This is a genomic window from Nocardia sp. NPDC055321, from assembly GCF_053645575.1.
In genome coordinates this window covers 453,440-497,972 of the sequence record NZ_JBSHMS010000004.1, presented here as the reverse complement: position 1 = coordinate 497,972, position 44,533 = coordinate 453,440, and the positions used below count along the sequence as shown (strand labels likewise).

The 44,533-nt window shown below is 70.1% G+C and carries 40 protein-coding genes and 1 tRNA gene (1 of these 41 only partly in view); 22 read left to right on the top strand and 19 right to left on the bottom strand.

The window, feature by feature from the left end:
- Positions 1-168: 168 nt before the first annotated feature.
- Positions 169-1,098, bottom strand: a complete 930-nt coding sequence (locus ACWIGI_RS09170) for an SMP-30/gluconolactonase/LRE family protein (RefSeq protein WP_454201824.1) — start codon at positions 1,096-1,098, stop codon at positions 169-171.
- Positions 1,099-1,384: 286 nt separating this feature from the next.
- Between ACWIGI_RS09170 and ACWIGI_RS09165 the strand changes: the two genes are divergently transcribed.
- The 7 genes from ACWIGI_RS09165 (at position 1,385) to ACWIGI_RS09135 (ending at position 10,165) form a co-directional block, all read left to right on the top strand.
- Positions 1,385-2,437 (top strand): 3-oxoacyl-ACP synthase III family protein, encoded by a 1,053-nt coding sequence (locus ACWIGI_RS09165; protein WP_454201823.1) that lies wholly within the window; start codon positions 1,385-1,387, stop codon positions 2,435-2,437.
- A gap of 1 nt (position 2,438) precedes the next feature.
- Positions 2,439-3,350, top strand: coding sequence for a hypothetical protein (locus ACWIGI_RS09160; protein WP_454201822.1), 912 nt, complete (start codon positions 2,439-2,441; stop codon positions 3,348-3,350).
- Positions 3,347-5,161 carry a fatty acid CoA ligase family protein gene (locus ACWIGI_RS09155; protein WP_454201821.1) on the top strand — a complete coding sequence of 605 codons (1,815 nt, stop codon included), beginning with the start codon at positions 3,347-3,349 and terminating at the stop codon, positions 5,159-5,161. The genes ACWIGI_RS09160 and ACWIGI_RS09155 overlap by 4 nt, the downstream gene beginning before the upstream one ends.
- Positions 5,158-5,430, top strand: a complete 273-nt coding sequence (locus tag ACWIGI_RS09150) for a hypothetical protein (RefSeq protein ID WP_454201820.1) — start codon at positions 5,158-5,160, stop codon at positions 5,428-5,430. The genes ACWIGI_RS09155 and ACWIGI_RS09150 overlap by 4 nt, the downstream gene beginning before the upstream one ends.
- The gene (locus ACWIGI_RS09145; protein ID WP_454201819.1) at positions 5,427-6,479 is read left to right on the top strand and encodes an NAD-dependent epimerase/dehydratase family protein; all 1,053 of its coding nucleotides are present in this window, start codon (positions 5,427-5,429) and stop codon (positions 6,477-6,479) included. The genes ACWIGI_RS09150 and ACWIGI_RS09145 overlap by 4 nt, the downstream gene beginning before the upstream one ends.
- Positions 6,480-6,513: 34 nt before the next feature.
- Positions 6,514-7,746 (top strand): peptide synthetase, encoded by a 1,233-nt coding sequence (locus ACWIGI_RS09140; protein ID WP_454201818.1) that lies wholly within the window; start codon positions 6,514-6,516, stop codon positions 7,744-7,746.
- A 283-nt stretch (positions 7,747-8,029) separates the two neighbouring features.
- A complete protein-coding gene (locus ACWIGI_RS09135; RefSeq protein WP_454201817.1) occupies positions 8,030-10,165 on the top strand; it encodes an MMPL family transporter in 2,136 nt (711 codons plus the stop codon).
- Between the two features lie 189 nt (positions 10,166-10,354).
- Here the strand turns inward: ACWIGI_RS09135 and rsmI are convergent, their stop codons facing one another.
- A complete protein-coding gene (gene rsmI / locus ACWIGI_RS09130; RefSeq protein ID WP_454201816.1) occupies positions 10,355-11,209 on the bottom strand; it encodes a 16S rRNA (cytidine(1402)-2'-O)-methyltransferase in 855 nt (284 codons plus the stop codon).
- Positions 11,210-11,431: 222 nt separating this feature from the next.
- On the opposite strand from rsmI, the gene ACWIGI_RS09125 reads away from it, so the two are divergent.
- Positions 11,432-13,036, top strand: a complete 1,605-nt coding sequence (locus ACWIGI_RS09125; protein ID WP_454201815.1) for a dolichyl-phosphate-mannose--protein mannosyltransferase — start codon at positions 11,432-11,434, stop codon at positions 13,034-13,036.
- A gap of 54 nt (positions 13,037-13,090) precedes the next feature.
- On the opposite strand, the gene ACWIGI_RS09120 is transcribed toward ACWIGI_RS09125, so the two are convergent.
- Together ACWIGI_RS09120 and arcA are read right to left on the bottom strand one after the other, a co-directional pair.
- The gene (locus ACWIGI_RS09120) at positions 13,091-13,459 is read right to left on the bottom strand and encodes a GntR family transcriptional regulator (protein WP_354985214.1); all 369 of its coding nucleotides are present in this window, start codon (positions 13,457-13,459) and stop codon (positions 13,091-13,093) included.
- 6 nt (positions 13,460-13,465) lie between these two features.
- Positions 13,466-14,692 carry an arginine deiminase gene (arcA, locus tag ACWIGI_RS09115; RefSeq protein WP_454201814.1) on the bottom strand — a complete coding sequence of 409 codons (1,227 nt, stop codon included), beginning with the start codon at positions 14,690-14,692 and terminating at the stop codon, positions 13,466-13,468.
- Between the two features lie 75 nt (positions 14,693-14,767).
- Between arcA and soxR the strand changes: the two genes are divergently transcribed.
- Positions 14,768-15,301, top strand: coding sequence for a redox-sensitive transcriptional activator SoxR (soxR, locus tag ACWIGI_RS09110; protein WP_454201813.1), 534 nt, complete (start codon positions 14,768-14,770; stop codon positions 15,299-15,301).
- Here the strand turns inward: soxR and ACWIGI_RS09105 are convergent.
- From ACWIGI_RS09105 to ACWIGI_RS09075, 7 genes are all read right to left on the bottom strand, one after another.
- Positions 15,276-16,127 (bottom strand): SDR family oxidoreductase, encoded by an 852-nt coding sequence (locus ACWIGI_RS09105; RefSeq protein WP_454201812.1) that lies wholly within the window; start codon positions 16,125-16,127, stop codon positions 15,276-15,278. The genes soxR and ACWIGI_RS09105 overlap by 26 nt on opposite strands.
- Before the next feature lie 104 nt (positions 16,128-16,231).
- On the bottom strand, positions 16,232-18,097 hold the full coding sequence (locus ACWIGI_RS09100) for a putative bifunctional diguanylate cyclase/phosphodiesterase (RefSeq protein ID WP_454201811.1): 1,866 nt from the start codon (positions 18,095-18,097) through the stop codon (positions 16,232-16,234).
- Between the two features lie 16 nt (positions 18,098-18,113).
- Complete coding sequence (locus tag ACWIGI_RS09095; RefSeq protein ID WP_454201810.1) at positions 18,114-20,276, bottom strand: Rv1355c family protein; 2,163 nt, start codon at positions 20,274-20,276, stop codon at positions 18,114-18,116.
- Positions 20,277-20,278: 2 nt separating this feature from the next.
- On the bottom strand, positions 20,279-21,034 hold the full coding sequence (locus ACWIGI_RS09090; RefSeq protein WP_454201809.1) for a hypothetical protein: 756 nt from the start codon (positions 21,032-21,034) through the stop codon (positions 20,279-20,281).
- A 253-nt stretch (positions 21,035-21,287) separates the two neighbouring features.
- Positions 21,288-21,722, bottom strand: coding sequence for an effector binding domain-containing protein (locus ACWIGI_RS09085; RefSeq protein ID WP_454201808.1), 435 nt, complete (start codon positions 21,720-21,722; stop codon positions 21,288-21,290).
- On the bottom strand, positions 21,719-22,162 hold the full coding sequence (locus tag ACWIGI_RS09080) for a GyrI-like domain-containing protein (RefSeq protein ID WP_454201807.1): 444 nt from the start codon (positions 22,160-22,162) through the stop codon (positions 21,719-21,721). Before ACWIGI_RS09080 ends, ACWIGI_RS09085 begins: the two co-directional genes overlap by 4 nt.
- Positions 22,163-22,261: 99 nt before the next feature.
- The gene (locus tag ACWIGI_RS09075) at positions 22,262-22,924 is read right to left on the bottom strand and encodes a trimeric intracellular cation channel family protein (protein ID WP_454201806.1); all 663 of its coding nucleotides are present in this window, start codon (positions 22,922-22,924) and stop codon (positions 22,262-22,264) included.
- A gap of 113 nt (positions 22,925-23,037) precedes the next feature.
- Between ACWIGI_RS09075 and ACWIGI_RS09070 the strand changes: the two genes are divergently transcribed.
- The 3 genes from ACWIGI_RS09070 to ACWIGI_RS09060 all read left to right on the top strand — a co-directional run bounded on the left by ACWIGI_RS09070 (position 23,038) and on the right by ACWIGI_RS09060 (position 25,407).
- Entirely contained in the window at positions 23,038-23,754 is a 717-nt protein-coding gene (locus ACWIGI_RS09070; protein WP_454201805.1) for a uracil-DNA glycosylase, read from the top strand.
- Between the two features lie 55 nt (positions 23,755-23,809).
- Entirely contained in the window at positions 23,810-24,454 is a 645-nt protein-coding gene (locus ACWIGI_RS09065; protein ID WP_454201804.1) for a TetR/AcrR family transcriptional regulator, read from the top strand.
- An 880-nt stretch (positions 24,455-25,334) separates the two neighbouring features.
- Positions 25,335-25,407 (top strand) — tRNA-Ala (locus ACWIGI_RS09060).
- A gap of 91 nt (positions 25,408-25,498) precedes the next feature.
- Here ACWIGI_RS09060 and ACWIGI_RS09055 read toward each other — a convergent pair.
- Positions 25,499-26,122 (bottom strand): TetR family transcriptional regulator, encoded by a 624-nt coding sequence (locus tag ACWIGI_RS09055; protein WP_454201803.1) that lies wholly within the window; start codon positions 26,120-26,122, stop codon positions 25,499-25,501.
- A gap of 105 nt (positions 26,123-26,227) precedes the next feature.
- Here ACWIGI_RS09055 and ACWIGI_RS09050 point away from each other — a divergent pair, with 105 nt between their 5' ends.
- From ACWIGI_RS09050 to ACWIGI_RS09040, 3 genes are read left to right on the top strand one after another with little or no spacing between them, the layout of a single operon-like run.
- Positions 26,228-27,040: an SDR family NAD(P)-dependent oxidoreductase gene (locus ACWIGI_RS09050; RefSeq protein WP_454201802.1), complete on the top strand. Its 813-nt coding sequence runs from the start codon at positions 26,228-26,230 to the stop codon at positions 27,038-27,040.
- 2 nt (positions 27,041-27,042) lie between these two features.
- A complete protein-coding gene (locus tag ACWIGI_RS09045) occupies positions 27,043-27,876 on the top strand; it encodes a TIGR03619 family F420-dependent LLM class oxidoreductase (RefSeq protein ID WP_454201846.1) in 834 nt (277 codons plus the stop codon).
- A gap of 13 nt (positions 27,877-27,889) precedes the next feature.
- Positions 27,890-28,405: a nuclear transport factor 2 family protein gene (locus ACWIGI_RS09040; protein WP_454201801.1), complete on the top strand. Its 516-nt coding sequence runs from the start codon at positions 27,890-27,892 to the stop codon at positions 28,403-28,405.
- On the opposite strand, the gene ACWIGI_RS09035 is transcribed toward ACWIGI_RS09040, so the two are convergent.
- Positions 28,383-28,748 carry a hypothetical protein gene (locus ACWIGI_RS09035; RefSeq protein ID WP_454201800.1) on the bottom strand — a complete coding sequence of 122 codons (366 nt, stop codon included), beginning with the start codon at positions 28,746-28,748 and terminating at the stop codon, positions 28,383-28,385. The two genes, ACWIGI_RS09040 and ACWIGI_RS09035, sit on opposite strands and share 23 nt — an antisense overlap.
- Positions 28,749-29,066: 318 nt before the next feature.
- On the opposite strand from ACWIGI_RS09035, the gene ACWIGI_RS09030 reads away from it, so the two are divergent.
- A complete protein-coding gene (locus ACWIGI_RS09030; RefSeq protein WP_454201799.1) occupies positions 29,067-29,495 on the top strand; it encodes a nitroreductase/quinone reductase family protein in 429 nt (142 codons plus the stop codon).
- Positions 29,496-29,572: 77 nt separating this feature from the next.
- Here ACWIGI_RS09030 and ACWIGI_RS09025 read toward each other — a convergent pair whose 3' ends face one another.
- Both ACWIGI_RS09025 and ACWIGI_RS09020 read right to left on the bottom strand, forming a co-directional pair.
- Positions 29,573-30,883: an FAD-binding oxidoreductase gene (locus ACWIGI_RS09025; RefSeq protein WP_454201798.1), complete on the bottom strand. Its 1,311-nt coding sequence runs from the start codon at positions 30,881-30,883 to the stop codon at positions 29,573-29,575.
- A 126-nt stretch (positions 30,884-31,009) separates the two neighbouring features.
- Entirely contained in the window at positions 31,010-31,903 is an 894-nt protein-coding gene (locus ACWIGI_RS09020; RefSeq protein WP_454201797.1) for an NAD(P)-dependent oxidoreductase, read from the bottom strand.
- Positions 31,904-32,240: 337 nt separating this feature from the next.
- Here ACWIGI_RS09020 and ACWIGI_RS09015 point away from each other — a divergent pair, with 337 nt between their 5' ends.
- Together ACWIGI_RS09015 and ACWIGI_RS09010 are read left to right on the top strand one after the other, a co-directional pair.
- Positions 32,241-32,390, top strand: coding sequence for a hypothetical protein (locus ACWIGI_RS09015; protein ID WP_454201796.1), 150 nt, complete (start codon positions 32,241-32,243; stop codon positions 32,388-32,390).
- A gap of 49 nt (positions 32,391-32,439) precedes the next feature.
- Complete coding sequence (locus tag ACWIGI_RS09010) at positions 32,440-35,319, top strand: ATP-binding protein (protein ID WP_454201795.1); 2,880 nt, start codon at positions 32,440-32,442, stop codon at positions 35,317-35,319.
- Between the two features lie 214 nt (positions 35,320-35,533).
- On the opposite strand, the gene ACWIGI_RS09005 is transcribed toward ACWIGI_RS09010, so the two are convergent.
- On the bottom strand, positions 35,534-36,463 hold the full coding sequence (locus ACWIGI_RS09005) for a TIGR03564 family F420-dependent LLM class oxidoreductase (RefSeq protein WP_454201794.1): 930 nt from the start codon (positions 36,461-36,463) through the stop codon (positions 35,534-35,536).
- Between the two features lie 962 nt (positions 36,464-37,425).
- On the opposite strand from ACWIGI_RS09005, the gene ACWIGI_RS09000 reads away from it, so the two are divergent.
- Entirely contained in the window at positions 37,426-39,015 is a 1,590-nt protein-coding gene (locus ACWIGI_RS09000) for an ArnT family glycosyltransferase (protein WP_454201793.1), read from the top strand.
- A 128-nt stretch (positions 39,016-39,143) separates the two neighbouring features.
- Here ACWIGI_RS09000 and ACWIGI_RS08995 read toward each other — a convergent pair whose 3' ends face one another.
- A complete protein-coding gene (locus ACWIGI_RS08995; protein WP_454201792.1) occupies positions 39,144-40,403 on the bottom strand; it encodes a family 2 encapsulin nanocompartment cargo protein terpene cyclase in 1,260 nt (419 codons plus the stop codon).
- 159 nt (positions 40,404-40,562) lie between these two features.
- On the opposite strand from ACWIGI_RS08995, the gene ACWIGI_RS08990 reads away from it, so the two are divergent.
- From ACWIGI_RS08990 to ACWIGI_RS08980, 3 genes are all read left to right on the top strand, one after another.
- On the top strand, positions 40,563-41,339 hold the full coding sequence (locus ACWIGI_RS08990) for a helix-turn-helix transcriptional regulator (RefSeq protein WP_454201791.1): 777 nt from the start codon (positions 40,563-40,565) through the stop codon (positions 41,337-41,339).
- A 102-nt stretch (positions 41,340-41,441) separates the two neighbouring features.
- Complete coding sequence (locus ACWIGI_RS08985) at positions 41,442-41,792, top strand: hypothetical protein (RefSeq protein ID WP_454201790.1); 351 nt, start codon at positions 41,442-41,444, stop codon at positions 41,790-41,792.
- 93 nt (positions 41,793-41,885) lie between these two features.
- The gene (locus ACWIGI_RS08980; protein ID WP_454201789.1) at positions 41,886-43,181 is read left to right on the top strand and encodes an APC family permease; all 1,296 of its coding nucleotides are present in this window, start codon (positions 41,886-41,888) and stop codon (positions 43,179-43,181) included.
- On the opposite strand, the gene ACWIGI_RS08975 is transcribed toward ACWIGI_RS08980, so the two are convergent.
- The gene (locus tag ACWIGI_RS08975; protein ID WP_454201788.1) at positions 43,178-43,849 is read right to left on the bottom strand and encodes a hypothetical protein; all 672 of its coding nucleotides are present in this window, start codon (positions 43,847-43,849) and stop codon (positions 43,178-43,180) included. The genes ACWIGI_RS08980 and ACWIGI_RS08975 overlap by 4 nt on opposite strands.
- Positions 43,850-43,970: 121 nt before the next feature.
- Positions 43,971-44,533: the 3' end of a DUF4185 domain-containing protein gene (locus ACWIGI_RS08970; RefSeq protein ID WP_454201787.1), read on the bottom strand. The gene runs 973 nt beyond the window's last position; only the last 563 of its 1,536 coding nucleotides appear in the window; its start codon lies off the right edge, out of view — the gene reads right to left on this strand; its stop codon occupies positions 43,971-43,973.

Here is a 44,533-nt window from a genome sequence, read left to right as displayed (position 1 = left end):
GGGCGCCCGGTCGGGCGGTGCCCGAGCCGGCGGTGGTGTCCCCGAAGTTCGGGGAGCCCAAGGCTTAACGAGATATACCCGGCGGCGGCCCCGTGTCCGATCTCCGGCCGCGGGGCCGCCGTTCGCGCGGGGGTGTGCGCGGCGTTGCCCGGGTCGCGCGGGCGCGCCTCAGACCGTCAGGCGGGTCACCGCGCCCAGGAAACCGGTGGCGTACAACGACGTCGAATCCCAGCCCGGTCCGGCGCCGAAGCGCACCGAGGTGATGAAGGGCAGGCCCTCGGCGATCGTGCAGTGGGTCCCGGCGTCCGGGTCGACGCGCACCACCTTGCCCGCGGTGTTGAGCGCCACGTACACCGCGCCGTCCGGCCCGACGGTCATGTCGTCGGCCGAGTTCAGCGGCCCGAACCCGGGCAGGACGATGCGGGCCGGGGTTGCCTCCGGATGGTCGATGTCCACCGCGGCGATGACCGTGTCGGCGTCGAAGGTCGTGGAGACGAACAGCTTTCGGCGCGCGGGATCGTAGGCCAGCCCGTTGGTGGAGGTCAGCTCCGGCGCCAGCGTGTGCGCGCCGGAGCCGTCGGCCGCGACCCGGGTGAGGGTCGTGTTCGCCCCGACGTCGCGGCTGACCACGAAGCCGCCGTCCGGTAGCTGCGCCAGGCCGTTGGGCATGCGCAGGCCGGTGACGGCCGTGTGAACGGCGCCGGTGGCCAGATCGACGGCGACGATCGCGCCGTCGGGGGTGTCCGAGACGCCACTGGCGAAGGTATTCCCGGTGTTCACGTACGCGATGCCGCCGGACACCACCAGGCCACCCGGCGTTTCGACGGGGGCGACGGTCACGCGGTTACCGTCCGGCGTCAGGCGAACGAGCCCGCCGCCGTCGCCGCCGAACGAGGTCTCCGAGAGCAGCAGACCGCCGGTCCCGTCGAATGCCAGGTTCTCCAGGACGCCGAAGCCGCTCGCGACCGTGGCCGCGGAGCGGACCGTACATCCTCCGACTTCGTTTGCGGCAGTGGCGATTCCATTCGCCCCGAGGGTCAGCAGGGCTATGGATTGAGCGGTGACCACCCCGCTCGCGAGGGCCTTCGCAAAGTGCATGCGCCCAACCTAACCGGAGCCGACTTTCGAAATCCAGTGCCGCTCAGACAGTTTCGTTACGGCATAGATGTAACTGTCAGTTACATTTTTCGCCGGACGGGTGATCAGGTGAAGTCCCTCACAGCGAACCATTCGGTATCTATGTTCTCACCGGCGCAGATGGCCGACGGGGGCGGTGTCCCAGACAGCATCGAGCAAACGGATCGGTCGCTCGCGTCATTACCGTCGGGTAGCCTCAATCCGTCACTGATTCAGATTGCTTTTCTTCGCACTTTCAGGAGTCCCTGTGCCGCATTCTCGATTCGAGTCGATCGGCGCTTATCTGCCGTCGAAACGCGTCACCACAGAAGAGCTGGTCGCGCAATTGAAGCAGGCCCCTCCATTCGATCTCGAAAGAATCACGGGCGTTCAGGAACGACGATTCCGCGACACCAGCCCGGAGAACACCGAAGACTCCTTCACGCTCGCGATGAACGCGGCACAGGACTGTCTTTCCAGGTCACAGTATGCCGCCACCGACCTGGACGTGATCATCTCGACCTCGATCACGCGTAGCAAGGACGGCACCAAGATGTATATGGAGCCGTCCTTCGCCGGTTCCATCGCGCGCGAACTCGGCGCTCGCGAAGACACTATTTCGTTCGATCTCTCGAATGCGTGCGCGGGAATGATGACCGGCACCTACATTCTGGATCGCATGATTCGCTCGGGTGCCATCCGCCGCGGAATGGTGGTGAGCGGCGAGGCCATCACCCCCATCGCGGAAACCGCTGTCACCGAAATCACCGAGAAATACGATCTGCAATTCGCGTCACTTACGGTGGGCGATTCGGGCGCGGCCGTGGTACTGGACGAAGCCGTCGACGACAACGACAAGATCCACTACATCGAGCTGATGACCGCCTCGGAGTTCTCGCACCTGTGCCTGGGCATGCCGAGCGAGAAGTCGCAGGGCGTCGCGCTCTACACCGACAACCGCAAGATGCACAACGAGTCGCGCTTCCTGCTCTGGACCGATTCGCAGCGCAACCACCTCGAGCGGCAGGGCAACACCTTCGCCGAGGAGAACTTCGACTACATGATCCATCACCAGTTCGGCGCGGGCGCGATCCCCTTCATGAACGCCATCGCCGAGCGCGAGTTCGGCAGCCCCATGCCGCCGGACCTGAACGTGATCGAGAAGTACGGAAACACCTCCACCACTTCGCACTTCATCGTGCTCCACGATCAGCTGAGCCAGGAGGCCATCCCGGCCGGCTCGAAGATCCTGATGGTCCCCGCCGCCTCCGGCGTCGTCGGGGGCTTCCTGTCCACCACGATTTCATCCCTGAAGGTCTGACATGGGCGTGCGCATCAAATCCACCGGAACCAGCCGGGCCGGAGACACTTTCAGCATCGTGGAGCTCAGCGGGCAGGCCGCGCGCCAGTCCATGGAGCGGGCCGGGGTTCGCCCCGAACAGGTCGGCGTGCTGATCAACGCCGGCATCTTCCGCGACTCGAACACCGTGGAACCCGCGGTGTCCGCGCTGATTCAGAAGGCCGCCGGAATCGGGCTCGACTACGTGAAGGACGACCCGCGCTCGTTCTCCTTCGATCTCATGAACGCGGGCGTCGGCGCGCTCAACGCGGTGCAGGTGGCCCAGTCGATCCTGGAAACCGGTAGCGCCGAGCACGTTCTCGTGGTCTCCGGCGACACCCACCCCTCGACCAAGCGCGGTACCGCGGACGCGGAATTCCCCTACGCCACGACCGGTGCCGCATTGTTGCTGGAGCGCACCGACGAGCCCGAGGGCTTCGGCCGCGTGCACACCGTCGCGGGCACCGGAACGCCGGTCATCGAGTCCTACGTGGACGTGGCGACCATGGGCACCGGGGGCCGCGACCTCATGACCGTGGTGCGCGAGCCCGGCGCCGAGGATCGGCTGCTGGCCGTGGCCGCCGACGCCGCGCGGCTGGCGCTGTCCGACGGCGAGCCGGACCAGGCCCGCACCGCGCTCATCGCCTCCACCCCGGCCGCCGGTTTCGGCGAGCGGCTCGCGGCGGAGCTGGGCATCGCGCCCAACGCGGTACTGCTGCCGGATCTTTCGCAGGGCGATCCGCACACCGCGGCGCTGACCCTCGCGTACGACCTGGCGGCACAGGACGATTCGCTGGACGCGTTCACCCACGTGCTGTTCGTGGCCGCCGGCGCGGGCCCCTCGGCCGCGGCGGTGCTCTACCGGCTCCCCGCCGCCGTCGGAGCCGCGGCGTGACAACCGCTACCTACTGGCAGGCCATCGACCGCTTCCGCGCGGTCGCGGCCGCGGAGCCCGACCGGGAAGTGGTGATCTTCCCGGCGGGCACGGCGACTTCGGGACTCCCGGAGTACCGGCACCTGACCTATCGCGAACTCGACGAGTGGTCCGACTCCATCGCGGCGCACCTCGTCGCCGCCGGGGTGGGCCGGGGCACTCGCACCATCGTGCTGGTCCTGCCGAGCCCCGAGTTGTACGCGATCATGTTCGGGCTCTTGAAGATCGGCGCGGTCCCCGTGGTCATCGACCCGGGCATGGGCCTGCGCAAGATGCTCAATTGCCTGCGCGCGGCGGACGCGGAGGCCTTCATCGGCATTCCGCAGGCGCACGCGGCACGCGTGCTGTTCCGCCGGTACTTCCGGGGCATCCGGGTCCCGATCACCGTGGGGCCGCGCTGGTTCTGGGGCGGGGAGACCCTGCAGAGCTGGGGCGGGCCCGCGGCCGTGGCGGCGGGGGCCGCATCGGCGCCCGCGACCGGTCGTGGCGGCGCGGCCCGGGCGCGCGTGCGGGCCGTGCGCGCCAAGCTCGCCGGCGCGCGTGCGGCCTGGGAGCGCGGCTCGGCCTCGCTGCCCACCGCCTACACCGCGGTCGAGCGCACGCCCGCGCCCGCGGACGAGCTGCTGCTCATCGCCTTCACCACCGGCAGCACCGGACCGGCCAAGGCCGTGGAGATGACGCACGGGAACCTCTCGGCCATGGTCGACCAGGTCGACGCCGCCCGCGCGCGCGTCGCACCGGGCACCTCGCTCATCACCCTGCCGCTGGTCGGCATCCTGGACATGCTGCTGGGCTCCAGATGCGTACTGCCGCCGCTGATCCCGAGCCAGGTCGGATCGACCGACCCGGCGCACGTGGTGGACGCGATCAACCGGTTCGGGGTGCGGACGATGTTCGCCTCCCCCGCCGTCCTGATCCCGCTGCTGCGGCACCTGGAATCGACCGGGGTGAAAATCCCCACGCTGCACAGCATCTACTCCGGCGGCGCACCCGTGCCGGACTGGTGCATCGCCGGTCTGCGCGAGGTGCTGAGCTCCGACGCGGAGGTGCACGCGGGCTACGGTTCGACCGAGGCCCTGCCGATGTCGACCATCGAATCCCGGGAACTGCTCGGCGGTCTCGTGGAACGGGCGCATCGGGGCGAGGGCACCTGTATCGGGCGCCCCGCCGAGAACGTGCGCGCGCGCCTGGTCGCCATCACCGACGATCCGCTGCCGAACTGGTCCGACGCGCTGGCCCGCGAGGCCGAACTGGTCGCGACCCGGGGCATCGGCGAACTCGTGGTCGCCGGCCCGAACGTCAGCACCCGCTACTACTGGCCGCACGCGGCGAACCGCGCGGGCAAGATCGTCGAGGACGGCGTGGTCTGGCATCGCACCGGCGATCTCGCGTGGATCGACGACGAAGGCCGGATCTGGTTCTGCGGGCGCAAGTCCCAGCGCGTGCACACCGCGGCGGGCCCCATGTTCAGCGTGCAGGTCGAGCAGGTGTTCAACACCCTGCCCGGCGTCGCCCGGACCGCCCTGGTCGGGGTCGGCCCGCGTGGCGCGCAGCGACCCGTGCTCTGCGTGGAGACCGAGACCGGCGCGAACCCGCTGAGCCTGACGGCCGAACTGCGCGATCGCGCCGCCGCGTTCGAGGTCACCGCGCCCGTGCGGGACTTCCTGTTCCACCCGAAGTTCCCCGTGGACATCCGCCACAATGCCAAGATCGGCCGCGAGCAGCTGGCCGTCTGGGCAACCGAGCAGCTCGGAGAGGACAAGGGACGATGAAGGTGACCCTACTGCGGGCGATTCCGATTCTGGGCTGGCTGTACCTGTTCGCGGGAGTTCTCGCCGCCGGCACCGGGCGGGCGCCGGCCAATCGGCTGCTGCGGGCGATCTTCTGGATCGACGCCTTCCTGAGCATCGTGGTGCACGCGGCGCAGATCCCGTCCGCGCTGCGCGCCACCGCGGGCAGCGGCCACTCCCCGGCCGAGACCGCGATCATGACCCAGATCTTCGGCCTCACCTGGTGGAAGACGCAGGAGGCTGCCCGATGAGCACCAAGAAGGCACTGGTCACCGGGGCCTCCGGCTTCCTGGGCGGCGCCATCGTGCGCCGCCTGCTCGCCGACGGCGGCTACCGGGTCGCCGTGCTGGCCCGGCCCACCAGCAATCTGCGCGATCTGGACGAGGTCATCGATCAGGTGGAGATCGTCACCGGCGACCTCACCGATCCGGCGTCGCTCGATCGCGCCACGCAGGGCGTCGACGCGGTCTTCCACAGCGCCGCCCGCGTCGACGAGCGCGGCACCCGCGCCCAGTTCGTGGCCGAGAACCTCACGGCCACCGAACATTTGCTCGCGAGCGCGCGGCGCAACGGGGCGAGCCGCTTCGTCTTCATCTCCAGCCCCAGCGCGCTCATGGATCGCGACGGCGGCGACCAGGTGAACATCGACGAGTCGGTGCCCTACCCGAGCCGGTATCTGAACCTGTACTCCGAGACCAAGGCTGCCGCCGAACGCGCCGTATTGGCCGCCGACGCACCGGGTTTCACCACCTCAGCGCTGCGGCCCCGGGCCATCTGGGGCGCGGGCGACCGGTCCGGTCCGATCGTGCGGCTGCTGAGCCGCGCGGCCACCGGATCGCTGCCGGACCTGTCCTACGGCAAGCAGGTGTACGCCTCGCTGTGCCACGTCGACAACATCGCCGACGCCGCGGTCAAGGCCGCCGCCTCGGAAAAGGTCGGCGGCAAGGCGTATTTCATCGCCGACGCCGAGCAGACCGACGTGTGGGGCTTCCTGGGCGAGGTGGCCGAGGGCCTGGGCTACGAACGGCCCAGCCGGCAGCCCAATCCCCGGGTGCTCGGCGCGGTCGTCGCCGTCATCGACACCATCTGGCGCATCCCCTACGTCGCCACCCGCTGGTCGCCGCCGCTGTCGCGCTACGTGGTGGCGCTCATGACCCGCACCGCGACCTACGACACCGGCGCCGCCGCCGCGGATTTCGAGTACCGGGCGGTCGTCGACCGCGAGACCGGGCTGGCCGAATTCCTGGCCTGGCTCGAAACCCAGGGCGGCGTCACCGAATTGACCAAGGACCTACGGTAACCAGCCCGGCGGTCCGCGCGCAGCAGAGGCAGTTATGAGCACCTTCCGCCGGCCCATCTCTCCCACCGAACTCATCTATTTCCCCATGCGGGATCTCGCGCCGCCGTTCCTCATGCAGCTCGCCATCGAGGGCGAGGGCACGCTCGACGCCGAACGGCTGCGGCGCGCGGTCGCGATCGCCTCCGCCGCCAATCCCGGTGCGCGCCTGGTGCGCGACGGCTCGTACTGGGTGGACAGCGGGGTCGCGCCGACCGTGCGCGAGGTGCGGCACGCGCTGCAGTTCCCGGCGCTCGAGGCGGATCCGGTGCTCACCAGCCCGATCGGGCCGACTCCGGAGTCCACCACCGAGGTGCTGCTGCTGACCGCCGACCCGGTGACCATCGTGTTCCGGGTGTTCCACGGCGTCATGGACGGCATGGGCATGGTCATGTGGGCCACCGACATCCTGCGCGTGCTGCGCGGCGAGGAGCCCGTCGGCGCGGCCGATCCGGTGGCCGACGCCGAACTCGTGGCCGAGGTGGGCGCGCCGGGCAAGCCCGCGCTCATGGTGCCGCGCTTCGGCTCCGCCCTCGGGCGCGGCCGCCAGCTCCCGGGCGAGCACCGGCACCTGTTGCGGCACCGCACGATTCACGCCGCGGGTCCGGGTGCGCTCATGCGGGTCGCGGCCATTCTCGCGGACGAGGGCGGGCCGCTCTCGCGCATCATGATTCCGGTCGATCTGCGCCGCCACGATCCGGAGCTGCGGTCGACCGGCAATCTGGCGCTGCCCCTGTTCCTGGACGCGCGGCCCGGCACCGACTGGAAACAGCTCAACGCCGAGAAGCGCGCCGGGCTCGACGAGGGCCGCGAACTCAACCAGATGGACAACAGCGGGTTGACCAAGCTCCCGCCCGCCGCAGGCCGGGCGCTGGCGCGCTCGCTCAACTGGATGGGCGCGCGCCTGGGCCGGAATCTGGCTTCCGCCACCGTCTCCCACATGGGCCGCTACGACCTGGACGCGCTCGCGGTGCCGGGTTTCGCACCCACCTCGGTCCGGGTGCTGCCCCAGCACAGCGTGGCCATGCCGATCCTCATGGGTCTGACCGAGGGCGGCGGCCGTACCGAGCTGACGGTCTCGGTGCGCAGCGGCAAGGGCATTCCCGATCGCCTGGACGCGCTGCTGGACAGGATCGTACGCACCCTGGAAAGCGAACTGACACCGGCGGATTCGGCGCCATCCCGCACTGTCGCCCCTGGAACCGACGCGACGGGGACCGCCGGGCGATGACCGGAATCCGCCGGGTGCTGAGAGCGGCCGCGGGCGGGGTACTCCGGGCAGCCGGGTCCCCGCTCTCGACGGCGGCCCGCACATCGGCGGTATTTCCCACACGGAAGCAAGCGATTCCAACCGAGGAACCGGCCTCCGGCGCCTGGGAACCCGTTGCCGGACGCCCGGCGACCTCTGCCCTGTTCGGCCTGAAACACAACGGCGGCACCTTGATTCCGGTGCGAGGCGGCAGGCTCACGAGCGGTCACGAATCTCGGCACCATCGAAACGGAGTTGTGAACCGATGAACACCTGGGCGCGGCTGGTGGTTTCGTGGCCGAAGACGGTGCTGGCGGCGGGCGTGCTGTTCGCGCTCGCGTGCGGGCTCTTCGCGACCGGGCTGGCCGATAAGGTCAGCGCGGCGGGATTCAGTGACCCGGCGAGCGAATCCAGCGCGGTCGATCGCTGGGTGAAGGAGCAGCTCGGGCCGCAGAACCCGGACATCCTCGCCATCTACACCGCTCCCGAGGGGCAGACGCTGGCCGACATCGGGCCGCGGGTGCTGGAATCGGTGGGACGCATCGATCCGGCGCTGCTGGACCGGCCGGTCGAAACCTATTGGAACAGCACGCGGCAGCAGTACCTGCGCTCGCCCGACGGGCGGCAGGCGGTGGCCGCGGTGTTCGCGGCCGGCGACGACAACCGGCGCATCGCGGTGTATCCCGATATCGCCGAACATCTTCGGGTGCCGGGGGTGGAGACGCAGCTGACCGGGTACAGCGCGCTCGCGGACACCATCAGCAACCAGTCGCGCCGCGATCTCGTGATCGCCGAATCCATTTCGATCCCGCTCACCGCCATCGTGCTGGTGCTGGTCTTCGGCGGCGTGGTGGCCGCGCTGCTGCCGGTGCTGGTCGGCACGCTGGCCGTCATCGGCGCGCTGGGCGCGGTGGGGCTCATCGCCCGGTTCACCGAGGTCAGCATCTTCGCCATGAACGTGGTGTCGCTGCTCGGACTCGGATTGGCGATCGACTACGGGCTTTTCGTGGTCAGCCGCTTCCGCGAGGAGCTGGCGGCGGGGCGGTCCGTCCCCGAGGCGCTGACCAGGACCCTGCAGACCGCCGGGCGCACGGTGCTGTTCTCGGCGCTGCTGCTCATGTGCGCGTTCGCCGGCACCTTCGTCTTCCCTCAGGCGGTGCTGCGCTCGCTCGGATTCGGCGCCATGGCGGCGGTCGCCCTGGCCGCGCTGCTCTCGCTGACCGTGTTGCCCGCCATCCTGGTGCTGCTCGGCTCGCGCGTGGGCAAATGGAGTTGGCGCGCCGATGCTTTCGAGCATGCCGAGGCACGCGCGCAGCGCTTCTGGGGGCGGGTCGTCACCGCCGTCATGCGCCGTCCCGGCACCGTCGCCATCGCGGTGGGCGCGCTGCTGCTGGTGCTGGCCGCGCCGCTGACCAGCGTGCGCCTGGGTGATATCGACCACACCGCGCTGCCCAAGGGCAACGAAACCCGCGTGGCGGTCGAGGAATTGGCGGCGAACTTCCCCGCCGCGAACAGCGGCGCGACCGTGCTGCTGCGCGAAACCGGCAGCGGGACACCCACTCCAGCGACCATCAGCGCCGCGCTGCGCGAGCTGAGCGCGGTTCCCGGTGTGCGCCAGGCGCTGTCGCTGGGCGTCCGCGAGGACGCGGCGATCATCCATACCGCGCTGGCCGCGCCCGACCGCTCCCCCGCCGCCCAGGACACCGTGAAAGCCATTCGGGACATTCGCCTCGACGGCGCGGAACTCCAGGTCGGCGGCGAAAGCGCGGTGACCGCGGACAGCGTCACCGCCGTGCTCTCCAAACTCCCGCTGATGCTGGTGGTCATGGTCGGCGTGACGCTGCTGATGCTGGCACTGGCCTTCCGCTCGGTGGTGCTGCCGGTCAAGGCGGTGCTCATGGCATTCCTGAGTCTCGCGGCCACGTTCGGCGTGCTGACCTGGATCTTCGATCAGGGCCACCTGGCCGACGCGCTGCGCGTCAGTCCCGGGCCGCTGTCGGCAGGGATGCTGGTGCTGATCATCGCGGTGGTGTTCGGCCTGTCAACCGACTACGAGGTCTTCCTGCTCTCACGCATGGTGGAGGCGCACGACGCCGGGGCGGACACCGAGGAAGCGGTACGGGTCGGCACGGTCCAAACGGCGCGCGTGATCACCGCCGCCGCAACACTTCTGGTGCTGATCACCGGCGCGTTCACGATCTCCCCCCTGACCCCGATGCGCTTCCTGGGCCTCGGCATGGTGATCGCCCTGGTCATCGACGCGACCCTGGTCCGCATGCTGCTGGTCCCCGCGCTGGTGAAACTGATGGGCCCGGCCAACTGGTGGACCCCGTTCCGCCCCGCCCCGCGCAGCACGGAGGTACAGCCGCTCGTGAAAACCGAAGAGTCCAGGGCAGTCTGATCGGCCGACGCTTCGTCGCACGCGGCGTCCCCGGCGGATACCGGATCTGGGACAACAAGATTCGCCGCTGGTGGGGCGACCTCTACGAGCTGTGCCCCGATGAACTCGTGGCCGAGTTGAACGGCGCGAAACGCCCCGACCGGATCACCGAACTCACCAAACAGGCCCGCGCGCGCAAGCGGTGACCGGTTATTCGGCCGCGCGCGCCGCCAGCACCGCGTCGTACAGCGCCTTGCGGGCGGTGCCGGTGCTCTGCGACACCTCGGCGCAGGCGTCCTTGAGGCGCAGGCCGGCGGCGGCCAGAGCCTCCACGCAGTCCACCAGGTCGGCCGGGTCTATCGAAACCGGTTGCGCGCCTTCCAGAACCACCGTGATCTCGCCGCGCGCGCCCTCGACCGCCCAGGCCGCGAGCTCGGCCAGGGTGCCGCGCACGACCTCCTCGTAGGTCTTGGTGAGCTCGCGGCAGACCGCGCCGCGCCGCTCGGGGCCGAGCACCTCCACCGCGTCGGCCAGGCAGTCGGCCAGGCGGTGCGGGGCCTCGAAGAAGGCGCAGGCGCGGGACTCCGTCGCCAGGGTGCGCAGCCACTCCTTGCGCTGGCCGGACTTGCGCGGGGCGAAGCCGTCGAAGCAGAAGCGCTCCACCGGCAGCCCGGACAGCGCCAGCGCGGTGGTCACCGCCGACGGGCCGGGCAGACAGGTGATGGGCAGGTCGCGCTCCACGCACGCCGCGACCATGCGGTAGCCGGGATCGCTCACCGACGGCATGCCCGCGTCGGTCACCAGCAGCACCGTGCGGCCGGACTCGATCTCCTCGAGCAGCATGGGGATGCGCGCGGTCTCGACGTGGTCGTAGAAGCTCACGACCCGCCCGGTGATCTCCACCTCCAGCGCCTTGGCCAGCGACCGCGTCCGGCGGGTGTCCTCGGCGGCGACGATCTCCGCGGAGCCCAGCGCGTCCCGCAGCCGCTGCGAGGCGTCACCGATGTCGCCCATGGGCGTGGCGGCGAGCACCAGCCGTCCGGCTCGGATCGGCTCGGCACTCATCGCACTCCCGTTCGTCGATGTCCTGGGCCGCCACGCGAACGGCGGCGGGCAGCGCCCGAATCGCGGCGCTCGCCCAGCATACGGCGGGCCGCCGTACCGCCCGGGCGGCCGTGCGCCACCGCGGCGGTCGACCGGCGGCGCGTGGCGAACCGCCCGTGCCGGCGCACCGCCGGACTCACCGGGGCGCGACCGGCCGGGTGTCGACCGCATAACATCGGGGGCGTGACCCAGGTGACCGAGGCGCGACCGCCAGCGAGTGAGGCGGAGGTGGCGTTGTCGAGTCCCGCGCCACTACGACCGTCAGCCGAATACGGGCCCACCGACTGGGCCCGTGGCTGGGTGGTCACTATCGTGCTGACCACGGTGGCCGCGCTGACCCGCTTCATCATGCTGGGCTACCCCACCGACGCCAAGACCCCGGTCTTCGACGAGAAGCACTACGCCCCGCAGGGCTGGCAGGTGCTGACCGGCGGCGGCACCGAGGACAATCCCGGCTACGGCCTGGTCGTGCACCCGCCGGTCGGCAAACAGATGATCGCCATCGGCGAGGCCATCTTCGGCTACAACGGCTGGGGCTGGCGCTTCACCGCCGCGGTGTGCGGAACCATCCTGGTGCTCTTGGTGATTCGCATTACCCGGCGCATGACCCGGTCCACCCTGATCGGGGCGTTCGCGGGCATCCTGCTCATCGTCGACGGCGTCACCTTCGTCTCCTCGCGCCTGGGCATGCTCGACATCTTCCAGACGGTGTTCGTGGTCGCGGCCTTCGGCTGCCTCATCGTCGACCGCGACGAGATACGCGCGCGCATCGCCCTGGTCGCCGCCGAGGGCCGCTTGGACGACAGCGACTACGGGCCGCGGTTCGGCGTGCGCTGGTGGCGGTTCGGCGCGGGCGTCCTGCTCGGGCTCGCCTGCGGCACCAAATGGTCCGGCATCTACTTCGTGGTCGCCTTCGCGGCCCTGAGCCTGGCGTTCGACCTGTCCGCGCGCCGCGGCTACCGCGTCCGCCGCCCCTGGGCGGGCACCGCCGTCCGCGATCTCGGACCGGCCTTCTACGCCCTGGCCATCGTGCCGATCACGGTGTACCTCATGACCTTCTGGGCCTGGTTCGCCAACGAGTCCGGCTACGACCGGTACGCGGTCGGGGTCCGCGTCGGCAACGACGGCATGTTCTCCTGGGTGCCCGCGGCGCTGCGGTCACTGTGGTTCTACGGCGGCGAGGTACTGACCTTCCACAAGGAGCTCACCAACTCCGCGGGCAACCACCACCCGTGGGAGTCCAAGCCGTGGACCTGGCCCATGGGCCTGCGCCCCATGCTCTACTACTACGCCGACACCAACGTGACCGGTTGCGACGCATCGCAATGCGTGAAGGCCGTCATGCTGATCGGCACGCCCGCGCTGTGGTGGGTGGCCCTGCCCATGCTCGCCTGGGCGCTGTGGCGCAGCATCGTGCGCCGCGACTGGCGCTACGGCGCGATCCTCGTCGGCTACGGCGCGGGCCTGCTGCCCTGGTTCCTGACCCTGGACCGGCAGATGTACTTCTTCTACGCGCTGCCGCTGGCGCCCTTCCTGGTGATGGGCGTGGCACTGGCACTGGGCGACATCCTCGGGCACGCCCCGGCGAGCGGCCGCAGGCTCTCCGGCTCGCCGCACTGGCAGCAGTTCACCCCGCCCAGCGAACGCCAAGGTCTCGGGCTGCTGCTGGTGTGCATCTACCTGGCGCTGGTGATCGCGAACTTCATCTGGCTGTGGCCGATTCTCACCGGCATGCCGATCACGCCCGCCGACTGGCACGACCGGCTCTGGCTGGACAGCTGGCGCTGACCCGCGGTCCGTCGGCCGCCACGCCCCGATACGCCGCCGGCCGATCGGCTCGCGCTACCCCCGGCTCTCCCCCAGCGCCGCGCGCAGATACCGCACCGCAGCCTCGTCGTCGAGCCCGAGCCTGCGGATGACCGCCACGTACTCGGTCGCCGCCCGGCCGGCGACATCGCGCGTCGGATCACCCGAGGACGCGATGAAAGAGCCCAGCCTGCCCCGGGTTTCGAGCACACCGTCCTGTTCCAGCTCGCGGTAGGCGCGGGCCACCGTGTTGGGGGCCAGCTTCAGGTGCGCCGCCAGCGCGCGGACCGTCGGTATCTTGGTCCCGGCTGCCAGTTCCCCGGATCGCACCCGGGCCACGATGCCCTGGCGCAGTTGCTCGTACGGCGGAACCGTCGAATGGTGGTCGACCGGTATGTCGAGCATGTCTTCTCACACCTCGTCACGCGACAGCGGGCAGGACAGGCACCGAGGTCCGCCCCGGCCGGAGCCCAGTTCGGATCCCGGTATGGGCAGCACTTCGATGCCGGCGTCGACCAGGCGAGCGTTGGTCATCTCGTTGCGTTCGTAGGCGATCACCACGCCGGGCGCCAGGGCGAGGGTGTTGTTGCCGTCGTCCCATTGTTCGCGCTCGGCGGTGACCCCGTCGAGACCGGTGTCGATGACGCGCAGTTTCGCGATACCCATGGCCTTCGCGGCGGCGGGCAGGAAGGGATCCGGGCCCAGCATGTTCACCGACCCGTCCGCCTCCTTGCGAATGGTGAACGCGCACAGCGAATCCTGGACCGCCGGGTACATGACCACCGCGTCCACGTCGACCATGGTGCAGACGGTGTCCAGGTGCATGGTCGCCCGGGTCTGGGCGATCGGCACCACCAGCACGGTGTGCGCCAGATCGTCCTCGAAGAGACTGCGCGCCAGCGCTTCCGCGCCCGCCGGGGTGGTGCGCTCGCCCACCCCCACCGCCACCACGCCCTTGGCCAGCAACAGCACGTCCCCGCCCTCGATGGGCGCGGTATGCGATTCGTAGGCCCGGCGGACCCCGAGGAAGCGGGGGTGGAAGGCGTAGATGAGATCGGTCAGCGACGTCTCGCGCGCCCGCGCGGGCAGCGCGAGGGAGGTGATCGCGACCCGCCGCCCGACCCAGAACGAGGAATCGCGGGTGAACAGCAGGTTCGGCAGCGGATCGATGACGAAATCGTGCCCGTGGTGCATGCGCCGCACCAGCGAGGTGGTGTTCCCGAACGGCAGCTCGTCGAAGGTCATCCCGGACATCAGGAGCTGCGCGAGCTCCGGCGCGGGTACCGTGCGCAGGTAGGCGGCCAGTTCGTCGGCGAGCGCGTGCCCGAGCCGGCGCGCGTCGACGGCCCCGGAGATGCCCTGGATGCGCGCGGCGCCGCTGACGCCGAGGGTCTGGGTCAGCAGGTCGGCCAGCAGCAACACCTCGACGCCGCGCCCGCGCAACACCTCGGCGAAGGTGTCGTGCTCCTGCTGCGCCCGCTCCACCCAGGGGATGGCGTCGAAGAGCAGTTGGTCGTTGTTGCGCGGGGTGAGACGGCGCAGCTCGTCGCCGGGTCGATGCAGGAGCACCGTGTGCAGCGCGCCGACCTCCGAGGTCACGGAAAGCGGTCGCGCCGGGGGCGCAGCCTTGATTCCCATGATCTGACGGTAGTTGCCCGGGACAGAGATGGCATGCAATTCGACGCCGGTAAAAACCTCCACTAACCTTCAGCTATGCAGACCACCCCGTGGCAGGCGAAGGAGTTGACACCGGGCCAGCTGGCACAACGCGCCGGAGTTGCGGTGTCCGCCTTGCATTTCTACGAACGTGAGGGTTTGATCACAGCCCGTCGAACCAGCGGCAACCAGCGCCGCTACCCCCGGGAAACCCTGCGCCGGCTGGCCTTCATCCGCATCTCACAGCGTGTCGGAATTCCGCTCGGGGAGATCCGCGGCGCGCTGGACCGCCTGCCCGACGGCCGCACCCCCACCCGCCGCGACTGGGAGGCGCTGTCCACCGCCTGGCGCAGCGATCTCGACGAGCGCATCGAACAGCTGATTCGCCTGCGCGACAGCCTCACTGGCTGCATCGGCTGCGGCTGTCTGTCACTGGGCACCTGCAAGATCGTCAACGCGCACGACCACATGGGCGAGGACGGCCCGGGCGCGCGCGTGCTGGACGTGCACGTGAACGAACCCGCGAGCGAGTCCTGCGTCGTCGACGACCGGCAGGCGGGCTGCGTCAGCCCCGTGGCAGAAACGTCGTGAACAGGCTGTTCGCCTTGCGCATGGCGAACTCGTACGGCCAGGCGAACTTGCGCGCCCACCAGTAGCCGAAGCGGATGTCGAACTGGGTGTGCACCAGGTAGCGGTTCTTCTCGACCCCGCGCAGAATCGACTTGGCGACTTCCTCCGGCGATTTGGCGTGCCGGCGAAAACGACCGATCCACGCCTGAATTCGCGGATCCTCACGGTCGACGCCGACGATGTCGACGCTGTGCACCAGCGGGGTGTCCACCGCGCCCGGCACCACCAGGTGCACGGAGATGTCGTGCCGCTCCAGATCGAACCGCAGCACGTCCGAGACCCCGCGCAGGCCGAACTTGCTCGCGCTGTACGCCGCGTGCCAGGGCAGCGCCAGCAGCCCGGCCGCCGAGGACACGTTGACCAGCGACCCGCCCCGACCGGCCGCGACCATGGGCGGCACGAAGTTCTCGATCACGTGGATGGGGCCCATGAGGTTCACGTCCACCATGCGCTTCCAGTGCTTGTGCTCGAGGTTCTCCACGGTCCCCCACACCGAGACGCCCGCGACGTTCATGACCACGTCCAGCGCCTCGCCGATGTGCTCGTGCACCTGCCCCGCGAAGGCGGTGACCGCGTCGTAGTCGCTGACGTCCAGGGCCTGCGCGTACTCCACGACGCCGCCCTGCGCGCGAATGAGCGCCACGGTCGAGTCGAGGCCCTCGGCGTTCACGTCGGTGAGCACCAGCCGCGCCCCCCGGCTCGCGGCCGCGGTGGCCGTTGCCCGGCCGATGCCGCTGGCGGCCCCGGTAATCAGAGTCTTCTTGCCGCTGAAGCTTCGATCACGCACGCCGTTCCCACATCCCTCGATGGATTGCCCCTGTTATTCCCCGCACGCTACTACGCGGTAGCGCGCTCCCGCGAGCATCGGCGCCCGGAGCGCGCCCCCAATTTCTAGGGCGTGCCGGGGCGGCCGGAACCCGGAAGATCCAGGTCGAGCGCGATCCGCCCGGCCGCCAGATGCTCGGCGACCTCGTCGGCCGGCATCGGCCGCGCGATCAGGAAGCCCTGTGCCCGATAGCAGCCCAGCGCCACCAGGGTCCGGGCGGCGACGGTGGTCTCCACCCCTTCGCCGACCACTCCGAGACCGAAGGAACCGGCCAGTCCCACAATGGATTTGACGATGGCCAGATCGTCGGCGCTGGCACCGAGCCGCTGCACGAAACCGCGGTCGATCTTGACCGCGTCCACCGGCAGCGCCTTGAGATGCGAGAGCGAGGAGTACCCGGTGCCGAAGTCGTCGATGGCGATCTGCACCCCCATCCGCTTGAGCCCGCGCAGGGTGACCTGGGTGCGCGCCAGATCCTGCACCACCACGTGTTCGGTGATCTCGAGACAGACCGAGCTGCCGTCGATGCCGAAGCGCCGCAGGATGCCCTCCATGGTCTCCACGAAGTCCAGGCTCACCAGCTGCACCGGCGACACGTTGATGCGGATGACCACGTTCGAGGCCAGACCGTGCTTGCGCCACTGCGCGAACTGCTCGCACGCCGAGCGAATCACCCAGCGCCCCAGCTCACCCGCGAGGTTCGTGGCCTCGGCGACGCCGACGAACGCGCCCGGGGGCAGCAGCCCGCGGGTGGGATGCTGCCAGCGCACCAGCGCTTCGAGGGCCACCACCCGGCCGGTGCGCAGATCCACCTCGGGCTGATAGTGCAGCAGCAGTGAGCCGTCCGAGACCGCGCCGCGCAGGTTGAGCTCCACGTCGTCCTGCAACTCGAACTGCGCGCGCATGGCGTCGGTGAACACCGCGACGCCGTTGCCGCCGCTGGATTTGGCCGACAGCAGCGCGTGATCGGCGCGGCGCAGCACGTCCGCGACGGTGGTCTCTCCCGGAATACCCACGGCCACACCGACACTCGCGCCCCGGCTGACGGTCTCCCCGCCGACGGTGACCCGGCGCGCGATGAGCTGCTGTATCCGGGTGGCCTCGAGATCGGCGGCCACGGCGTCCATCGGCTTGGCCGGGACGATGACGAACTCGTCGCCGCCCAGGCGGGCGATCATGTCGCCGCGATCGAGGTGATCGCGTAACCGCGTGGCCAGGGTGCGAATGAAGTTGTCCCCGGCGGTGTGGCCCAGGAAGTCGTTGAGCGCCTTGAGCCGATCCAGATCCAGGAAGAACGCCGCCACCGGCCCGGGACTGCCCGCGCGCAGCCTGTCCTCCATGTGCTCGAGCAGCGCCCGGCGATTGGCCAGCCCGGTCAGGTCGTCGTGCATCGCGATGTAGCGCAACCGCTCCTCGGCCACCACGCGCGCCTGCAACTGGGCGAAGAGCGCGGCGATCGCCTTGAGCACATTGAGTTCTCGCGTGCTCCACTCGCGATCGCCCTCTTTGACGAAACCGAGCACGCCGGTCGACTCGTCGCGCGAGACCAGCGGCACCGCGGCCATGGACACCTGCGGGATGCCCGAGGACAGGTGAATGGTCTGCTGATAGTCCGCGTGCTCGGGAATGGGCCGCACGATCAGCGGCTCGGTGGCGTGTTCGAGCCGGGCGAACACCGAGTCCGCGCTCTCGAAGTAGGTGACGCGCAGCGGATCCGGATCGATGTTCACGGTGCGTCGCGGCCACTCCGCGATCAGGATGGAGGCGCGGCGCTCCCGATCGGTGTGCCGTAGGTAGCTGAAGTCGACATCGAAATGAGTGACAAGCCAGGACAGCACCCGCTCACTCGCCGCCACCATCGTGGTGGCGTCGACACCCATCAACTCGGAGGCAACCTGCGTTACCAGTGAGTCGAGCGTCTGCCGAGGCACCTTGTCTCCGATCCCATCAGCGGCTTTCCGCACCCGGTATCGGGAGCCGCCGGCTCCGGGCCGTGACCTCCGCCGCATAGCTCAGGCGAAGTACCAACGCCACGGTCTCGTGCTCGGGCACTCCCAACAGGTCCAGGAAACGGCCTTGAAGTGACGTTAGTGTATCGGCGAACTCCGGGGAAACCGTGCGTAGATCCTCGGTTTGTCGGGCGAACAGGAACACCGGTGACACCGGTTGCACCGTCAGCCCGTGTCGCTGCGCCTCGATCCAGACCCGCTGCAGGGTCTCCCCGGCGCGGGCGTAGGCGATCAATTCGGCCGGATCACCCAGGGATGGGGTGGGGAAGGTGACCGCGGCCAGGGCCGAGGCCGAGCGCACCCGATCGAGGGTCGGCTCGCCCAGCGCGACACCGCCGTTCCATTCCCGAATTCGATCCATCACATCGGCGCGGCGCGCGATGTCGAGCTTGGCGAACTCGTCGGGGGCCAGCTCCATGGTGCGCAGGTCCAGGCCCGTACGCAGGTCGTCGGCGGGCCAGCGGAGCTCGGAGAACATCTCCGCGTGCAGGACCGGGGTCAGGTAGCGGTACTGGTCCGAGGCGGCCAGCAGGACGGCGGCGGTCTCCAGGTCGTCCGCGTCCGAGATCCAGCGCAGGCCGCCGTCGGCTTTCGCGGCGGTGGTCGCCAGCTGGTGCAGTACGCCCGGATCAACCGGTTCGCCGGTGCCCAGGTTCCGATTGGTGACGCGGGTCAGCAGGTCCGGGTACGCGCGGGCCAGCTCCGGTTCGCTCCAGTCGCTGAAGTGCAGCACGGCGGTCAGCGGCGCGCGATCGATGCTGTGCCGCCCGGGCGCGCCGGTGCGCAGTTCCGATTCGCCGAGCAGTCCGCGCGCGGCGGCTGCGGCCCGCGCGTTGTACAGCGCCGCGCCGACCGCGACCGCGCTGCCGCGGTAGCCGATGTCCATGCCCGAGGAGCGGGCCGGATCGAGTTCGATGACCACGGCCGCGGGCTCGCGGCGCAGCTTCCAGGGCTGCACGTTGCCGCCGGAGGGCGCGAGCTGGGCGCACGCGAGCACGGCGTCCACATCGGTCCGCGGCACGGTGAGGGCGGGCTGTTCGGGCCAGGTCAGCTCGGCCACCGGCGGGGGCTCGGCGATCGCGTCCAGGCTCGTGCTCAGATCCACCCGGGTGCGGCCCGAGGGCAGCTCGCCGCCGAGTCCGATGCGCCGGACGGCCGCGGCCACCGTCGCGCCGCCGAGTTGCACGTCGCCCGCGAGTTGCGGCCAGCTGTCCAGGGTTTGGTCGATTTCGACGAGGCTGGCGGCGAATCGATCCGACAGCCCGAAGGCGTCGAGAATGCGCACCACGTAGGGCGCCTTCTCGCGCGTGGTGAGTCCGCGCAGATCCGACCGGCCGACGCCGCCGAGCAGACCGTGAAAGGGCTCGCGCGTGGGTTCGAGGTCGTAGCGCTCGATGTCGAGCAGGCCGCGGTCGCTGGTCTCCATCAGCAGCGGAATCTCGTAGCGCCGTGCGGCTTCGCGGACCGCGAGCTTGATATCGAGCGAGTCGCACTCCTCGACCACGATGGTGAGACCCCGGAAGAAGTCGTCGACGTTGGCGTCGGTCAGTCCGTCGGTGAAGACCTCGACCGGCAGGTAGGGATCGATCTCAGCAATCCTGCGCGCGGTCACCACCGACTTGTTCACGCCGATGTCGAAGAGCGAGCCGGGAATTCGGTTCAGGTTCGCCAGCTCGATGGTGTCGAAGTCGGCCAGTTTGATGCGGCCGCAGCTACCTTCCATGGCGAGCGTATGCGCAATCGCGTGTCCGACGCTTTGGCCGACCACTCCGATCGTCTGTTTCACGAGCGTTTGTTGTTCGGCGCGCGTCAGTTTGTTGCGGTTGCGATCCAATCGAACCGTGCGTAGCAATTCCGGCCCGGGTAGGCCGATCACCGAATTGCGCCAGGGATAGAAAACCCAGCGATCCGCTTCCGGCCCTTCCGACAATTCGGGCGGTGCTACCAATTCGGAGAATTCGACGCGGAGCGAATCCCGTAAGTCGATGAATTCGATGGCGGAATCGGCGCGCAATTCGGCGAGCCGGCGCGCGTCCGCGGCATCGGATTCATCGAAAAACTGCGGTCGATAGGAGACAACCGCGGCATTGTCGGGATTCATATTTAGGCGGTTCCTCCGATACCGGACAGATCGGCCGTCAGTGCGTCACCGCCGGCCGACAGGGCTATGTGTTCCGCATCGATCAGGACAAGCTGCGACTCATCAGCTACTGACCGGTAGGACTCCATGTCCCACCACAGTGGAATAGTCCGATAACGCTGGTCGGGAAACGGTACCGCCGGAATCCACCAGTCCGAGCGCGCCCCGCTGGTGCGATAACCCGACGCGGCGTGCTCGCCGGCTGTGACGAAGCCGTACCGAGCGTCCAGCAGGTTGGTGACGTGCACAACGCACCGGTCCAGGGCCGCGCCGAGCGCCCGGCGCTGCGCGCGATCCAGGGCCCGGTCCGCCCACACAGCTTTCACCTCGACGACACCTTGCGGTATCCGATCGGCAACCCGTTTACGCAGTGCGGTTTCTCCGGGATGTCCGGACCAGGCGGAAAGCGCGTTGACCTCGTCCACATGGGTGTAAGGGCCCTGAACTCGCAGGCCCGCGACCACTTCACCGAAAGCGTCGATTGCGGTGACGAACAGCGCACTGGAACGACCATCGGCAGTTTTGTCGTAATCGAGTGCGGCTTCGACTCCATAGCGACGGTAAGCGCGCAGCGCACCCGCCATGTTCCGGCGCCACAGCCCGGGATGCGCCTGCGGTGTACCTATCCAGAAGGTGCACCCCGAGGACGCATCCTGGAATCGCAGCAAGTCCTCATCGCCCAAATCCGACGGGACGACTGCGACTACTTCCACAGCCATACAGTTCCCTACTCCGTTGCTGCGCGGGCCCCCGCGCTACTACCGAGCCCCTGACCGATACGGTCATGTATCAACCGCACCCGGTACAGGCACCTAGGGAGTATCCGCCAGCCGCAAGAAATTGTCCAGACGTCCGGCAAATCTCCCGAAACCCGAATGGACGTCTAGAAATCACCCCTGGTCAAACCATTGCTATCAGTCATGTAACCCAATGACAAGACCGGTTGGTTCTCAATTAGCTAACAATCAGCAATCAGATCAGGATGGAGATGAAGAGCTCCAACTCGGCGGGGCCGGACCAGATCTCGATCTCCTCGCGGTAGGCGCGGGTGATCTCCGCCGACGCCGTCGCGTCGTCTACCTGCGCCCATACGTCCTCGGCGGGGTCGTGATAGTCGCCGTTGGGCTGGAATCGGGCGTACACGCCCTTGGGTACTCGGATCAGAACATCGCCGGCGGGCGCGTCGTCGGCCGTGCGGTACTCGTAGGCGACGACAACGTTGTAATTCCCGGCCGGATCGGGCACGTAGACCGTGGCGAGGGGACGAGGATCACCATCACGATCGCGCAACCGATCGCGCAGGAACTCGATGAGGTCGCTGTTGCTGACCTTGAACGACGGCCGCACCCGCGGCACCACGAGCCCGCCGTACACGCCGCCGGGCCGAACCACTATGGAATAGGTCACGAGGGCTCCACCGCCAGGTACAGCTCGATCTTGTACGCGTGCGGGTAGGTCTCGAAATCGCCGGTGTGGGTGCGCCGGATGTACTTGTGCTCCTCGGCGAAGGCGATCTGCGTCCACAGATCCGTCATGACCTGCGGGAAACTGCCGACCGAGGAGAAGCGGGCGTAGGTGCCGCGCGGCAGCCGGGCCACGATGTGACCGCGGGTGACCTCGTCGAACGAGTCGCACTGGTAGCCGACGATCTGGGTGTTGTAGGTGTTCAGGTCGGCCGCGTAGTCGATGTACGCCGAGGCCAGCGGGCCGCCCAGTTCCTGGTGCAGCACCGCGGCCCAGGCCACCTCGAGATCGGAATCGCGCAGTTCGCCGAGGGCCCGTTTGGGGCTGCGCACCGGCAGCCCGGCGACCCACGTCTCGTCCCGTTCGACGATCTCAAACCGCATTGGTAGGAACTCTCTCTGGGTGTGATGCACAGCCCGGCGGCCAACTTTCGCCATGCTATCAACCACGGTCGGGGTACTCGGGCGACACGACCGCCCCGCTCACGCCGCCTCGCGACGGCGATGCGGGCGGGCCAGTGGTGCGCGCCAGTGCCGCCACAATGCCAGCAGCCGCAGGGTCACCGCACCCACCCCCGCCAAACCGCCTGTCCAGGACGTGTATTGGCCGTAGTGCAGCAGCAGCGCGGTCGCGACCGAGCCGAGCAGCGCGGGCACCGCATACAACTCGCCGTCGCTGAGCACGCTGGGGGTGACGCCGGCGAGCACGTCCCGGATCACGCCGCCACCGACCGCGGTGACCACGCCCAGGGCCGCGGACGCGGTGGCCGAGAGCCCGGCCTCGAAGGCGGTGACGGTGCCGGTCACACAGAACAGGCCGAGCCCGACGGCGTCGGTGATCAGCAGGGGCTTGCGGATCAGCCGGCGCGGTGGATGCCAGAAGAAGATGACCGCCGCGGCCAGCAGCGCGGTGGCGCCGTAGCTCAGGTGCACGAACGCCGCGGGCGGCGTCCGGCCGATGATCAGGTCCCGCAGGATGCCGCCGCCGGTGGCGGTGCACACGGCCAGGACGAGGATGCCGACCACGTCGAAGTTCCGGCGCACCGCCAGCAGCGCGCCCGACACTCCGAATGCGAACACGCCCAGCAGGTTTCCGATCGTCTGGGCCTCGCCGACGGCGTTGCCGAGGTCGCCGATATCCGCCATCCGACCCGGATCCTTCCTGTCGCAAACACCCCGCTACCGGCTAACAGTATCCATCTTCGCCACGCCGGACGGCTGCTGCCCGGTCGGAACGCGGATGTGCTTGGGTCACTCTCGTGTGCCACACAATTGCCGAGCTGGACAACCGGCTCACGGCGTGTCGTGCCTGCCCGCGTCTGGTCGAGTGGCGGGAGCTGGTGGCGCGGGAGAAACGCGCGGCCTTCCGTGACGAGAATTACTGGGGGAAACCGGTTCCCGGCCTCGGCCCGGACGACGCCGAGGTGCTGGTCGTCGGCCTGGCGCCGGCGGCGCACGGGGGCAATCGAACCGGGCGCATGTTCACCGGGGATCGCGCGGGCGACGTGCTCATCGCGGCCATGTACGCGGCCGGAATGAGCAACCAGCCCACCAGCACCCATCCCGGCGACGGTCTGCGACTGCTCGGGACCCGGGTCACCGCGCCGGTGCACTGCGCGCCGCCGGACAACAAGCCGACGCCCGGCGAACGCGACAACTGCCGGCACTGGCTGGTCACCGAGCTGGGCCTGCTCGCTCCCACCCTGCGCTCGATCGTCGTGCTGGGCGGGTGGGGCTGGCAGGCACTGCTGCCCGCGCTGACCGAATCCGGCTGGGCGGTACCGAAACCCAAGCCGCGCTTCGGGCACGCCGTGCACTACGAGCTGGGTGGCGCCCGGCCGGACCGGGCGCCGGTGCACCTGTTCGGGTGCTATCACCCGAGCCAGCAGAACACCTTCACGGGGCGGCTCACGCCCGCGATGCTCGAAGAGGTGCTGACCGCGGCACGCGACGCGAGCCGGGCCGCCGGGCCGTGACGCGCTGAGCTCCGGCGCTCGTTCACCGGGCGTGGCGCACCGGTACGATGCGGTCGTGAGCAGGGCCGATAGTGCGCCGGGGGGCGCGGAGACCACAGCGCCGACGAAGCGGCGGCGATCGCAGACTCGTCAGCGGCTGCTGGACGCGGCCTTCGACGCCTTCGCCGACGACGGGCTCGGCCGGTGCACCGTCGAGCAGATCTGCGAGCGCGCCGGCTTCACCCGCGGGGCGTTCTACTCCAATTTCACCTCCCTCGAGGAGTTGTTCCTGGCGATGTGGGAGCAGCGCTCCGCGGCGATGCTCGACCAGGTCCGCGCGGTGCTGGACGCGGACCTGGCGGTCACCGACCCGCGCGCGGTGATGGAGCACGTGCTCGACGCGGTTCCGGTGGACGACAAGTGGTTTCGCATCACCTCGGAGTTCACCGCGCACGCCCTGCGCACCCCGCCGCTGCGCCGGCTGATGGTCGCCCGCGAGGCCGCCATCAGCGCCGCCCTGACCCCGGTGGTCAGTTCTTTGCTAGAACGAGCGGGCCGCCGGGTCACCGATCCGGCCGCCCTGGGCCGCGCCCTGATCGCGGTCCACGACGGCACCCTGGTGCAGTGCCTGCTAGAGCCGGACAGCGCCGAGCTACGCGCCTATCGCCTGGACCTGTTCCTGCGCGTGCTGGAGTCGTACACCGAGCCGATCGCACACTAGATCGCGCCCAGCACACGGGCTCTCGAACGCCAAGCCCCTGAAATTCGGATATTTCACTTTTGCCCCGCGCCTGGATATCCCCGAGAGCCCCGCGCGCCCGCAATCCGAACGCCCCACGATGCATGCTTCGGACCGGCGGGACACACGGCAGTTCTATACGCCCCGAACGAATTCCAACCCCCGTATCGCCCCGCACACCGATCGACCGACTCGCTCTCGTGGCGCAATCGGTCACTCCCCCAGGCGAACCCATCCGGACAACCCAGACCGACCAGTTTCCATTCGCCCCCATTTGCCCCCGGAATCACCTGAGCCCGAACCATTTCCACCCCCTCCCGAAACTCTCCACACTTATCCACACCCCATCCCCAACGACGCCCATCGAATTCGCCGCACGGTCCGGCCCGCGCCTGACTCATTCACGCCATTGGCTCACCCCGATTTCCGAAAGCCGCACCCGCGGGCACACCCCGGCCACCCGCACCCGCGATCCCTATCGCCCGTCTCGCTACGGCACTCGGCTCGCACTCGATCCGAACCACCATCTCGCTCCGGGCACTCGGCCTGCCCCACGATCCGAACCACCGACTCGCCCGGCACTCGGCCTGCCCGCACTCCGAACCACCCACCCCTGACACTCGACGCACTCGCGGTCCGCGCCACCCGTCGGCCATGACACTCGGATCTCCCGAGACTCCCCTGCCCGGTCCCGGACGCTCGCCCCCATGACCCCACGAGACCCGATCCGAGAAAGCGCGCCGACCCGAGTCCGAAGTCCACCGCGTCGCAGGTCCGGAAACCGGCCGTAACCTGCCGATTCGTTGACCGGCCGACCGACCTGCTAAAGTTTCCCCTCGCAAGCCGGAAACGGCGAGCGGCTGGGGCTATAGCGCAGTTGGTAGCGCGTCTCGTTCGCATCGAGAAGGTCAGGGGTTCGATTCCCCTTAGCTCCACTCCATGAGAGCCGCAGATCATTGATCTGCGGCTCTTGTCATTTCGGTCCCGGGGGTAATCCCGAGGCGGTTCGCGGCTGTACGGCGGCGATCACCGCTGTTCATCCCAGGGTGCCAGCAGGAGCTCGCACGCCCTGCGGGTGTCCGAGCGGGCCTGTTCCGCGGTGAGGCGACCGGCGACGGCCCAGGTCAGGATGCCGTAGACGCACTGTTCCAGGAGGCGGGCCAGGCGGCGGTCCTCGTCGGTCGGATCGGTCTTGCCGGCGGCGGCGAGGATTCGGGCGGGCATCGGGGGGTCGGCGGCGGGGGGCGGGGCGGCGGGATCCGGGTGGGGGGCAAGGTCTTCCGCGCGGACCGCGTTCATCGACACCAGCATCGCGCGGGCCAGGCGGGGGCGGTGGAGGAGCTCGCCGATCGCGTGGGCCAGGAACTCGGTGGCACCGCCGACCGGATCGCCGGGAACGGGGGACGGCTGCGGCAGGTTATCCACCGCGGCCTCCAGCACCGCCGCGAACAGGTGGCTCTTCGACGGGTAATAGCGGTACAGGGTGCCCAGGGCTACGCCCGCGGACTGGGCTACCTCGCTCATCTGGACCCGTTCGAGGCCGTGTTCCGCACCCAGGCGGGCGGCCGCGCGCAGGATCGCGCGGCGGCGCTCGACCTGCCGGACCGTCGAGACGCGGCCCGGGGTGCGGGGGTCGGGAATGCGGGGCATCGGTCCACCCTATGCCCGATAACTAGAATTGACTCTAGTTTTTTCGGGCGGAAGTTTGTAGAACTGGAGGCGGCCCGGTTCGAACTCACAGGTGAGGAAGTCACGATGCACGAGGTGGATTCGCGGCGTTATGGGCCGTGGGCGGTCGTCACCGGCGGATCGGAAGGGGTCGGCCGATCGTTCGCTGTGGAGCTCGCGGCCGCCGGAATCGCACTGCTGCTGGTCGCGCGGCGGGCCGAGCCGCTCGCCGCGACGGCCGCGGAATGCCGTGCGCTGGGGGTCGAAGTGCGCACGCTCGCACTCGATCTGACGGCGGACGGCGCGGTCGGAGAGATCATCGCCGCGGCCGCCGGCCTGGAAGTCGGGCTGCTCGTGCTCAACGCGGGGGCGAACACCCACAGCGCGCCGTTCGTGGACGGGGATCCGGCCGAGTTCCAACGGGTCATAGATCTGAACATCACCGTCCCGCTCGCACTGATCCACCACTTCGGCGGCGCCATGAAAGCGCGCGGCCGGGGCGGGATTCTGCGGGTCGGATCGCTCGCCGGATATCTGGGCTCGCGCCATCACGCCGTGTACGGCGGCGCGAAGGCGTTCGGGCGGATCTTCACCGAAAGCCTGTGGCTCGAACTCGGCGAGTTCGGGGTGGACGTACTGGAACTGGTGCTGGGCGTGACCCGCACGCCCGCCATGGAACGGGTCGGACTCGACTTCGACGCACCCGGCATGACCGTGTCGGAACCCGATGACGCGGCGCGCGAAGGACTCTCGCGGCTGGGCCACGGACCAGTCCACATCATGCCCGGAAACGAGGCGGGGGCCGCGCTACGCAACGACCCGGATCGGGCGGCGGCGGTGTCCCGCGCCGACCGGGGCATGCGGCGGCTCATGGGCTTGCCGGAGCAGGTGACGCGATGACACTGCGACTCGGGCTCTCGACTCCCATCGTCGTCCAGGTGCCCGGGATCGCGTCGCCCTGGGAGCGCACGGCCGGACCCGAGGAACTGACCCGGATCGCCAGGGCCGCGGACGAACTCGGCTTCGACCATCTCACCTGCTCCGACCACGTCGGCGTGCCCGCCGCGGCCGCCGCGGTGCGGGGAGCGACCTACTGGGATCCGCTCGCCACCCTGTCCTATCTGGCGGCGCACACCCGCCGGATCAGGCTGGCCACCTCGGTGCTGGTGCTGGGCTACCACCATCCGCTGGCGCTGGCCAAGAGCTACGGCACGCTCGACCGGCTCAGCGGCGGCCGGGTGGTGCTGGGTGTCGGCGTCGGCTCGCTCGCCGAGGAATTCGCGCTGCTCGGTGCGGCCTGGGAAGACCGCGGCGCCCTGGGCGACGCGGCGCTGACACGGCTGCGGCGGGCCTGGGGGCGGCGCGAGGTCGAGGACTTCGTGCTGGAGCCGCACGCCGTGCGCACCACGGTGCCGATCTGGGTGGGCGGGCGCACCCGCCGGTCCCTGCGCCGGGCGGTGACCCTGGGTACCGGGTGGGTGCCGTTCGGGCTGCGAGCCGAACAGATCGCGGATCTGCTGGCCACGGTCACGGTGCCGCCGGATTTCGACCTCGTGCTCGCACCGGGCGCTCCGCTGGATCCCCAAGGCGACGAGGTGGATTCGCTGCGCCGGCTGACGGCGCTGCGCGAGGTGGGCGCCACCCATCTGACCTGTTCGGTACGCGCGACCGACGCCGGGCACTACTGCGAGCAGCTCGCCGCGCTGCGCGCGCTCGTCGACCGTCATCTCCTGTAGCAGAAGGACTCTCATGACCGAAGCACGTCTGGCCGCGCTCGAGAGTCGCCTGTCGCGGCTCGAGGACGAACTGGCCATCACGCGACTGATCGCCTCCTACGGTCCGCTCGTGGACGCCGGGGTCGCCGAGCCGGTCGCCGCGCTGTGGACCGAGGACGGTGAATACGACGTCGAGGGCTGGCATATGCGGAGCCGGGACGATGTGCGCGCCATGGTCGATTCGGCCGCCCACCAATCGCTGATCGCGACCGGGTCGGCGCATTTCCTCGGACCGGCGACGGTCACCCTGGACGGTGACGTCGCCGCGGCCGTCTGCGAATCGCTCCTGATCCGGCACCGCGACGGTGAGTTCTTCGTGTGGCGGGCCGGAGCCAACCGGTTTCGGCTCGCCCGCACGCCCGAAGGCTGGCGGATCACCGAGCGCGTGACCCGGGTGCTGGACGGATCCGCCACGGCCCGCGCGCTGCTCACCGCACCCCGAATCGGTCCGGCGTCAACGGATTCCGCTAGCGGCGACGGTGCGAGTTGAGCCGCGCGCGCACCACCAGATAGGACGATGCGTACAGGATCAGATCCGCCACGACCGGCGCCAGCGCGAGGAGCGCCGAGCCGTCCCGGGCCGTGCCGGTGAGCAAGGACCCGAGAACGATCGCGATGGCGGCGAGATAGAGCCCGGCCGCCGTCAGGCGGTTGGGGACGATCCAGCGCTGAGCGGTACCCCAGTCCGCGGATGACGACAGGTCGAGGGGCCGATCGGGTGGCGCGGGATTCGGCGGAACCGCGCGGCGGAGGATCTGGACGACCAGATACCCGTTCAACGCCGCCATGGTGGCGTAGAAGCAGGTCAGGATCACCGGTTGTGCGCTGTTCATGACTCGAACTCCCCTCCGTGGTGCGGCGATCCTCCCGTCAACCGCTGCCGAGAACTTTTCCGCGGCAAGCGATTCGGGGACAGCGAATCGGCTCGGCCGGGGCGGGTTCGCGCTGGTCCGCCGTGGGTGACCGGGTTTCCGGACCGGACGCGGGAGGGTCCACGAGCGGTGCTCGGTGGCCGGAGCGCAGATGTCCGGCCCGCTGGGGAAGTACGGTGTGCGGGCGCGGCGGGTTCAACCGGTACCGGAAACGCCGTGCGACCGCGAGCCGCCGGGAGATCCGTGCGCGCGGCCGTGCGCACCGGAAGAATCCGTGGCATGAGCGAACCTCGTGACTGGAACAGCGAAATCATTGCCGAATTCCGGGAGAACCAGGGCCGGGTGGGCGGGCCTTTCCAGGGGGCGCCCATGGTGCTGGTCCACAACCGCGGGCGTAAGTCCGGGCGAGAACTGGTGAGCCCCATGATGTATCTGGCCGACGCGGACGACGACGCGGTCATCTATGTCTTCGCGTCCAAGGCCGGGGCGCCGACCAACCCGGACTGGTACTACAACCTCACCACCGCGGGCACCGGGGAGGTGGAGGTCGGGACCGAGCGCTACCCGGTCGCCGTCACCGAGATCACCGGGGCGGATCGGGACCGCATCTACGCCGAACAGGCCCGCCGCTACCCGGGTTTCGCGGGGTACGAAGAGAAGACCGCGGGCATCCGGACCATTCCCGTGCTGGCGCTGCGCCGCGCCTGAGCCGCGAGCGCCACGCGAGAAGCACCGCCCCGCCGGATATTTCGCCGGCGGGGCGGTGCGCTGCGGAACCGGAGCGGTCAGTCGTTGACCGGGAAGTTCGCGCGAATCACGTTGTGGGGATCGCGTGCTCGCTTGATCTGCCGGAGACGGGCGAGCGTCTCGGGGGTGAAGGCCGCGGCGGCGGATTCGCCGGGAGCCAGGAAGGTGTAGGGCTTGGCGCCGGTGATGTGATCGCCGAGGGCGTCGGTGATATCGGCGAACCGGGTGCGGATGTCGTCGAGCAGGTGCGGAAGTCCCAGGCCCAGGAGGTAGAGGGCGTAGGGCTCGGCGATGGGACCGCGCGCGCCGTCATCGGGTCCCGAACGGGTGAGAGCGCCGCCCAGACCGCGGATCTGGATATTGAGCAGCGGCGCCGTGGGCGCGGCCACGAGGGTCTCGACCACCGCGTCGCCGAGGTCGGTGAGGAGTTCGCCGCGCGAGAGGGAGGGGCTCGGATCGGCGGGCTCGGCGGTGATCCGGCCGATCTGCGCGGGGGTGAGCGCGCCGCGGGTGTCGGCGATGACACCGTCGAGCGAGTCGAGTCGCCGGGTGAGGTCGCGGCCTTCGGCGGGGTCGCCGAGGTAGGCGAAGTCGATGGCGACGGTGGGTGCCGCGCCGGGAATCTGGTAGCGCTGCAACCACACCGAGAGTTCGGCGGGCGCGTCGGTGGTGAGTTCGGTGAACAGGTCGAAGGCCGCGGCGGTGTTGTCCGCGGACCACATGACGCGGCCGCCGTAGATCTCCGGAACCGGGAAGAGATCGAACTCGATCTCGGTGACGATCGCGAAATCGCCGCCGCCGCCGCGCAATGCCCAGAACAGGTCGGGGTCGGAGTCGGCGGTGATCCGGGCCCGCCCGCCCGCGGCGTCGGCGATCTCGAAGGCGCGCACCGCGTCCGAGGCCCAGCCGTACTTGCGGGCGAACCAGCCGAAGCCGCCGCCGAGGGTGTAACCGGGAACGCCGACAACGGGATTGCTCCCGGCGAGTCCGGTCAGTCCGTGCGCGGCGGCGGCGGCCTGCACCGCACCCCACTGCACACCGGCGCCGACGCGCGCCACCCCGCGCTCGGCGTCGATCTCGATGTGATCCAGGGCGGCGGTGCGCAGCAGGATCGCGTCCTCGATCCCGCCGGTCGCGCCGTGCCCGGTGGTCTGCGTGACCACCTGGCGGCCGGCGCCGCCCGCGAACTTCACCACGTCGGCCACGTCCTGGGCGTCGGCGACGGTGACGACCGCCGACACCGGCTGGGCCACCGCCACGTTCCACGGCCGCGCCGCCGCCTCGAACCCCGGGTCGCCCGGCAGCAGCACGCCGCCGCGAGTCACACCGCGCAGATCTTCGATTCCCATTGCTCTGTCCTCGCTCACTCGGCCGGTGCCGTAATCGGTTTCGCAGAGTTGACGACGTACGGCGGGCAAGTGTGACACGGGCGGCGAAACCGGCGGTGAGCAGCGGGCCGACCGGTGCGAGCGGGTTCAGCGGGCGCCCGCGGCGATCGTCTCGACCACCGTGGCGACCCCGCCGTCACCGTGACCCGCGGCCGCTGCCCCGGACAGCAGCGATCGGAAGAGGGCGGGAACCTCCGTACCGATCCCCTGCGCCGCACTGGTGTGGATGAGGTGTTCCATCGCCGCCCGGTGGATGTCGACGGTGCCGTCGTCGGCGAGGAACACGCCCTCGCGCGCCTGGCGGGCGTGTTCGGTGATCAGGGGAATGACGAACGCGGACAGGTGGGTGGTGGCGACGTCGGCGAAGACGGTCGGGTCGACGCCGGCGGTGCCGACCAGGGCCAGCGAGTGGTAGAAGCCGGCGAGCGCGCCCCAGATCTGGCCGAACAGGGCGGTGTCGTAGAGCGGCGTCAGGGCCGGGTCCGCGCCCAGGTGCACGGCATTGCCCAGGCTCCGCAGCACCGCTTCGTGGGTGTCGAAGGCCGGGCGCGGGCCGCCGAAGAGGAACAGGGCGTCGGGGCGGCCGATCAGGCGGGTGCCGCTCATGGCGGCGGCGTCGAGGTAGGCGATCTCGTGCTCCGCCGCCCAGGCCGCGGCGTCGAGGGCTTCCGGGGACGTGCCGGAGGTCAGGTTCACCAGGGCGCGGCCCCGGAGTCGCTCGGCCACCGGGGCGAGCAGGTCGTGCACGGTGGCGTAGTCGGGCAGGACCACGACGACCAGCGGTGCGGCGGTGACGGCCGCGTCGAGGGTGGTCGCGCGGCTCGCGCCCTGGGTGACGAGGGCGTCGGCCTTCCCGGCGGAGCGGTTCCACACCGTGGTCGCGAAGCCGGCGGCAAGGAACGCCTGCGCGACGCGGGTTCCCAACTGGCCCAGGCCGATCACCGTGACGGCGGACTGCTCGGTGGTGTTCTCGAACGACATGACGGGCTCCTCTGCTGCTGCCGCCGGACCGGGTGGTGCGGCGCCGTGTTCTCACTGTGCCCGCGGGCGCTGTCGGAACCCTGTCGGTCCGCTGTCGGCCGAGAAACGAGTGGTTCGGGAAGGCCGGGGGTGAGCGACACAGTCGAGCAACGTGCCGAGTTCGGCGATCCGCCCGTGGTTCGGCACCGCGACGCGATCGGCCGGCAGCCCGGCCAGTCGGAACCCCGGGCCACCCGCACCCGCAAAGTCGGCATCCCGGGCGACCCCGGCCGCCGGTCAGCGGCACATCTGCGGAGGCGGGGCCGGTACGCCGGAATTGTCCGGCTACCGTGCCCGCATGTACTTCTCGGTGCTGGGGCCCATCACCGCCCGGACCGCCGCGGGGCTCGACGTCGAGATCCCGGAGGCGAAGGTCCGGGCGCTGCTGGCCGCGCTCTTGATCGAGGCGGGGCGGCCGGTATCGGCTGATCGACGGGCTGTGGGGTGAGCGGCTGCCGCGGCACGCGAACGGCGCGCTGCAGACCAAGGTCTCGCGGTTGCGGCGGGCGCTGGGAGCCGCGGAGCCGGGGGCCGAGCAGCTGGTGGAGTCCGCCGCACCGGGGTACCTGTTGCGGGTCGGCCCGGCGGACGTGGACGCCGGGCAGTTCGGCGAGCTGGCCGAGGCCGCCGCCCGGGCATCGGATCCGCGGGCCCGGGCCGATCTGTTGACCCGGGCGCTGGGGTTGTGGCGGGGCGAGCCGTTCACCGGGATCGGCGATCCGGATTTCGCGCGGGCGGCGACCGCGCGGTTGACCGAGCAGCACCTCACGGCCGCGGAACTGCTGGCCGAGACCCGCCTGGAGCTGGGCGAGCACCACGCGCTCGTGGCCGAGCTCGGCGACCTCGCGGGCCGCCATCCCCTGCGAGAACGCTTGCGCGCCTTGCAGATCACCGCCCTGTACCGGGCGGGGCGGCAATCCGAGGCGCTCGCCGTCTACACCGAGGTGCGGAATCTGCTGGCCGAGGAGTTGGGCGTTGATCCCGGACCGGAGCTGACCGGCCTGCACCGGGCGATCCTGTCCCACGACGAGTCCCTGCGCGCCGAACCGGCGGGCACGCGTTCACCGGGTCCGGCGCCGTCCCCGCCGGCGACCTCGCCCGGCGCACCGCTCACCGATCTCATCGGCAGGCGGGACGCGCTGCCCGCCGTGCTCGAACTCCTCGGCCGGCACCGGCTGGTGACGCTGACCGGCCTCGGCGGCGTCGGCAAAACCCGTCTGGCACAGGAGATCGCCCGGCTCACGACCGATGACCACCCCGACGGGGTGCACCTGGTCGGCCTCGCCGGATCCGCCGGCGTCCTCGAACAGATCGGTGCGGCACTGGGCCTTCGGGAGGAGAGGCAGGCGAGCCTGGAGGAGGCCCTGCGCCCGCGAAATCTGCTACTGATTCTGGACAACTGCGAGCACGTCATCGAATCCGCCGCCGCGGCAACACGTCTCCTGCTGGCCGCCGCGCCCGGGCTGCGAATCCTGGCCACGAGCCGCGAACCACTCGGGCTGGCCGGCGAAGCCGTGTGGACCGTGCCGCCGCTGTCGCAGTCCGATGCCGAGCGGCTGTTCGTCCTGCGCGCCACCGCCGCCGCACCCGGGTTCACCGCCACCCCCGCGGAGACCATCGCGGCGATCTGCCGTCGCCTGGACCGCGTTCCGCTCGCGCTGGAACTGGCCGCCACGCGCGTGCGCGCCCTGGGTGTCGATGCCCTGCTCGACCGCCTCGACGACAGGTTCCGGCTGCTGTCCGGCGGCAATCGCGCTGTGCCACAACGCCAGCGCAGCCTCTGGGCCATGATCGACTGGAGTTGGGAGCTGCTGGGCCCGGACGAGCGGACGGTGCTGCGCAGTCTCGCGGTCTTCGCCGACGGCTGCACGCTCGACGCGGCCGAGGCGGTCTGCGATCGGGACCTGGATGTGCTGGGCGCGCTGATCCGGCTGGTGGATTCGTCGGTTGTCGTCACCGACGGGGCGCGGTATCGACTGCCCGAATCCATTGCGGCCTATGCCCGTACCCGCCTCGACGAGGCGGGCGGCGCGGAGGTACTCCGGCGGCGGCATCTGTCCTTCCACGAGGATCTGGCCGCGCGGTCCGCCGCCGAGCTGCACGGGCCCGGGCAGCGGACCTGGTCGGCCCGCCGTGATCCCGAGAACGCCGATCTCCGTGCGGCCCTGGAGTTCGCCGTCCGGCACGGCGCGCCCGGCACCGCGCTCGCGCTCGCCCTCGATTCCACCTGGTACTGGTTCCTGCGCGGCAGACTGCGGGAGGCCCGGCGCATGCTCGCCGAGGTGCTGCGAACGAGCGACGCTACCGCAGACTCCGCGCTGCACAGCCGGATCACGCACTGGCACAACGGCTTCGCGGTGCTGACCGGCGCGGAGGGCGAACGGCCCGTCGCCGCGGCGTCCGCGCCGCCGGCGGCCGCCGACGCCCGCGCGGAATGGTTCTTCGGTCACGCGCTACTCGAGTCCGGCGTGGACCTCGCCCGCAGCGAGACGACGATCGACCGCGCGCTGCGGACCGCCCGAGCGGCCGGCGATCGATGGACCGTCGCCGCCGCGCTGAGCACCGGATCGACCCAGGCGCTCCTGCGCGGCGACCTGGCGGCCGCTCGCGATCGAGCGGAACAGGCGCACGCCCTGTTCACCGAACTCGGCGATGATTGGGGCAGGCTGCAGACCACCTATCCGCTCGCGGCGCTGGCGAGCATCGCCGGAAACTACGCGACCGCAACGGAACTGCACAGCAAGGGCCTGCGCCTGGCCCGGGAGCTCGGCTTCTCCTCCGATGCCTCGGACCGCATCACCGGCCTGGGCCGGGTCGCCCTGCTGACCGGAGACTTCGCCCGGGCCGCCGAACTCCACCGCGAGGCCCGCGCCCTCGCCACCGAGCACGGCTACACCGCGGGCGAGGTGCACGCCGACATCGGGCTAGCCCTGGGAGCGCGCCGCTCCGGCGATGCCGAGCTCGCCGCCGAACTCCTGGACCGAACCCTGGCCTGGCACCGCGCGGTCGAGTTCGGCCCCGGACCCGCGCTGCTGCTCGCCGAATCGGGTTTCCTCGCCGAACAACTCGGCGACGCCGCGACGGCGCTCGCGCGCCACCGCGAGGGGCTCGCCGTCGCCCGCGCCGGCGCCGATCCCCGGGCCGTCGCCCTCGCGCTGGAGGGTCTCGCCGGGGCGCACGCCCTCGCGGGCCGCCCCGAGCTGGCGGCCCGCCTGCTCGGCACGGCGGCCCGCGCCCGCGAGTCGGTGGGCGCGCCGCTGCCCGCGGCCGAGCGCACCGACGTCGACCGCATCACCGATCGAATCCGTAAGACGCTGGGCGACACCCGTTTTGCCGTCGAAATCGCCATCGACGGTGATGACATCCCCGACGTCTGACAGCTCGGCCGCTCGAAGGGGAAGCGATCGGCGGCCGAGTTCGTCGGCGTCGCGAAATCCTGCGTGGGCCGAAATCCTATGTGGGCGTGCGGACCACGGTGATCGTCCAGGACCGCTCAGCTGCGCGGCGGCACGGCGGCCACCTGGAACACGACCCGACCGGTGGTTCGCGGGCCCTTCGACAATCCGCCACATCGGCCGAGGTCCCGGCGATCTACGCCGTGGCCGGGGCGCGGTCTGCGGTGAGACTGCCCGCCAGGGCCCAGGTGCGGCGTTCGTCCTCGGGAGTGCCGAGATCGGTGCTCGTGAGTACCACCTCGGTCGCGCCCGCGTCGTAGTAGCGCTGGATTCCGGCGGCGACCGTCTCCTCATCGCCGATGAGGGCGAGTTCGGCTGCGCGAGAAGCGCCTTCCAGTTCGATCACCCGGCGGTAGGACGGAACCTGTTCGTAGAAGGACAGTTTGTCGATCGCGGCGGCGCGGACGCCCTCCGGATCGGCGGTGACGACGGCCGGTACGAAGGCGACCACCCGCTGGGGTCCGGCCGCGGCGCGGGTGAGAGCCGGGACGATGTGCTCGGCCAGGGTGCCGGGCCCGGCCAGATACGGGAGGATGCCGTCGGCCAGCTCGCCGGTGACGCGCAGGGCCTGCGGGCCCATGGCCGCGACCAGCACCGGGACCCGCGGGGCGGCACCGGGGACGGCGGTCGGCAACGACGGTGTGGCGGTGAGTGATTCGCCGACGAAGCCGGCCGGGTCGTTGTCGAGGAGGCGGGTGAGCGCGGTCAGGAACTCGCGCAGCAGGGCGATGGGACGGTCGAACGGGGCGCCGAAGGCGCCGGACACCAGCGTCGAGCCCACCGCGAGACCCAGGTGGTAGCGCCCGTGCGTAGCGGCCTGCGCGGTCTGGGCCTGTGCGGACACGACCAGGGGATGGCGTCCGATGACCGGGATGGCCGAGGTGCCGACCTGCAGGCCGGGCACCTCGCGGCCGACGATCGCGGCCAGCGCGGGCGAGTCGTAGTCCATGCGCTGGCCGAACCAGACCGCGCCGACGCCGAGTTCGCGCACCGTTCTGGATCGGGCCACGATGGCGTCCACGTAGTTGTCCGTGTCGGTGGCGGCGAGTGCGATTCCGAGAGTCATACCCGGGGAACAGGGTTGCGCGCCGTGCTGTTCCGCCGGAGGGGGGATGAAATCACCGTGAACTCAATGGTTTTGGAGATGTCGGGGCTCTCCCGTAGGTTCGGGGGGAATCCGCCGTCGTGGGAGTGGCCGCGGATGATCTCGGCGGAACGGACAACGGGTGGGGGCCATCGGCGATGCACGGGGCGGGGTGACGGCCGTATCGGTCACCGTATCGGCCGGTGCGCCGGCGGCGCGGTAGCGGCGTGTACGTTCGAGTCCGCCAAGTGCGTTGATCCGCTTCTCTTCTCACTCGCGGCGACCCGTTGAAGATAAGACCGTCGCCGAATTCGCCTTGCCCGCATTTGCGCGGCAATTGATCGGGCAAGCCCCCAAAACCTTGGGCTCGGTCTGAAACCTTGCAGATCACGGAACGGGAACGGTCGGTTCCACATCGCTCCGGCAAGGCGGTACACGCAATTCCCCGGAGGTGAATAGATACTGGCGAGTAGGGGGATTCCCGGTTTCCTGGGCTTGAATCTTCCAGGGGTTGCCGCCGAGCCGGCACGCGGGTGTCCGAGTGCGTTCTTCACCACACCCCGCGAGGCGATTCATCCTGTCCACCAGCCGCATTCGGGCCACCGCCGCGCCGACGGCGCGCATTGCCAAATCATTGCTGATCAGGGCGGAATTTAGCAGAGGCATTGATCTCGGACGCTACTCATGACCCCGGTCACATTGATCGGCCCGGGTTTCGCTACCAATTGAAAGCAATCCGCTATTGCCGTTACCTCCGGAGCATTTGCGCACCCTAGTGATAAGCACTAACGTTTCGCAAAACTGCGCAATCCGACAGGACCGCGAGCGCCGAGCGCTTAGATTGTTCGCTGCCGGGAGGAATCGGTTCACCAGCGAACAGAGGGTGACGCCACCTGCACAGGTGACGTCGAGCGCGTCGATCGGAAAGTTGCAAGGGGAAGTACATGACAGCCGTACTTGCGGTTCATACCGAGCCGGAAGCAATTCCGGCTCCCCACCCGCGGTTCGCATTCCGCGAGGTCGCGCTCGTCGCGACGCTCTCCGCGGTGGTGCTGACCGTGACGGCGGGCCGCTACGACTTCTTCGGCGACGAGCTCTACTTCCTCTCGGCCGGCCGCCGGCTCGACTACACCTACGCCGATCAGGGCGTGGTGGTGCCGTTCTTCGCCTGGCTCGCGGATCTGGCCGCGCCGGGATCGACGATCGCGCTGCGCTTCCCGGCGGTCGTGATGTGCGTCGGGGCGATCATCGTCTCGGCCCTCATCGCCTACGAGCTGCGGGGTAACCGCCGCGTCCAGCTCGCCGCGGCCTTCACCTACGCGACCACCAGCCTGATCACCACCCAGGTCGCGCTGAGCACGTTCGCCTTCGACGCCACCCTCACCGCCGTGATCACCTGGCTGTTCATTCGCTGGGTGCGTGTCCGCCAGGATTGGCTGATCGTGGCCGCCGGACTGGTTGCCGCACTGGACATGCAGGTCAAGTGGATGGTTCCGCTGGTGTGGGGCTGCCTGGGCCTGGGCGTGATCCTGTGCGGCCCGCGCGAGATCCTGCGCCGCCCCGCGCTGTGGGGCGCCACCGCGATCCTGGCCGCGTCCCTGGTGCCGATCCTGTACTGGCAGTCGCAGAACAACTGGCCGCAGCTGGCCATGGGCTCGATCATCGGCGCGGAGCAGGACGCCACCGGCTTCGGCCCGCTGGGCTTCATGCCGCAGTGGCTGGCGCTGGCCGGCATGCTCGGCTCGGTCCTGATCGGCTTCGCGCTGTGGGGCGTGTGGAAGCAGGAGTCGCTGCGGCCCTACCGCTTCGTCGTGGTGGCGCTGGTGATCATGACGACCTTCGTGATCGCCACGCACGGACGGCCCTACTACCCGACCGGGTTCTTCCCCGCGATGTTCGCGATCGGCGCGGTCGCGCTGTGGCAGTTCGACCGCAGGCGATGGATGAACGTGCTGCTGGTTCCGATCGTCGCGTTCTCGGTGCTGACCTACGTGCTCGCGCTGACCATGCTGCCGCTGCCACCGTCGTGGCGCACCCAGACCGAGGACGCCATCGACCTGGGCGTGCGGTCGGGCCTGTTCGGCACCACGAACTGGACGACGCTGGTGGACACCGTCGCCGACGGTTACGACACGCTGACCCCGCAGGAGAAGGACACCGCGGTCATCGTCTCGCAGGGCTACTGGCAGGCCGGGGCCGTCGAGGAGTTCGGCGGCAAGCACGATCTGCCCGACGTCTACAGTCCCAGCCGGGGTTTCGGCTTCTTCGGCCCGCCGCCGGACTCGGCGACGACAGTGATCTACTTCGGGCTCAACACCGCCGAGGCCGATCTGCGCGCGCGGTTCGATCAGGTCGAGCGCGTCGCGGAACACGACGACCCCATGGGCATCCCCGGCATCGACCGCATGGTCGCGGTCTGGAAGTGCAGCGGGCCGAAGCAGCCGTGGTCGTCGATGTGGAACACGATGACCACCCTCTACTTCGACCTGGGCCACTGGCAGGATCCCAACGCCACCACCCGCCCCGTGCGCTGAGCCGGGCGCCCGCATCCACGGTCTGCCCCGGGATCTGATCCGCTATCTGACCGGGGAGTAGCCCTCGGGGACAGCGTCGCCCGGCGCCCGAGTTCCCCGCGGCCGCGCCGTGGGGAACTCGGGCCGGATCACCGGTAGCGGGGGTTGGTGTTGTGCCACTCGAAGGAGCCGCCCATCCAGTTGCGGACCCCGTGCAGGAAGAGCTGGAGCTCCGGGGACGGGACCGCGCGCAGGGCGAGGTGGCCGGCCTCGAAGTCGCGGACCATCCGGTTGTGCAGGTCCACCGTCGCCGCCACCGCTTCGGCCACCGAACAGGCGCGGTCGGCGGCTATCTGCAGGACCATGTTGCAGACGGGATTCTCGTCGGCGGCGTCCTTCTTCACCGACATCAGGTCGTTCACCAGCACGGCGATCGTCCCGGCCTGGAAGGCGGCGCGGCGGACCCGCTCGTCGTAGAACAGGTGGGCCGGCAGTTCGTAGCCCGCTACCGGGTCGATCAGGGTCATCGAGGTGTAGAAGCTGTCGTGCTGGCGGGCCGCGAGATACTCCCAGGCCGTGGGTGATTGGCCCGTGTGCCGCCACGCGGCGTACGCGGTCCAGGACACGAACATCGAGAACGTGGCGTAGCAGGCGCGCTGCACCTGGTCGGCGGTGGCGTGCCTGCGCAGGTGGGCGACCGCCGAGCCGAAGGCGCGCAGCACCTTGTCCTCGCGCAGCACCTCGTTCAGGGGTGCGCTGAACTCCCCCGCGTCCGGGACCGGATCCAGGGCCGCCATGGCCAGGGTGAGGCGCTGCGGGAGCCTGGTCGGTTCCGCCCCGAGCGCCGAATCGTCGGCGTAGTAGTCGTCGGCCATCCACCACGCGGTGTTCATCTGCGCGGCGACCAGCAGCCGGTCCGGATCCTCGGAATCGGTGTGGGTCATGGTGACCAGCCGCCCGTATCCGGTGCTGCGCAGCTTGCCGACCTCGTCCTCGGTGCAGCCGATCGACGCCGCCCACGCGGCGAGGCGGTCGTCCACCTCCGCGGCGAGGCGATCGTCGATCCGCGCGACCGGTGCGCAGTACAGCGGCGGGCCGGATCCGTCGCCCCACTCGACCAGGCGATACGGTTCGACATCGGCGGTGAGCCGGCGCAGGGGTACGCGAAAAGCGCTCTCGCCCAGGCGTTGCGCACCGGGTGCACAGTGATCTCCGGAAGTCGCTGTGCCGGTTGGTGATTCCGGGTCCGGGTCCGCACCCGGCGGCCGCGGCGAGAAGCGCCGGGCGAGTTGCGTGCCGAGCCCGCTGGGCCCGTTCAGGATTCCGGGTGGGATCTCCCCGAGCAGATCCGGCGCCGCGCCCGCCTCGGGCGCGCTCTCACCGGTCCGGGCATTATCAAGGCTTGTCATCGTGCTTCTCCCGCCGTGCGGATCATCAGGTGGCAAAGCGTTGGTAGTGGCACCTCGACTATCGGACCTCGGGCCGCGCCGCGTGGGTGTTTTGCTCGGACGCGGAGCAGATGCCCGTGCGTCGCCACGGCCGGGCGGGGTGGCGCTACCCTGGCGGGAGTGCGGATCGAACCGGTTGCCGGCGCCGCGGCGCGCACGCCGACGGCGTGGATGAGACCCGGGCATATCGGATATATAGGACCGGATCTCGGGGTGGATCCGCACGCGCCCGCCGTCGCCATGCTGAGCATCGGATTGGACGCACCGCTGGAATTGCACACCGGTGCACAGGGGGTGATCCACACCCGCAGCTCGTTCGCCCCCGCGCGCACACCGCACCGCATCGTGGCCACCGCGGGCTGGATCCTGGCGCTGTTCGTCGAGCCCGCGGGGATACCGGCCGGAGCCATCGCCGACGAGATGACCGGCGCCGCAGGGCCGTTCGGACTGTCGCACCGTCGCGAGCGGGAGCTGATCCGGTTGTGCGCCGCCGAGCGGCCCGTGCCCGAGCACATCTACGCGCTGGCGATCGCGGGTGCGCCCACGCCCGCCGATCCGCGCATCGAGGTGGTGGCGGCCGCGATTCGGGCCGACCCGGCCCGCACCTTCCGCGCCGACCGGGTCGCCGCGGAACTCGGACTGTCCACCACGCACTTCCTGCGGCTGTTCGCCGAGCAGTACGGCACCAGTTTCCGCGGGTATCAGCGCTGGAATCGCATGGCCCGCGCCGTGCGCGGCGCGATCACCGGCGCCGATCTCACCCGGTCCGCCATCGACGCCGGCTTCGCGACGCCGTCGCACTTCAGCGAGACCTTCCGGGATCTGATCGGGCTGTCGGCCACCACGATGCTGCGCGCCGGAATCCGTTTCGACCTGGGCGAGGCGGGCCCGCCCTGAATCCCGGGATTCTCGGTTGCGACGCCGGATGCGGGTCAGGAATACTTGCGCCGCAGTACATCTCGCTTCATACGCGAGATCAATTCTAGGCACGGGGGAATCGTGAAACTCATTGCACGTTCGGCGATCGCGTTGTCGGCGGTCGCCGTCGCCGCGGTCGGCGTTGTCGCGGGGGCGGGAGCCGCGCACGCGCAGCCCAATACCTGTCTGTCGGTGGACAATCGGCTCGGCTACGAGGTGGAGGTGTCGTTCGACTATCCGTCGATCGGCCCGATGTGGGTGGGCACCGACGTGCCGGTCACGCCGACCGACGTGCCGGGCGGTGCGGCGCTGCTGTCGCCGGACGGCTCGTGGACGATCGTCGCCCCGGGCGAGAAGACCTGGTTCTGGGATCCGCACTGGCGGGCGATGCCGGGTTGCAACGGTCTGTGGACCGTGCGGCTCACGCCCTAGCGGACAGTCTGCGAACGGGCCCCCGACCGGGACATCCCGGGCGGGGGCCCGACTCGTCGCGCATGGTTGGCCGGAGTCGGCGAGACTCGTGACATGGTTCCCGGTACCGCACCGCCGCCCGCGCGCGGCGAACTGCGCCGCAGCCTCGGCCTGACCGACGCGGTCGTCATCGGACTCGGCTCGATGATCGGGGCGGGCATCTTCGCCGCGCTGGGGCCCGCGGCGCGGGCCGCGGGCTCGGGGCTGCTGCTCGGGCTCGCGATCGCGGCGGTGGTGGCGTACTGCAACGCCACCTCGTCGGCGCGGCTGGCGGCGCGGTATCCGGTCTCGGGCGGGGCGTACGTGTACGGGCGCGAGCGGCTCGGCGAGTTCTGGGGATACCTGGCCGGCTGGTGTTTCGTGGTCGGCAAGACCGCGTCCTGCGCGGCGATGGCCCTGACGGTCGGCGCCTACGCCTGGCCGGACCACGCGCACCAGGTCGCGGTCGCCGCGGTGCTCGCGCTGACGGCGCTGAACTATCGCGGAGTCGAGAAGTCGGCGCTGGCGGCCCGGGTCATCGTGGCGGTCGTGCTGGCGGTCCTGGCCGCGGTGGTGGTGACGGCGTTCGCCGCCGGCGCGGTGGACCCCGAACGTCCGACGGCCGGTTCCGGCACGACCCTCCTCGGCGTTCTACAGGCGGCGGGTCTGCTGTTCTTCGCCTTCGCGGGATACGCCCGCATAGCCACGCTCGGCGAGGAGGTTCGCGATCCCGCGCGCACGATCCCCCGGGCCGTGCCCCTGGCCCTGGGCATCACGCTGGGGGTGTACACCTCGGTGATCGTCGCCGCCCTGAGTGTGCTGGGCCCGCAGGGCCTTTCGGCCGCGACCGCCCCACTGACCGACGTGGTGCACGCCGCGGGCGCGTCCTGGCTGGCCCCGGTCGTGCGGGCCGGCGCGGTCCTGGCCGCCCTCGGCACCCTCCTGGCCCTGATCCTCGGAGTCTCCCGCACGACCCTGGCCATGGCCCGCGACCGCTTCCTCCCCCATTCCCTGGCCGCGGTCCACCCCCGGTTCGCGGTCCCCCACCGGGCCGAGCTGGCGGTGGGCCTGCTGGTAGCCGTGGCCGCCGCGACCGTCGACCTCCGCACCGCGATCGGCTTCTCGAGTTTCGGCGTCCTCCTCTACTACGCCGTGGCCAACGCCGCCGCCTGGACCCTCACCCGCGCCGAGAACCGCCCGCCCAGAGCGGTTCCCGCCCTCGGTCTCCTGGGCTGCCTGGTCCTGGCCTGCACCCTTCCCACCCCCGCGGTCCTGTCCGGCACCGCGGTGGTCGCTCTCGGCGCACTGGCCTACGCGGTCCGAAAACTACTGCACCGCGGCAACTCCCACCGGTCCGCTGAGACGGACTAGATCCACCACCACCCCTCGCCGATTGCCCTGGCGTCGTTGACGTCGACCGAGCGACCGTAGAGATCCACCATGCACGGGCGGTTCCGATCCAGCGTGCCCGGAATGTATAGGTAGCCGCCGGCATCGTCGGGTATCCCCACCCATTGCGGGATGAAGTACAGCCGTTGGTCCTGGCATACACGGCCCGAAACCTGACCGGTGATCGAGAGCGACGCGAGGTGGGGTGGGAGAAGGTCACCGTAATAGCCCCTGGTGTCCCGGAAGTCGCCGCGATCCAGCATCGCGGTCAGCATCACGAATCTGGGCTTCTGTATGACGAAGTTGACGCGCGGATCCGCCAGCGAGGTGCTGGATGCGGCAACACCCGCGACCACGGCGACGAAGGAAAGTATCAGCGCGACGAACAGTTTCAGTGCCAGCGACTCGATGCGCCGGGCCGCGTGCCAGACCGCTGTCACCGCACCAGCCGCCAGCCCTATCGCCACCGCCGCGGTGAACGGCTTCCCCACCAGGGGAAACGAGCGAACGTCGCCGCGCACGAACAGGTAGTCCGCTATCGGAATCGACACCAGCAGAGCGGCATACGCCGACCACCACCCCGCGCCCTCGACGATCCCGCGCGGCCCCGATGGTCGGGTCCGGGACTCGGGGACGGCCTTCGCGCTCACCCGCCGATCATGACGAGACCTGGCCGGTCGAATCCACCCACCGCGGCGAATCAGCGCGATTCCTCCACGAAATCTTCATCACCGCAACGGGATAGCTCCGTGGCCGCGTGGGCCCCTCTTGTCACTTCAGGGTCGCGTGCATCAGGTAGACGTTATAGCTGTTCCAAGCGGACATCGTGAAGTAGAGGTCCTTCGCGGTCGACCAGGGGTGCAGGAAGCCGCCGTAGGCGGTCGGGTAGTCCTCGGTGCTCAGCAGGGGGACCGGGTTCGACCAGGCACCCTGGGGCTCGGCGGCGGTGCGCAGGACTATGTGCTGGGTCGCCGAGTCCAGGTAGACCATCTGCCATTGCGCGGACTCGCGGTCGTAGCGGATGGAGAGCTCGCTGGCGGTGCCGGAAACCAGTGGGGTGGCGAGCAACTCGTTCGCGCCGTCGGCCGCGACCCAGGTGTCGCCGATCCAGTACTGGTAGGCGGACTTGTTCAGTACCTGATCCGCGGGGACCCGGCCGAGGCCGATCGTGCCGAAGCGGCCGTTCGGCGTGCCGAACATGTAGACGTAGTCGCCGTGCGGCACCATCGTCGCCACCTGGAAGCGGCCCGCGCCGAACAGGTTGTCCCAGCGCGCCCATTGCGACTTGGTCCAGGTGCGGCCGTTGTCGTCGGACCAGGCGATGCCGCCGTGGT

Excerpts from the sequence above, each read along its gene's own strand:
- soxR (WP_454201813.1), top strand. The coding sequence starts at position 14,768 with ATGCAGACCACCCCGTGGCAGGCGAAGGAGTTGACACCGGGCCAGCTG.
- arcA (WP_454201814.1), bottom strand. The coding sequence starts at position 14,692 with ATGGGAATCAAGGCTGCGCCCCCGGCGCGACCGCTTTCCGTGACCTCG.
- ACWIGI_RS09075 (WP_454201806.1), bottom strand. The coding sequence starts at position 22,924 with ATGGCGGATATCGGCGACCTCGGCAACGCCGTCGGCGAGGCCCAGACG.
- rsmI (WP_454201816.1), bottom strand. The coding sequence starts at position 11,209 with ATGAGTGCCGAGCCGATCCGAGCCGGACGGCTGGTGCTCGCCGCCACG.
- ACWIGI_RS09135 (WP_454201817.1), top strand. The coding sequence starts at position 8,030 with ATGAACACCTGGGCGCGGCTGGTGGTTTCGTGGCCGAAGACGGTGCTG.
- ACWIGI_RS09145 (WP_454201819.1), top strand. The coding sequence starts at position 5,427 with ATGAGCACCAAGAAGGCACTGGTCACCGGGGCCTCCGGCTTCCTGGGC.
- ACWIGI_RS09030 (WP_454201799.1), top strand. The coding sequence starts at position 29,067 with ATGAGCGAACCTCGTGACTGGAACAGCGAAATCATTGCCGAATTCCGG.
- ACWIGI_RS08980 (WP_454201789.1), top strand. The coding sequence starts at position 41,886 with ATGGTTCCCGGTACCGCACCGCCGCCCGCGCGCGGCGAACTGCGCCGC.
- ACWIGI_RS08995 (WP_454201792.1), bottom strand. The coding sequence starts at position 40,403 with ATGACAAGCCTTGATAATGCCCGGACCGGTGAGAGCGCGCCCGAGGCG.
- ACWIGI_RS09170 (WP_454201824.1), bottom strand. The coding sequence starts at position 1,098 with ATGCACTTTGCGAAGGCCCTCGCGAGCGGGGTGGTCACCGCTCAATCC.
- ACWIGI_RS09080 (WP_454201807.1), bottom strand. The coding sequence starts at position 22,162 with ATGCGGTTTGAGATCGTCGAACGGGACGAGACGTGGGTCGCCGGGCTG.
- ACWIGI_RS09040 (WP_454201801.1), top strand. The coding sequence starts at position 27,890 with ATGACCGAAGCACGTCTGGCCGCGCTCGAGAGTCGCCTGTCGCGGCTC.
- ACWIGI_RS09095 (WP_454201810.1), bottom strand. The coding sequence starts at position 20,276 with ATGAATCCCGACAATGCCGCGGTTGTCTCCTATCGACCGCAGTTTTTC.
- ACWIGI_RS09050 (WP_454201802.1), top strand. The coding sequence starts at position 26,228 with ATGCACGAGGTGGATTCGCGGCGTTATGGGCCGTGGGCGGTCGTCACC.
- ACWIGI_RS09035 (WP_454201800.1), bottom strand. The coding sequence starts at position 28,748 with ATGAACAGCGCACAACCGGTGATCCTGACCTGCTTCTACGCCACCATG.
- ACWIGI_RS09090 (WP_454201809.1), bottom strand. The coding sequence starts at position 21,034 with ATGGCTGTGGAAGTAGTCGCAGTCGTCCCGTCGGATTTGGGCGATGAG.
- ACWIGI_RS09015 (WP_454201796.1), top strand. The coding sequence starts at position 32,241 with ATGTACTTCTCGGTGCTGGGGCCCATCACCGCCCGGACCGCCGCGGGG.
- ACWIGI_RS09025 (WP_454201798.1), bottom strand. The coding sequence starts at position 30,883 with ATGGGAATCGAAGATCTGCGCGGTGTGACTCGCGGCGGCGTGCTGCTG.
- ACWIGI_RS09140 (WP_454201818.1), top strand. The coding sequence starts at position 6,514 with ATGAGCACCTTCCGCCGGCCCATCTCTCCCACCGAACTCATCTATTTC.
- ACWIGI_RS09005 (WP_454201794.1), bottom strand. The coding sequence starts at position 36,463 with ATGACTCTCGGAATCGCACTCGCCGCCACCGACACGGACAACTACGTG.
- ACWIGI_RS09020 (WP_454201797.1), bottom strand. The coding sequence starts at position 31,903 with ATGTCGTTCGAGAACACCACCGAGCAGTCCGCCGTCACGGTGATCGGC.
- ACWIGI_RS09120 (WP_354985214.1), bottom strand. The coding sequence starts at position 13,459 with ATGCTCGACATACCGGTCGACCACCATTCGACGGTTCCGCCGTACGAG.
- ACWIGI_RS09150 (WP_454201820.1), top strand. The coding sequence starts at position 5,158 with ATGAAGGTGACCCTACTGCGGGCGATTCCGATTCTGGGCTGGCTGTAC.
- ACWIGI_RS09160 (WP_454201822.1), top strand. The coding sequence starts at position 2,439 with ATGGGCGTGCGCATCAAATCCACCGGAACCAGCCGGGCCGGAGACACT.
- ACWIGI_RS09000 (WP_454201793.1), top strand. The coding sequence starts at position 37,426 with ATGACAGCCGTACTTGCGGTTCATACCGAGCCGGAAGCAATTCCGGCT.
- ACWIGI_RS09055 (WP_454201803.1), bottom strand. The coding sequence starts at position 26,122 with ATGCCCCGCATTCCCGACCCCCGCACCCCGGGCCGCGTCTCGACGGTC.